The organism is Algibacter pectinivorans (assembly GCF_900112595.1).
Classification (GTDB): Bacteria; Bacteroidota; Bacteroidia; order Flavobacteriales; family Flavobacteriaceae; genus Algibacter_B; species Algibacter_B pectinivorans.
Map to the genome: position 1 here is coordinate 161,880 of NZ_FOMI01000006.1, position 57,671 is coordinate 219,550.

Annotated in this window: 44 protein-coding genes (2 of these 44 cut by a window edge); 24 read left to right on the top strand and 20 right to left on the bottom strand. The window is 34.5% G+C overall.

Going from position 1 to position 57,671, the window contains the following annotated elements; genetic code table 11:
- Window positions 1-678, top strand: the 3' portion of a protein-coding gene (locus BMY96_RS10590; RefSeq protein WP_092851944.1) for a glycosyltransferase. It extends 600 nt beyond the left edge of the window; 678 of the gene's 1,278 nt are visible here — the last part of the coding sequence; its start codon lies off the left edge, out of view; it ends in the stop codon at window positions 676-678.
- 12 nt (window positions 679-690) lie between these two features.
- Window positions 691-1,572, top strand: coding sequence for a carbohydrate kinase family protein (locus tag BMY96_RS10595; protein ID WP_092851945.1), 882 nt, complete (start codon window positions 691-693; stop codon window positions 1,570-1,572).
- A 4-nt stretch (window positions 1,573-1,576) separates the two neighbouring features.
- Here BMY96_RS10595 and BMY96_RS10600 read toward each other — a convergent pair whose 3' ends face one another.
- The 14 genes from BMY96_RS10600 to BMY96_RS16220 form a co-directional block, all read right to left on the bottom strand.
- A complete protein-coding gene (locus tag BMY96_RS10600; RefSeq protein WP_092851947.1) occupies window positions 1,577-2,149 on the bottom strand; it encodes a YdeI/OmpD-associated family protein in 573 nt (190 codons plus the stop codon).
- 5 nt (window positions 2,150-2,154) lie between these two features.
- The gene (locus tag BMY96_RS10605) at window positions 2,155-3,801 is read right to left on the bottom strand and encodes a M1 family metallopeptidase (RefSeq protein WP_092851948.1); all 1,647 of its coding nucleotides are present in this window, start codon (window positions 3,799-3,801) and stop codon (window positions 2,155-2,157) included.
- Window positions 3,802-3,858: 57 nt separating this feature from the next.
- Window positions 3,859-4,329: a DUF6265 family protein gene (locus BMY96_RS10610; RefSeq protein WP_092851950.1), complete on the bottom strand. Its 471-nt coding sequence runs from the start codon at window positions 4,327-4,329 to the stop codon at window positions 3,859-3,861.
- 98 nt (window positions 4,330-4,427) lie between these two features.
- Window positions 4,428-6,236, bottom strand: a complete 1,809-nt coding sequence (locus tag BMY96_RS10615) for an acyl-CoA dehydrogenase FadE (RefSeq protein WP_092851952.1) — start codon at window positions 6,234-6,236, stop codon at window positions 4,428-4,430.
- 41 nt (window positions 6,237-6,277) lie between these two features.
- Window positions 6,278-6,640 (bottom strand): four helix bundle protein, encoded by a 363-nt coding sequence (locus BMY96_RS10620; RefSeq protein WP_092851954.1) that lies wholly within the window; start codon window positions 6,638-6,640, stop codon window positions 6,278-6,280.
- Window positions 6,641-6,677: 37 nt separating this feature from the next.
- Window positions 6,678-7,874 (bottom strand): acetyl-CoA C-acyltransferase, encoded by a 1,197-nt coding sequence (locus BMY96_RS10625; RefSeq protein ID WP_092851956.1) that lies wholly within the window; start codon window positions 7,872-7,874, stop codon window positions 6,678-6,680.
- A gap of 29 nt (window positions 7,875-7,903) precedes the next feature.
- Entirely contained in the window at window positions 7,904-8,260 is a 357-nt protein-coding gene (locus BMY96_RS10630; RefSeq protein WP_092851958.1) for a four helix bundle protein, read from the bottom strand.
- Between the two features lie 91 nt (window positions 8,261-8,351).
- A complete protein-coding gene (locus tag BMY96_RS10635) occupies window positions 8,352-10,760 on the bottom strand; it encodes a 3-hydroxyacyl-CoA dehydrogenase/enoyl-CoA hydratase family protein (RefSeq protein ID WP_092852072.1) in 2,409 nt (802 codons plus the stop codon).
- Window positions 10,761-10,767: 7 nt separating this feature from the next.
- Window positions 10,768-11,214 (bottom strand): MarR family winged helix-turn-helix transcriptional regulator, encoded by a 447-nt coding sequence (locus tag BMY96_RS10640; protein WP_092851960.1) that lies wholly within the window; start codon window positions 11,212-11,214, stop codon window positions 10,768-10,770.
- A gap of 113 nt (window positions 11,215-11,327) precedes the next feature.
- Complete coding sequence (locus BMY96_RS10645) at window positions 11,328-13,103, bottom strand: AMP-dependent synthetase/ligase (protein ID WP_092851962.1); 1,776 nt, start codon at window positions 13,101-13,103, stop codon at window positions 11,328-11,330.
- A 492-nt stretch (window positions 13,104-13,595) separates the two neighbouring features.
- Window positions 13,596-17,270 (bottom strand): phosphoribosylformylglycinamidine synthase, encoded by a 3,675-nt coding sequence (gene purL, locus BMY96_RS10650; RefSeq protein WP_092851964.1) that lies wholly within the window; start codon window positions 17,268-17,270, stop codon window positions 13,596-13,598.
- A gap of 161 nt (window positions 17,271-17,431) precedes the next feature.
- Complete coding sequence (locus BMY96_RS10655; RefSeq protein WP_092851966.1) at window positions 17,432-19,258, bottom strand: endonuclease; 1,827 nt, start codon at window positions 19,256-19,258, stop codon at window positions 17,432-17,434.
- Between the two features lie 195 nt (window positions 19,259-19,453).
- Window positions 19,454-21,241, bottom strand: a complete 1,788-nt coding sequence (locus BMY96_RS10660) for a TonB-dependent receptor plug domain-containing protein (RefSeq protein WP_349267207.1) — start codon at window positions 21,239-21,241, stop codon at window positions 19,454-19,456.
- A gap of 62 nt (window positions 21,242-21,303) precedes the next feature.
- A complete protein-coding gene (locus BMY96_RS16220; RefSeq protein WP_349267208.1) occupies window positions 21,304-21,615 on the bottom strand; it encodes a carboxypeptidase-like regulatory domain-containing protein in 312 nt (103 codons plus the stop codon).
- Window positions 21,616-21,887: 272 nt separating this feature from the next.
- Between BMY96_RS16220 and ychF the strand changes: the two genes are divergently transcribed.
- From ychF to BMY96_RS10685, 5 genes are all read left to right on the top strand, one after another.
- Window positions 21,888-22,982 (top strand): redox-regulated ATPase YchF, encoded by a 1,095-nt coding sequence (gene ychF / locus BMY96_RS10665; RefSeq protein ID WP_092851968.1) that lies wholly within the window; start codon window positions 21,888-21,890, stop codon window positions 22,980-22,982.
- A 94-nt stretch (window positions 22,983-23,076) separates the two neighbouring features.
- A complete protein-coding gene (locus BMY96_RS10670; RefSeq protein WP_092851970.1) occupies window positions 23,077-23,538 on the top strand; it encodes an SRPBCC family protein in 462 nt (153 codons plus the stop codon).
- Between the two features lie 138 nt (window positions 23,539-23,676).
- Window positions 23,677-24,582, top strand: a complete 906-nt coding sequence (locus BMY96_RS10675) for a DMT family transporter (RefSeq protein ID WP_092851972.1) — start codon at window positions 23,677-23,679, stop codon at window positions 24,580-24,582.
- A 116-nt stretch (window positions 24,583-24,698) separates the two neighbouring features.
- The gene (locus tag BMY96_RS10680) at window positions 24,699-26,552 is read left to right on the top strand and encodes a DNA topoisomerase IV subunit B (RefSeq protein ID WP_092851974.1); all 1,854 of its coding nucleotides are present in this window, start codon (window positions 24,699-24,701) and stop codon (window positions 26,550-26,552) included.
- A 135-nt stretch (window positions 26,553-26,687) separates the two neighbouring features.
- Window positions 26,688-29,351 (top strand): DNA gyrase/topoisomerase IV subunit A, encoded by a 2,664-nt coding sequence (locus tag BMY96_RS10685; RefSeq protein ID WP_092851976.1) that lies wholly within the window; start codon window positions 26,688-26,690, stop codon window positions 29,349-29,351.
- A gap of 34 nt (window positions 29,352-29,385) precedes the next feature.
- Here the strand turns inward: BMY96_RS10685 and BMY96_RS10690 are convergent, their stop codons facing one another.
- From BMY96_RS10690 to BMY96_RS10700, 3 genes are all read right to left on the bottom strand, one after another.
- The gene (locus BMY96_RS10690; protein WP_092851978.1) at window positions 29,386-30,648 is read right to left on the bottom strand and encodes a carboxypeptidase-like regulatory domain-containing protein; all 1,263 of its coding nucleotides are present in this window, start codon (window positions 30,646-30,648) and stop codon (window positions 29,386-29,388) included.
- Between the two features lie 76 nt (window positions 30,649-30,724).
- Entirely contained in the window at window positions 30,725-32,542 is a 1,818-nt protein-coding gene (locus tag BMY96_RS10695) for a cytochrome-c peroxidase (protein WP_092851980.1), read from the bottom strand.
- A gap of 77 nt (window positions 32,543-32,619) precedes the next feature.
- Entirely contained in the window at window positions 32,620-34,152 is a 1,533-nt protein-coding gene (locus BMY96_RS10700) for a PhoX family protein (RefSeq protein ID WP_092851982.1), read from the bottom strand.
- A 265-nt stretch (window positions 34,153-34,417) separates the two neighbouring features.
- Between BMY96_RS10700 and bshC the strand changes: the two genes are divergently transcribed.
- The 6 genes from bshC to BMY96_RS10730 all read left to right on the top strand — a co-directional run bounded on the left by bshC (window position 34,418) and on the right by BMY96_RS10730 (window position 42,134).
- Window positions 34,418-36,019 carry a bacillithiol biosynthesis cysteine-adding enzyme BshC gene (gene bshC / locus BMY96_RS10705; protein WP_092851984.1) on the top strand — a complete coding sequence of 534 codons (1,602 nt, stop codon included), beginning with the start codon at window positions 34,418-34,420 and terminating at the stop codon, window positions 36,017-36,019.
- Between the two features lie 4 nt (window positions 36,020-36,023).
- A complete protein-coding gene (locus BMY96_RS10710) occupies window positions 36,024-37,394 on the top strand; it encodes a pyridoxal phosphate-dependent decarboxylase family protein (protein ID WP_092851986.1) in 1,371 nt (456 codons plus the stop codon).
- 92 nt (window positions 37,395-37,486) lie between these two features.
- Window positions 37,487-39,022 carry a glutamine-hydrolyzing GMP synthase gene (guaA, locus tag BMY96_RS10715; RefSeq protein WP_092851988.1) on the top strand — a complete coding sequence of 512 codons (1,536 nt, stop codon included), beginning with the start codon at window positions 37,487-37,489 and terminating at the stop codon, window positions 39,020-39,022.
- Between the two features lie 317 nt (window positions 39,023-39,339).
- Window positions 39,340-41,301 (top strand): LysM peptidoglycan-binding domain-containing protein, encoded by a 1,962-nt coding sequence (locus BMY96_RS10720; protein ID WP_092851990.1) that lies wholly within the window; start codon window positions 39,340-39,342, stop codon window positions 41,299-41,301.
- Window positions 41,302-41,330: 29 nt separating this feature from the next.
- A complete protein-coding gene (locus BMY96_RS10725) occupies window positions 41,331-41,870 on the top strand; it encodes a DUF922 domain-containing protein (protein WP_245750602.1) in 540 nt (179 codons plus the stop codon).
- 33 nt (window positions 41,871-41,903) lie between these two features.
- The gene (locus tag BMY96_RS10730; RefSeq protein ID WP_092851994.1) at window positions 41,904-42,134 is read left to right on the top strand and encodes a DUF3820 family protein; all 231 of its coding nucleotides are present in this window, start codon (window positions 41,904-41,906) and stop codon (window positions 42,132-42,134) included.
- A 2-nt stretch (window positions 42,135-42,136) separates the two neighbouring features.
- Here BMY96_RS10730 and BMY96_RS10735 read toward each other — a convergent pair whose 3' ends face one another.
- Window positions 42,137-42,379, bottom strand: coding sequence for a hypothetical protein (locus BMY96_RS10735; protein ID WP_092851996.1), 243 nt, complete (start codon window positions 42,377-42,379; stop codon window positions 42,137-42,139).
- A gap of 261 nt (window positions 42,380-42,640) precedes the next feature.
- On the opposite strand from BMY96_RS10735, the gene BMY96_RS10740 reads away from it, so the two are divergent.
- The 7 genes from BMY96_RS10740 to BMY96_RS10770 all read left to right on the top strand — a co-directional run bounded on the left by BMY96_RS10740 (window position 42,641) and on the right by BMY96_RS10770 (window position 52,444).
- A complete protein-coding gene (locus BMY96_RS10740; protein WP_092851998.1) occupies window positions 42,641-44,593 on the top strand; it encodes a peptidylprolyl isomerase in 1,953 nt (650 codons plus the stop codon).
- 2 nt (window positions 44,594-44,595) lie between these two features.
- On the top strand, window positions 44,596-45,447 hold the full coding sequence (locus BMY96_RS10745; RefSeq protein ID WP_092852000.1) for a peptidylprolyl isomerase: 852 nt from the start codon (window positions 44,596-44,598) through the stop codon (window positions 45,445-45,447).
- Window positions 45,410-46,864 (top strand): peptidylprolyl isomerase, encoded by a 1,455-nt coding sequence (locus tag BMY96_RS10750; protein ID WP_092852002.1) that lies wholly within the window; start codon window positions 45,410-45,412, stop codon window positions 46,862-46,864. Before BMY96_RS10745 ends, BMY96_RS10750 begins: the two co-directional genes overlap by 38 nt.
- Window positions 46,865-46,870: 6 nt before the next feature.
- A complete protein-coding gene (locus BMY96_RS10755) occupies window positions 46,871-47,824 on the top strand; it encodes an AAA family ATPase (protein ID WP_092852004.1) in 954 nt (317 codons plus the stop codon).
- 24 nt (window positions 47,825-47,848) lie between these two features.
- The gene (locus BMY96_RS10760; RefSeq protein ID WP_092852006.1) at window positions 47,849-48,988 is read left to right on the top strand and encodes an acyltransferase family protein; all 1,140 of its coding nucleotides are present in this window, start codon (window positions 47,849-47,851) and stop codon (window positions 48,986-48,988) included.
- A gap of 234 nt (window positions 48,989-49,222) precedes the next feature.
- The gene (locus BMY96_RS10765) at window positions 49,223-52,000 is read left to right on the top strand and encodes a bifunctional aconitate hydratase 2/2-methylisocitrate dehydratase (RefSeq protein WP_092852008.1); all 2,778 of its coding nucleotides are present in this window, start codon (window positions 49,223-49,225) and stop codon (window positions 51,998-52,000) included.
- A gap of 108 nt (window positions 52,001-52,108) precedes the next feature.
- Entirely contained in the window at window positions 52,109-52,444 is a 336-nt protein-coding gene (locus tag BMY96_RS10770; protein ID WP_092852011.1) for a hypothetical protein, read from the top strand.
- On the opposite strand, the gene BMY96_RS10775 is transcribed toward BMY96_RS10770, so the two are convergent.
- Window positions 52,441-54,060 (bottom strand): ABC transporter substrate-binding protein, encoded by a 1,620-nt coding sequence (locus tag BMY96_RS10775; protein WP_092852013.1) that lies wholly within the window; start codon window positions 54,058-54,060, stop codon window positions 52,441-52,443. The genes BMY96_RS10770 and BMY96_RS10775 overlap by 4 nt on opposite strands.
- Before the next feature lie 88 nt (window positions 54,061-54,148).
- On the opposite strand from BMY96_RS10775, the gene mtaB reads away from it, so the two are divergent.
- Entirely contained in the window at window positions 54,149-55,480 is a 1,332-nt protein-coding gene (gene mtaB, locus BMY96_RS10780) for a tRNA (N(6)-L-threonylcarbamoyladenosine(37)-C(2))-methylthiotransferase MtaB (RefSeq protein WP_245750604.1), read from the top strand.
- Between the two features lie 113 nt (window positions 55,481-55,593).
- Window positions 55,594-55,983 (top strand): hypothetical protein, encoded by a 390-nt coding sequence (locus BMY96_RS10785; RefSeq protein ID WP_092852017.1) that lies wholly within the window; start codon window positions 55,594-55,596, stop codon window positions 55,981-55,983.
- Window positions 55,984-56,037: 54 nt separating this feature from the next.
- Here BMY96_RS10785 and BMY96_RS10790 read toward each other — a convergent pair whose 3' ends face one another.
- Window positions 56,038-56,334 carry an N-acetyltransferase gene (locus BMY96_RS10790; RefSeq protein WP_092852019.1) on the bottom strand — a complete coding sequence of 99 codons (297 nt, stop codon included), beginning with the start codon at window positions 56,332-56,334 and terminating at the stop codon, window positions 56,038-56,040.
- A 115-nt stretch (window positions 56,335-56,449) separates the two neighbouring features.
- Here BMY96_RS10790 and BMY96_RS10795 point away from each other — a divergent pair, with 115 nt between their 5' ends.
- Both BMY96_RS10795 and BMY96_RS10800 read left to right on the top strand, forming a co-directional pair.
- Window positions 56,450-57,115, top strand: coding sequence for an alpha/beta hydrolase family protein (locus BMY96_RS10795; RefSeq protein ID WP_092852020.1), 666 nt, complete (start codon window positions 56,450-56,452; stop codon window positions 57,113-57,115).
- Between the two features lie 35 nt (window positions 57,116-57,150).
- Window positions 57,151-57,671 carry the 5' portion of a lytic transglycosylase domain-containing protein gene (locus BMY96_RS10800; RefSeq protein ID WP_092852022.1) on the top strand. It continues 400 nt past the right edge of the window, so 521 of the gene's 921 nt are visible here — the first part of the coding sequence; it begins with the start codon at window positions 57,151-57,153; its stop codon lies beyond the right edge, outside the window.

Below are 57,671 nucleotides of genomic sequence, written 5' to 3' on the forward strand. Positions count from 1 at the left end.
ATGATTCCTCCTGGAATTGACGAAAACCGCTTTTTTCCAGTACCATCTAAAGAAAACGATAGAATACGAGCCAAGTACGATATTCAACCTACAGATATTTTGGCATTAGGTAGAATGGCGCATAATAAAGGTTACGATTTATTGTTTCATGCCTTACCAACGGTGTTCGAGTTATGTCCCGAGGCGCGTTTAGTAGCAGCTATTGGTGGCGATCAATCCGATCAAGATAATCAAGGTATTGAAAAACTCAAAAAGTTGGCCGAAGAGTTAGGTATTGCCGATAAAATATCATGGAAAAACTACATTGCCGACGAAGATTTAGCAAACGTTTATAGGTCGGCTAATATTTTTGTTATGCCTTCTAGATACGAGCCTTTTGGAATGGTTGCTATTGAAGCTATGGCCTGTGGAACGCCAAGTATAATAACGGTTCATGGAGGTTTATGCGACTTAATAGATTTTGGAAACCAAGGACTATTTGCAGACCCGCATCGCCCAAAAGAATTTGGTGCTATGATGGCTATGCCGCTTTTATATCCTAAATTAAGAAATGAATTATCGGTTGAAGGTGCACGTTTTGCACGTCGTAATTTTGGTTGGACCGGTATTGCCAAACGTATGTTAGAGGTGTTTAGAAGCTCTATTAATCAGCGAACTATGGAATCTAATATTTATTAATACCACCAATACATGTCTAAAATAGTTTGTTTTGGAGAAATTCTTTGGGATGTTTTTCCTACTCATAAGAAAATAGGAGGCGCACCATTAAATGTGGCACTTAGGGCAAAATCATTTAATAACGACGTTGCCATGATTAGTGCCATTGGTAATGATAATCTTGGTAAAGAATTACTAAGATATTTAAAGGAAAATGGCATTAATACGGATGGTATACAAGTCCTGGATGATTATAAAACGGGAGAGGTTAAAGTTGTTCTAGATGAAAAAGGTTCTGCATCCTACATCATTGAATATCCAAGTTCTTGGGATAAAATAGAATTGAAAGATAGCTTAATTGAAACGGTAAAAACTTCCGATGCCTTGGTGTTTGGAAGTTTAATAACACGAGATGATACTTCAAAACAGACCTTATTTGAGCTTCTAGAATATGCCAACTATAAAATTTTCGATCTTAATTTAAGACCACCTCACTATACCAAAGAGACTTTGGTTTTTTTAATGGAAAAGGCCAATTTTATTAAGCTTAACGATGATGAGTTATATGAAGTGAGTGGGTTTTTAGGTTCAAAATCTAATTCCTTAGAGCAAAACATACATTACATTGCAAAAACAACAAACACTAAACGGCTTTGTGTTACTAAAGGCGCACATGGTGCCGTTTTGTTATATGATGGTTTACTTTACTATAATAGTGGTTATCGCATTAAAGTAGTGGATACCGTTGGGGCGGGCGATTCTTTTTTGGGTACATTAGTTAGCCAATTACTTAATAAAATTAATCCTCAAGAAGCCATAGATTATGCTTGTGCAGTTGGGGCTTTGGTAGCACAGAGTGAAGGGGCTAATCCTAAAATTTCAAAACCTATGATTGATGTATTTTTAAATTTGTAAAATATTATCGTGTATCTCGACTTTTAATATTATTAGCGCATAACTCGATTATTTGAGTGATGCGCTTTTTTTTAGTCGCTTCGCGTTTGGCTTGATTTAACCAATACAAATAACTTTTTCTGTAAGAAGGGGCAAAGTTTTTAAAGTTCTTATAAGCACTAGGATTTTCATTAAAAGCATCTTTTAAAATCTGCGGAATAATGCCTTTTTCAACAGCATCTAAAGCCGTCCAACTCCCATTTTGCTTTCCAATTTTTATAATTTCAAGGCCAGCTTCATGCATTAAACCATTACTGGTAAGCTCTTTTATGTATGTTTTATTTAATGCGCTCCAAACGCTTTTAGGGTTCCGTTTACAAAAGTATTGCCTGCGCTTTCCATTACCTAAACTTTTAACAGTAGAATCTATCCAACCAAAACACAAAGCCACTTTTACAGCTTCTTCCCAGCGCATTGAAGGCTCTATATTTTCAACCTTATAAAAGATGAGGTAAACACCATTAGAGCAATCATGGTTTTTATGAAGCCATGTGCGCCATTCGGTATCAGTTTTAAAATAGAGTTCTGGTGTTTCCAAAAGGATTATATCTTTTTGCTTTCAACATAAAAATCAATATCCACTTCTACATTATCTATTTTAGAATCTAAAGTTAAAGTATTCCATTCAGCTTTAGGTGAAATCCATTGGTCTTCATCATTAATTTTAACTTGAATAGGCATTTCGAAACCTTCAACGCAATTAGTCCATCGGTATTTTAAAACTTTCTTATTTATTGAATATTCTAAAACCGGAATTTTTGTGGTTCTTAAATATTGATTAAAAAAAGCAGATAAATCTATAGTTGTTTCATAAGATAAAAAGTTTTCTATCTGTTGTGTTGTTACCGTTTGATGATAAAATTTCACATTCATTTTACGCAAAATTTTTCTCCAAACTTCGTCATCTTTTATAAGTTGTCTTAGCGTATGCAGCATATTTGCTCCTTTGTAATACATGTCGCCAGAGCCTTCATTATTAACATTATACTGCCCAATCAAAGGGCTGTCATTTTGAATATTAGCTCGGGTGCCAATAACATATTCTGCTCCGGCCTCTTTTCCAAAATGATAATCTAAATACAAGCTTTCGGAATATGCGGTAAAGCTTTCATGTATCCACATATCGGCTATGTCTTTATTGGTAATATTATTGGCAAACCACTCATGCCCGGATTCATGTATAATTATAAAGTCGAACTTTAAACCCCAACCTGTTCTCGACAAATCGTTACCCAAATAGCCGTTTTGGTAGCCATTACCATAGGTAACCGAACTTTGGTGCTCCATACCTAAATACGGTGCTTCAACAAGCTTAAAACTATCTCTGTAAAATGGGTATTGACCAAACCAATGCTCGAATGCTTTAAGCATCATAGGTACTTGTTTAAATTGTTCTTTAGCTTTTTCTAGGTTGTAGCTAAGCACATAATAATCAAGGTCTAAATTTCCGCCTTGGCCATCATAAACTTCAGAAAAATTAGCGTAATCGCCAATATTAATATTTACGCCGTAGTTATTTATTGGACTTTTTACTTCCCAATGGAATGTTTTAGTGTCGCCAATACGTTCTACTAGTATTAGCCTTCCATTCGATACATTGGTTAAATGGCTAGGTACGTTTACACTTATTTTCATGCCTTCTACTTCATCATACATGTGGTCTTTACAAGGCCACCAAACACTTGCGCCTAGTCCTTGGCATGACGAGGCAATAAAATCCTTACCGTTTTTATCTTTTTTCCAAGAAATCCCGCCATCCCATGGTGCATTTACAGCTTCCCTTGGATGACCTTCATAATAGACCTCGACCGAGTTAATGTCATTGATGTTTTGATTGATAACTAATGAAATAAAATGCGCATTACCTTCATGGCGTACTTTTAATTCTTTACCGTTTTGAACCGCTTTTAAAAACTTCATTGGCGATTGCAAATCAATTTGCATTATGGAATCGCTTTTTAAAACTTTATAGGAAATGGTGTTTTTTCCAGAAATGAATTTGTTTTCTGGGTCTACTTTTATGTCTAGATGATAATAGGTTAAATCCCACCATTCGCGCTCTGGAGTAATGGAGCCTCTTAAGCTATCTTGTTTTGTGAAATTTGTGTTTTCTGAAAGTAATCCTTGAGCATTTAAATATAATAAAGGTGAAAGTAAAAAGATAATTAGTATATAGTAGGTGTTTTTCATCAATTTTTAGTTTTTGGCAATTTAAATAAAAAGGTTATTAAGTGTTTGTTAATTTTTCTATTTGGTATAATTGAATTTTACCGTTTCAAAAGATCCATCTTTTTGGTGAATGTCTACATAAACATTCATTTCGTTAGTGTTTACTTTTTCAAAAGTCATGCCATCAAATACAACTTTAGAAGCGGTGATTTTTTGTAATGGAAAATCGATGGTTTCATCTTTAGTTTCCCAACCTTTTAAATCATTACTAAAATGTTTTAGCTGAAGTATTAACGAGTTTTCAATTTCTCTGATTATTTCAATTTCATAGAATGAAACACTACCATCGTTAATTAACTTAAAGGTAGCCATCATAGAACCACCCGATGGTTCGCTCCATATTTCTTCGGTAATACCGCCAAAAGCTTCGCCTTTCCAATGTCCTGCAATCCACGCAATATTTTCTAGTTTGGGTTCTAGGATTTTATCTGCTTGTGCAAGAATAGCAGAGGAGAAGAAGCATAAACACACAATAAAAATTGATTTCATTTTTTTTGATTTTCAACTAAATTAATAAAAAAACGCCTCGAAATAAATTTCGAAGCGCTTTTTAAAAATTGAGTTAGTCACTCTATGGTATACTATGGTTAGAAACAGTATTTGTTTTCTGCTTTAACTTTTTCTGCTATCTCGATACGTAAATCTACAATATCTGGGTAGTTTGCGTATTTAGTAAAACGTTTAAGACCCATTAACATCATACGTTGCTCGTCGCCTTCAGCAAAAGAAATAATACTTTCTTTTCCTTTTTCTTCAACGATATCTACGGCATGATATAAATATAATTTAGCCATAGCGATTTGGGCAGATTGCTCTGCTTCGCTAGTACGTTTAACGTTTTTCTCTGTTCTTAAAATTGCAGATTCTGCCATATAGATTTCTATTAAAATATCGGCAGCTGCAATTAATAACTGTTGGTGATCTTCTAGTTTTGGACCAAACTTTTGAACCGCTCCTCCAGCAACCATTAAGAACGTCTTTTTAAGCTTCTTAATCATTTCTTTTTCTTCCGAAAATAATTCAGAATAATCCGGAGTATCAAAAGATGGTATGCCCATTAGTTCTTCTTGAACGGCTTGCGCAGGACCTAATAAATCAACATGTCCTTTCATAGCCTTTTTAACTAACATACCAACGGCTAACATTCTATTAATTTCGTTGGTTCCTTCGTAAATACGAGCAATACGAGCATCTCTCCAAGCAGATTCCATTGGAGTTTCTTCAGAGAATCCCATACCACCAAAAATCTGGATGCCTTCATCTGCAGCGTTTTGTACATCTTCAGATACCGCAACTTTTAAAATAGAACACTCAATAGCATATTCCTCTACACCTTTAAGCTCTGCTTCTTGATGCGAGTTTCCAGCAGCTTCGCGAAGAGCAATTCTATCTTCAATGTTTTTAGCAGCTCTATACGTTGCAGATTCACCTGCATAGGCACTAGCAGCCATTTCAGCGAGTTTAGTTTTAATGGCACCAAAATTGGCTATTGGTGTTTTAAATTGTTTGCGCTCATTAGCATAATTTACAGCAGTTGATAAGATGCGTCTTTGCGAATCTAAACAAGCAGCAGCTAATTTAATACGACCAACGTTAAGGGCGTTCATTGCAATTTTAAAACCTTCACCACGACCTGCTAACATATTTTCTGCAGGTACAACTGTATCGTTAAAAAATACTTGACGTGTAGAAGATGCACGAATACCTAATTTATGCTCTTCTTCGCCTAAGACAATGCCATTTGGGTTTGCGCTATCATATTCTACAATAAACCCAGTAATGTTTTTATCGTCTTCAATACGGGCAAAAACAATCATCAAACTACAGAAACCTGCATTTGAGATCCACATTTTTTGACCGTTAATTTTATATGATTTTCCATCTGCAGAAAGTTCGGCAGTTGTTTTACCAGAGTTTGCATCAGATCCAGCTCCAGGCTCTGTTAAACAGTAAGCTCCAAACCACTCGCCAGATGCTAATTTTGGTACATATTTTTGTTTTTGTTCCTCTGTTCCGTATAAGGTAATTGGCATGGTACCAATTCCTGTATGCGCACCAAAAGCAGTACTAAAAGAACCTGTACCAGACGAAATATAATCGCACGTTAATACGGTAGAAACAAAGCCCATTCCCATACCACCATAAGCTTCAGGAACAGCAACACTTAAAAAGCCCATATCTCCAGCTTTACGCATAACGTCTTCTGTTAAAGCATAATCTTTAGCTTCGAAACGTGCTTTATGAGGAATAATTTCACGATCATTAAATTCCATTACGGACTCCTTCATCATTGTTTGTTCTTCTGAAAAGTCTTCAGGCGTAAACACATCTTCACAATTTGTTTCTTTTACTAAGAATTGACCACCTCTTAAGATGTCTTTTTCATTTGCTTCCATATTTTTTATTAGTTTTTAGAAGAAAGAAAATAGAAAATAGACTACCGTAGTCCATTTTGGAATCCCATCGTCATTCTTTGGAATTCTTCTATTTTATCTTCAAGTGTTTTTAATGTTTCGTTATTTAAATATTGTCTATGTTGTGCTACTAATAATTGAGTTCCTAATTCGAAAGAAGAGCCTAGTGCTATATCTAGAAAATGACTAAAAGATTTATCTGTTCTAGATGAACCTTCAGCTATATTACTGGGCATTGAAACAGAACACCTACTGATTTGAGAACTTAAATCGTATCTTTCGTGTTTTGGAAAGTTTAATAATAAGTCTGAAATATCATTGGTTATCTCCAATCCGAGTTGCCAAATTTTTAAATTCTTATAGTTATGTCTTTGCTTAGCACACATCAGTCTCTTTTCTTTACTCTATGCTCTTTTTTCTTAGTTAATTAAGAAACTCGAATATTCCACAAGCCCCTTGACCTGTTCCTACACACATGGTAACTGCTCCATATTTACCTTTCATGTCTTGCTTACGCATTTCGTCAAAAAGCTGTACTGATAATTTAGCTCCAGTACATCCTAGTGGATGCCCCAACGCAATAGCACCGCCATTTACGTTAATAATATCTGGGTTAAGGTTTAACTCTCTAATTACTGCTAAGGACTGAGATGCAAAAGCTTCATTCAATTCAATAAGAGCTAAATCGTCTTGTTTTAATCCTGCTTGTTTTAATGCTTTAGGAATAGCCTTTACTGGTCCGATACCCATAATACGAGGCTCAACACCTGCAGCAGCATAGTTTACCATTCTTGCAATTGGCTCTAAACCTAGTTCTTTAACCATGTCTTCACTCATAACCATTACAAAGGCAGCGCCATCACTCATTTGCGATGAATTACCCGCTGTTACACTTCCGCCAGCAGCAAATACAGCTCTTAGTTTTGCTAAGGCTTCTTTACTGGTTCCTGCACGAGGTCCTTCATCTTTAGTTACGGTATACGTTTTTGTTGCTTTCTTTCCGTTTGCATCAATGTAAGTTTGCTCTATTTCAATAGGTACTATTTGATCTTGAAAACGATTTTCAGCTTGTGCTCTTAATGCTTTCATGTGCGAATTAAATGCAAATTCATCTTGGTCTTCACGAGATACATTAAACTGTTTTGCAACAGCTTCGGCTGTATTACCCATGCCCCAATAATAATCTTCATGACCTGCTTTTACAATCGCATCATAATTCAGTTCTGGTTTAAAACCTGTCATAGGCACGCTACTCATGCTTTCTGCACCACCGGCTATAATACAATCGGCCATTCCAGCTTGAATTTTTGCTGTAGCCATACCAATAGTTTCAACTCCTGAAGAACAAAAGCGGTTTACGGTAACACCAGGAACATCAATAACTTCTAATCCCATGAGTGAGATTAAACGCGCCATATTTAATCCTTGTGCGCCTTCTGGCATAGCGTTACCAACAATAACATCGTCGATACGCTTTGGGTCTAAACCTGGCAATTCTTTCATCATATATTTGATGGTTTCTGCTGCCAATTCATCTGTTCTTTTAAAACGGAACACGCCTTTTGGTGCTTTACCAACTGCTGTTCTATATGCTTTTACGATGTAAGCTTGTTTGCTCATAGTAGTATTAAGATTTTTAGAATTAAGTATTAAGACTTGCTAAACGTTCTTTGAAGTGAATAATTCATTTTTGTTACTTCTAAAACTTCATCTATAATAGGTCTTACTTTTTCTTCTGTTATTAAATTCAATCTTTTAGATAAATATAATTGTGTTAATAATTCAAATGAAGAACCATTTGCAATTCCTAGGAATTGTTTAAACTCTCCATTAGTATTTCTTCCAGCTCCTTCTGAAATATTTGAAGGAATAGAAACTGCACTTCGTCTTAATTGAGATGTTAAACCGTATTTTTCTTCTTTAGGAAAATTATCGGTAGCTCTGTAGCAGTGCTCGGTGATATCCATTGCTTTTTGCCATATTTTTAACTCTTCAAATCTGTGCATCTTTATTTAGGTATTAAAGTTTTTGGTGTAATGCACTAAGAATTAACGGTTAACTCGTCTTTGTACTTAATACTTTATACCAAGTGCTTTTTTAATTTCTAAGTGGTTTACCTTTGGTTAACATATGCTGAATACGTTCTAAAGTTTTACGCTCTGTACATAAACTTAGGAAGGCTTCACGCTCTAAATCCAATAAATATTGCTCGCTAACTAAGGTTGGTTCAGATAAATCTCCACCAGCCATAACGTAGGCTAGTTTATTAGCAATTTTCATGTCGTGTTCAGAAATGTAGTTGGAGTCTTTCATAGAATCTGTTCCTACTAAAAACATACCTAAAGCTTGTTTACCAAGTACTTTTACATCTTTACGTTTTACAGGTTGTGTATAACCAGTATTAGCCATTAACATAGCATGTTGCTTTGCAACTGCAATTTGTCGGTCTTTATTAACAACCACAACATCTTTTCCTTTTTGTAATACGCCCATATCAAAAGCCTCGTAAGCCGAAGTTGATACTTTAGCCATACCAATAGTTAAAAAGTACTCTTGAAGTGTGTTTAATTGCACGTCTCCTTTTCTAAATGTATCTGATGCTCTTAAGGCCATTTCTTTAGAACCTCCACCACCAGGGATCACACCAACACCAAACTCTACAAGTCCCATGTAAGTTTCTGCTGCCGCAACTACTTTATCGGCGTGTAATGATAATTCACAACCACCACCTAAAGCCATACCGTGAGGTGCAGAAATAGTTGGGATTGAAGAATAACGCATACGCATCATGGTATCTTGGAAATATTTAATAGCCATATTAAGCTCGTCGTACTCTTGCTCTGCAGCCATCATGAAAATCATTCCAATATTGGCACCAACAGAGAAGTTTGCAGCTTGATTACCAACTACTAAACCAGCAAAATCTTTTTCGGCTAAATCAATAGCCTTATTTAACCCTGCAAGAACATCGCCACCAATAGTATTCATTTTAGATTGGAACTCGCAGTTTAAGATGCCATCTCCTAAATCTTCAATAACAACACCGGAATTCTTAAATACTTCGTTAGATTTTCTAATGTTATCTAAAATAATGAAACTGTCTTGTCCTGGAATTTTTTCTTGTGATTTCTTAGGAATATCGTAAGCATAACTCGCGCCTTCTTTTACGGTGTAAAAAGAAGAATTTCCAGAAGCTAACATTTCGTTTACCCAAGCAGCAGGCTCTAAACCTTCAGCTTTCATAATTTCAATTCCTTTTTCAACGCCTATGGCATCCCAAATTTGGAAAGGACCATGTTCCCATCCAAACCCCGCTTTCATAGCATCATCAATTTTATATAAATCGTTTGTTATTTCAGGAATTCTATTTGAAACATAAGCAAATAAGGCTGCAAAGCTTTTTCTGTAGAATTCACCAGCTTTATCTTTTCCTTTTACTAATACTTTAAATCGGTCAACAACCTTATCAATCGTTTTCGTAAGTTCTAAAGTTGCAAATTTTGCACGTTTAGCAGAACGATATTCTAGTGTGTTTAAGTCAAGTGATAAAATTTCTTTTTTCCCGTCAGCAGATACTTGTTTTTTGTAAAAACCTTGACCTGTTTTACTTCCTAACCATTTGTTTTCCATCATTGTTTTGATGAAATCTGGTAATTTAAACAGCTCTAAACGTTCGTCGTTAGGGCAGTTTTCTGCAATACCATTTGCTACGTGAACTAAAGTATCTAATCCAACAACATCTACCGTACGGAAGGTTGCCGATTTTGGACGACCAATTACTGGTCCCGATAATTTATCGACTTCTTCGATGGTTAAATCTAAATCCTTTACCGCATGGAATAAACTCTGAATGCTGAAAATACCAATTCTGTTACCAATAAATGCAGGTGTATCTTTGGCAACTACCGATGTTTTTCCAAGAAATTGCTCGCCATAACCATTCAAAAACTCTAATACAGAAGCATCTGTTTTTGGTCCAGGAATGATTTCGAATAATTTTAAGTAACGCGCTGGGTTAAAGAAGTGAGTACCGCAGAAATGTTTCTGGAAGTCTTCACTACGACCTTCGCTCATAAATTTTATAGGAATACCAGAGGTGTTAGACGTAATTAAGGTTCCTGGTTTACGATATTTTTCTAAGTTTTCGAACACCATTTTTTTGATGTCTAGTCTTTCGACTACAACTTCCATAATCCAATCTACATCGCCCACTTTAGCAATGTCGTCTTCTAAATTACCGGTAGTAATTCTACTAGCGAAATCTTGATGATAAATTGGAGATGGTTTAGATTTTAACGATGCAGTAAGCGCATCATTAACCAATCTATTTCTAACTACCTTATCTTCTAAAGTTAAGCCTTTAGCTTTTTCTTTGTCGTTAAGTTCTCTTGGAACTATATCTAATAAAAGGACTTCTACACCAATATTAGCGAAATGACATGCAATGCCACTTCCCATAATTCCAGAGCCAATAATGGCTATTTTTTTAATTCGTCGTTTGCTCATTGTATTTTTAACTATCAGATTGATTGTATATTTTTTTATTACAAACCATGTCATTAATAACTTCGGCTACTTCATAAAAATGTTTTAGCTTTTCTGGCGAAACATTGCTTTTTATAGCCTCGTTAAATATTAACACTTTTTCTTTTGAAGATTCTCTTTTTTCAATACCAAATTCGGTAAGAGAAATAATAACACCACGACCATCTTTAGGATTAGGTTTTCTGGTAATTAAGCCTTTTTTTTCCATGGTTTTTAAGGTTCTAGATAAACTAGTTGCTTCCATTCCCATTTTAGGACCTAATGCGGTTGAAGGTGTGCCTTTTTCAGGATCAATACTTAATAAAGTAAAGCCTGTTGCCATAGTGCTTTCAAACTTTAAAGCTTCTTCATTATACATTTTTTGAACCGATAACCATGTGGTTCTTAGGATGTAATCTATGGTTTTGTCTTTCATATATTTAAATGGTAAGTTCAAATATATAAAATTTTATTATGCATGCATAATAAAATTAATAAAAAATACTAATTTAATTTAGTACCAATAATTAAAACCTATTTTTAAATGGGTTACGGTCTGTAAATCTTTTCTACTAATGTAGTATACATGGATTTTATTACATCTCGTTTCATTTTCATGGTAGGGGTAAGGTGTCCATCATCAATAGACCAAACATCTGGTGTTAGCTCAAAGCGTTTAATTTGCTCCCATTTACCAAATTTTTGGTTACAGTTATTAACTTCTTCTTGAATTCTATCTTGCACAATTTTAGAATTAGCAATGGCGCTATTTGTTTTTTCGATAGACAGATGTTTATGATCGATCCAATCTTTTATAAAATCGAAATTTGGTTGAATTAATGCGGCTGGCATTTTTTCGCCTTCGCCGATAACCATTATTTGTTCTATAAAACGCGATTGTTTTAAGTCGTTTTCTAATAGGGTTGGAATAATGTATTTACCACCAGATGTTTTGAACATTTCTTTTTTACGCCCTGTTATTTTAACAAAACCATCGGCGTCAACTTCTCCTTTATCGCCTGTATGGAAATAATCTCCCGTCATTACACTGGCTGTTTTTTCTGGGTCTTTGTAGTAACCCATCATAACATTTGGTCCTTTAATTAAAATTTCGCCATCTTCAGCAATTTTTACTTCTACACCATCAATAGGCATGCCCACGCAGCCTACTTTAAACATGTTGTCTTCGTAGCGACCTACTGAAACTACAGGAGAAGTTTCGGTAAGACCGTAACCTTCCATGACTTGCATACCGGCAGCCGAAAATATTCTGGTTAATCGCGGTTGCAATGCAGCACTACCAGAAACCATAGTGTGTAGTTCTCCTCCAAGAGCTTCTCTCCATTTGCTAAAAATTAATTTATTAGCAATTTTTAATTTAAATTCGTACCAAGCACCGTTTTTACCATAAGGCTCCCAAATTTCACCTAAACCTACAGCCCAATAAAATAATGCTTTTTTAATACCGGTTAATTCTTCGGCTTTAGCCATTATTTTGTCGTACACTTTTTCTAGTAGTCTTGGTACAACGCTCATCATATTAGGTTTAATCTCTTTAGCATTATCTCCAATTTTATCGATGGCTTCGGCGTAATATATAGACGTACCTGTGTATTGATATACATAAATTAAGACGCGCTCAAATACATGACAAATAGGTAAAAAGCTTAAAACTTTATTGCTTTTACCGTTTTTAAAAGGCACTCTTGGGCTACTTGATAAAGCATTACTAGTTAGATTCCAATGCGAAAGCATTACGCCTTTTGGTTTTCCTGTTGTACCCGAAGTATAAATTATGGTGGCTAAATCTGTCGATTTTACGTCGTCTTTCCTAGCTTCAACTTCATTTTGGTTTGAGGTGTCTTTACCTAACTCTAATAATTCGGTGTAATGCTTACAGCCTTCAATTTGATCGAAAGAGTATACCTCTTTTAATAATGTATAGCCTTTAACTTTGTTTACTTTTTCTAACACTTCGGTATCGGAAACAAAGCAGTATATAGATTCGCTATGGTTTAAGACATATTCGTAATCTTCTGCGCAAATAGTAGGATAAATAGGAATGTTTTGAGCACCTATTTGTAATGACGCTATGTCAATAATATTCCACTCTGTTCTATTGGTTGTGGAAATTATAGCAATTTTATCATTTTTTTTAATACCAAGTTTTAATAACGCTCTGCTCATGGCATTTGCCTTATCAATATATTCTTGGGTTGACGTTTTAACCCATTCACCATTATACTTTGTTACCAAAGCAGCATCATTAGGGTTGTTTTCCAATTGGTAATATGGAAAATCAAAAAGTCTAGTTATTTCTGTCATTTTTACTTGTTAAGTTTGGAGGATTGCAAAGTATGAAATAAATTGAGAATTTCAAATAATATAAAAAAAAGAGGGTCTTTTTGAAGATTACGTTTAATTTTCTGCTAATTTATAAAAAATTAATATTTTTAAAGTTAACATTATTATAAATACTGGTTTTATTGCAACCTTATTTTTAAGTGGCTTTAAGCCATGTTTTATTCTAAAATACATGCTCTTAAAAGTGAGACAACTATCTAATATTTAAAACATTATTAAGTTTAATGTTTTTCCTTTTGGGAAGTAGCGACTATTAAAGATTCTATGTTTTATTGGTCGTGCTTTTTTATAAAACCTAACGCTTTTGTTGTATTTAATTGTTTGCTTGATTCTAGTTGTAGAGATATTAAAATACCATCAATAGAAAATACTAAAACAAAAAAAGGTAGTGATTTTAAAATCACTACCTTTTTTTTATCAATTCTGTGTCGCTATATTATGACAATACCGTACTTATTTATTTTCAATCCAAAGACGCGCATTAACAAAAGCTTCTAGCCAAGGAGTTACCTCGTCTTTTCTGCCTTCTGGATAATTGGCCCAGTTCCATTGGAATGTTGAGCGCTCAATATGTGGCATGGTTACTAAATGTCTGCCAGTTTTATCAGAAAGCATTGCCGTGTTAAAATCTGAGCCATTCGGGTTATTAGGATAGCCTTCATAACCATATTTAGCAACAATATTGTATTGGTCTTCAGTATAGGGTAAGTTAAATTTTCCTTCGCCATGCGAAATCCAAACGCCTAAAGTAGTTCCTGCAAGCGTTGATAGCATTACAGAATTATTCTCTTGTATTTTAACTGAAGTAAACGAACTTTCGTGTTTATTAGAATCGTTATGAACCATTTTTCCATGAACCTCGTGTTCTGGATTAATTTCTTCTAACTCCATAAATAGCTGGCAACCATTACAAATCCCTACCGATAAGGTGTCTTCTCTTTTAAAGAAGTTTTTAATAGCCTTATTAGCTTTTTCGTTATATTTAATAGCGCCTGCCCATCCTTTTGCAGAACCTAAAACATCTGAGTTAGAAAACCCACCAACGGCACCTAAAAACTGAATATCCTCTAGGGTTTCGCGTCCAGAAATTAAATCGGTCATGTGTACATCTTTAACATCAAAACCTGCTAAATACATAGCATTTGCCATTTCGCGCTCTGAGTTAGACCCTTTTTCACGAAGAATAGCTGCTTTTGGTCGCTTGCCTTTTAAAACAGGTAGTTTTCCTGTAAATTGTTTAGGGAATGTATATTCAAGCGGTTGTTTTTTATAATTATCAAAACGATCTTGAGCTAAACCGTTTGCGGTTTGTTTCTGGTCTAATAAGAAAGACGTTTTGTACCAAACATCTCTGTTATGAGTGATATCGAAACTGAAATTATCGTCGTTATTTTTAATGGTTAACGTGCCAGAGTTATTTACATGTCCTAGGTTGAAAAACTCAATGTTGTTTTCTGTAAGTATACTTTCAACTGAAGCATCAGCTTGTAAAACAAGTCCGGAGTTTTCAGCAAATAATACTTTTATAGAATCTTCTTCATTTAATTTAGTAAGGTCTAAATCTGCTCCTAAATTAACATCTGCAAAACAAAGTTCTAATAACGTTGTAATTAATCCACCAGAAGCTACATCATGTCCTGCAGCAATTTTATCGCTAACAATTAACGATTGTAAGGTGTTAAATACCGTTTTAACATAAGCGGCATCTTTTACATTTGGCGCATCGTTACCAATAGTATTTAGGACTTGGTTAAATGAACTACCACCTAATTTAAAATTATCTTGAGAAATATTTATATAATATACATTTCCGCCGTTTTGTTTAAAAACAGGCTCGACAACTTTGGTAATATCATTACAGTTAGCACCAGCCGAAATAATAACGGTACCAGGAGAAATTACATCGCCATCAGGGTATTTTTGCTTCATAGAAAGCGAATCTTTACCTGTTGGGACATTAATTCCTAAATCTATAGAAAACTCTGAAACTGCTTTAACAGCTTCGTATAAACGAGCATCTTCACCTTCGTTTTTACAAGGCCACATCCAGTTAGCTGATAATGAAACCGATTTTAAACCATCCTTTAATGGCGCCCAAACTATGTTTGTTAAAGCTTCGGTAATCGAGTTTCTGCTGCCTGCAACCGGATTAATTAATCCTGAAATAGGCGAGTGGCCAATAGAGGTTGCAACACCTTCTTTACCTTTAAAATCTAGAGCCATAACCCCAACGTTATTTAAAGGAATTTGTAATGGCCCAACGCATTGTTGTTTTGCTACTTTACCACCAACACAACGGTCTACTTTGTTTGTTAACCAATCTTTACAGGCAACAGCTTCGAGCTGTAATACCTGCTCTAGATAGATTTGTAAATTTTTAGTTTTATATCGTGGGTTTTTATAATGTCTAGAAACCGTTTTATCGGTCATAATGGTTTTAGGAGAACTTCCAAACATGTCTTCCATGGCTAAATCCATAGGTTTGTTGCCTTTGGTTTTAGATTGAAAGGTAAAACGGTTATCGCCTGTAACATCACCAACGGTATACATTGGCGAGCGCTCACGCTCTGCTATTTTGTTTAAAGTTTCTATATGTTTTTCTGAAATCACCAAGCCCATACGTTCTTGTGACTCGTTACCTATAATTTCCTTATCCGATAGGGTAGGGTCGCCAACAGGTAAAGCATCTAAATCTATTTTTCCGCCGGTATCTTCAACTAATTCCGATAGGCAATTTAAATGTCCACCAGCACCATGATCGTGAATAGAAACAATAAAGTTTTCATCGCTTTCTACCATACCACGAACGGCATTACCAGCTCGTTTTTGCATTTCTGGGTTAGAACGTTGTACCGCGTTTAGCTCGATACCAGATGCAAAAGCACCAGTATCTGCCGATGATACGGCTGCACCACCCATTCCAATTCTATAATTTTCGCCACCAAGAATTACGATTTTATCGCCTTCTTTAGGCGTGTCTTTTAAGGCTTGTTCTGCTTTACCGTAACCAATTCCTCCGGCTTGCATAATCACTTTATCGAAACCTAAGCGTCTTGCAGGAGCATCACTTGAAGAGGCATTTTCGTTATGCTCGAAAGTTAAAACAGAACCTGTAATTAGGGGTTGTCCAAATTTGTTTCCAAAATCTGAAGCACCGTTTGATGCTTTTATTAAAATATCCATTGGGGTTTGGTATAACCATTTTCTGGCTTCAAACTTTTGTTCCCAAGGTCTGTTTTCTTCAAGTCTAGAATACGATGTCATGTAAACCGCTGTTCCTGCCAAAGGTAAAGAACCTTTACCACCAGCAAGTCTATCTCTAATTTCTCCGCCAGCACCAGTTGCAGCACCATTAAAAGGTTCAACCGTTGTAGGGAAGTTATGCGTTTCTGCTTTAAGTGAAATAACAGAATCGAAGGGTTTTGTAGTATAGTAATCTGGAACATCGGCACGCTTAGGTGCAAATTGCTCCACTTTAGGGCCTTTTACAAAAGCCACATTATCTTTATACGCCGATACAATATCATTTGGGTGAGCTTCAGAGGTTTGTCGTATCATTTTAAAAAGCGATACAGGCTTTTCTTCACCATCAATAACAAACGTTCCGTTAAAAATTTTATGACGACAATGCTCAGAATTCACCTGTGAAAAACCAAACACCTCAGAGTCTGTTAATGGCCTACCAATTTTCTTTGCAACACCATTTAAATAGTCTACTTCTTCATCGCTAAGCGATAAACCTTCTTGTTGGTTATATGCTGCAATATCTACAATATCAAGAATAGGCTCCGGTTTAATATCTATGGTAAATGATTCTTGGTTTAATCCATTAAATTTCTCAGAAATCATTGGGTCAAAATCAGAAAAATCTTTATCCGCAGCTTGAAACTCTTCAATTCTAATAATATCAGATATTCCCATGTTTTGGGTGATCTCAACCGCATTAGTACTCCAAGGTGTTATCATGGCAGCACGAGGACCAACAAAAAAAGCATCTAAGGATGCTTGTTCTATTTTTGGCTGGTTGCCAAATAACCATTCCAATTTAGAAATGGTTTCTGTTGATAATTCTTTTGTTGTTTGAACAGCAAATACTTTACTGGTTATGTTTCCAAAGAAATGAATCATTATATATTGATTTGTATGTGTTTAAAGAAAGCGCAAATTTAGGTCTTTTAAATAGAATATTTACAAAAAAAGTAATTACAATATGAAGAGTTATCCACGCTTTATTAAACAAAAAAAAAGACGACTCGCATAGAGTCGCCTTTTCTAAAATAAAATATGATTTAAAGTTTTATTATTTTTTTAGTAATGCTTTGATTGTTTGCTTCGAGTTTTAAAAGATACACTCCTTTATTTAAAATAGAAACATCTATTACTTTATTGCTTGGACTTACTTGCCCCGTTTTTAGTGTTTTTCCTAAAAGATCTAAAATTTTAAAATTTAAAACCTCCTTGGTTTCAATATTGAAAACATTGCTGGAAATAGGGTTTGGAAAAGTTTTTATTTGTTTTATAAAATTATCTGATACATTTAAAGTACTGTAACAAGTCCATGAAAGGTCGTCTATAGTGACACGATCTCCGCCAGAAGTTGTTTCGGCAATTACCACAGTTACATTTCCTTCAATATTAATATTGTCGATAGTTGTAGTTTGGGTGTCATCGCCATACGGTAAGTCGCCCACTTTTACTCCGTTTACTTGAACTTCTAAATTTCCAGTTCCGCCGCTAAAGGCTCTTTTAGTTGTTGCTGTTAAGCTTCCTATGCCTCCTGCAACTAGTGGAGAGGTTAATGATCCGGCAGAAGACGACCTACCATCAAAAACTAAAGCTCTACCACCGTTTAAAGTTTGGTCTGTTCTAGCTCGTGTAGCGCTCCATGTTTCCCCGTTATCGCCAGTCCAAGATCTATCGGAATAGCTAGAAGAATTCGATGGCATAAGCTCAAACGTTTCACTTACGCAAGTGTCGCCTCCACCTGAAGCTTCTAAAGTTGTTTCATTTATTGATGCACTTAGGTTAGATGTATTGTTTGCGGCATCAACGGCAAGAACAGCAAAAGTATAGCTGGTTTCTGGTGATAAATCTGTAACAGTAATGCTAGTAGCAGATGAGTTTGTTGATACATAATAGGCGCCATCAACATAAATATTATAAGCTACGACTCCAATATTATCGGTTGAGGCTGTCCAAGACAAATCGGTAGTAGTTGATGACGTGTTTGAAGCCATTAGGTTGGTAGGTGTTGTAGGTGCTTCGGTATCCGGATCTGGAGTGTCTCCCCAACGGTTTTCAGCAGGGTTTCCTCCCCAAATAACAGTGGCCAAATATGGGTTGTCTATAAATGGGTTTCTGTTGCCTTGGGCATACGTGTTGGATGTGTTAGCATGGTAGGTGTTTCTATTGTCTTCAAAAGCAGAAACAGGATCTTCCTCATTCCATTCTAAAAATAAATTAATCATGTCGGCATCAATACTGTTTGGAGTTCCTACACCAACGTAAGAGGGTTTGCATTGTGTGCCGTATCTTAAATACATGTACATAATTATTCTTGCAACATCACCTTTCCACTCGTCACCAGGATACCAGTTTCCAGAGATGTTTTGTGCATTACCAGAGCCATCCATAAATTTTAAATTACCTCTGTTGCTGTTCATGGTAACGTCTGAAGGTCTTAAATTATGAGCATCGGCATAAGGCGGAACATTGGTTCCATTACTATTTAAACTAGGGGAACCTAGCGAGTTTGGAAATGTGTGTTCTCTGTTCCAATCGCTACCTGCGCTACCGCCATTACTATTTTTACTACGACTTCTGTCGGTTATATAATTTCCGTCTGAATCGCTATAGCCGTATATTAATAATACGTTTAGGCTGTTTAAAGGGTCTTCGTCGGTAATTTTACTTGCTTCCCAAATACCAGGAGTGTAGCTAAGGTAATTAGTGTGTTTTGCAGCGGTTTCAACAGCTAAGTCATCAAATAGATCCATGCCAGTTTTATTAAAGTCTATATTTGAATAGTAGCTTTGTTGATTGGCCGGTGGGGTAAGTTGAGCATTTATATACGTCGAAATAGAAAGACATAATATAAATAAGTAATTTTTCTTCATAAGAGAGTTGTTTTAATACATTTTTGAGTAAAATTAAATGTTTAATAGATTATGCTACTAAATTCACTTGTTAACTTAACGTTAAGCTTAAAATGAGGCGATATTTTGAGAGAGAATTACTAAAAATTAGGAATTTGATAAACAAAAAAAACCGAGCTAATAGCCCGGTTTTTTGTTTTTTAAATCTAATAAAATTTATAAGCTAAAGTTTAATCTAGCAAAAACATAAGTACCATCGGAACCCATTTGAACAGAATCGGCAAGACCACCTTGGTCTGTCCATCCGTCAAATTGCGGTGTTGGGTAAGTGTTAAATAGGTTGTTTGCACCTAAGCTAAATTTAACTTTATCTGAAACTTCATAGCCTAAGCTAAGATCTACTACCAAAGCAGCTTCATAAATATCTGTGGCTACCGGGAAAAGTGCATCGGCTTCTGCTTGTGTTGTTGCAGGCGAATCTACCCATTGGAAATCCTGAAGCGTTACTTCGCTAAATTGCGTTAAAGTTGTAGTAACATTAAACTTGTTACAAGAGTATCCTAGGTTTAACCCAAATTTATAATCTGGAGCGGCAGCCTTAAGATAGGCTTGAGAAAACGGGCCAAAAAAGGTAAACTCATTTAAATCGCCATTATTGATGCTTTTAATTTTTAAGTCGTTAAAATTACCTATTAATGCTGTTTTAATCTTTCCGTTATCTCCTACATTAAAATCGTAACCTAAAACAATGTCAAGCCCATTCGTTTTGGTGTCTACACCATTTGCAAAAAATTGTGCGGCATCTACATTTAAAGGACCTAAAATAGCTTGGTCTGTAAAGTTATCGGTTAAAATAATACGATCGTCCACATTAATTGAATAAGCATCAACAGTTGCCGAAAAACCACCTTTTTTAAACGTAAATCCAATACTTGTATTAAAAGCTTTTTCTTCGCTTAATTGTCCAATACCAAAGGCTTTGGTAACGGTACTATTATTTGCAGATAAAAGTGAAGGAACCGAGGTGCCCGCAACAATATTGGTGAATTTTAAATTATAATATAGTTGTGCTAGCGAAGGTGCTCTAAATCCAGTAGAGATAGAACCTCTAAGGGAAAAATAATCGTTCAGTTTTAATCGGGTTGCTAATTTTCCGTTGAATGTGTTTCCAAAATCGCTGTAGTTTTCAAATCGAACTGCTCCTGCAACCATAAAAGCTTCACTTACATTAAGCTCTGTGTCGAAATAAATTCCGTAGTTAGTACGACTTCTATCTACGGCGTTATCTGGACTGTACCCCGGGAAACCTTGAGAGCCTCCAGGTAATTCGTCTCCATTACTATCGGTAGCTACGTTTTGTACCGCAGGATTTGTAATGATTACGCCATTATCATCATATAGTCCATAAGATGCTTCTTCGCCAGAAAAAATACCAAAATTCTCTGTTCTGTATTCAAAACCGAAAGCTAAGCTTAATCCTGAGGCTACATCATCTAAATATTTATTAAAATCTATACCTGTTGTGTTTTGAGATAGAAAATGTCCACCAGCATCAAAATCTGTAGGCGACGAATCTTGCATAGAAGCATTGTTACTATCTTTTATGTAGTAGTGGAAGTTGTTTTTACCGAACGTGTTATTAAAATCTAAGTTCCAACCATTTTCCATTTCGTGTCTTACACCAACCGATACAGAAACATCGGTAATGTTGGATGTAATTCTAGGAGTAAAGCCATTAGGGTATAAACTTGGTACAGCTCTATTATCGCCATCATCAAAACTATCACGAGAAAACGCATAAGCATCAGTATCTCTGTAGTTTCTGCCACCAAAGGCATAAATTTCGGTTTTATCATTAATTGGTAACGATGAGTTTATCATAAAGTTAAAACCGTCAACACCTGCACTACCGTAACCTTTTCTCCAAGAAAAACCTGGTCTTAATGTATTTTGTCTGGATAAAAACTCGGTGGTAAAATTTATATATCCACCAGCATCATTCAAAGCAACACCGTAATTAGCATCAATTTTTACCGTGGTTCCATCCCAGCTTCTGTCTTCACCATCTAATCTGTTTTTCCCTTCAACGTTATAAAGGGTTTCGCCTGTGGCTTCTTCCCAGCCATCACCAATTGCGGTGCTATAACTACATTGGTATTGTAGCCAACATAGCTAAACGTTAAAGTGTTAGACGATTTAAGGGTTATTTTATAGTTTCCATCAAAATCTGATGTTGTACCATTGGTTGTTCCTGTTTCTGTAATGTTTACTCCGGGTAGTGGAACGCCCGAAGCATCTTTAACTGTACCGCTTACTTGTTGCTGCGCAAATGTTAACGATGTACAAAGTAGAAATAAATAAAAATAAATTGTTTTCATATTTAATAATTTTAAGTTAGCCGTGGCTAAGATAATTAAAACCTTAATTTATATTTATGGTTTATCCTTATTTCTTGTGAATTATTCAATAAATATTAAAAATGACTTAATAATATTCAGTGTTATTCGGTTAGATAAAATTGTAAATTACTGCGAATTAACTATATATTTGCATTCGCAAAATTAGTTGTCTATTGTTGTAGGCAATTCAGTTAAAAAAAATAAGTTATAAAAGGGTTTTCGGTATTTCGAAAATAAAAAATATATTTTAGATGAAAGCAGGTATTGTAGGATTACCAAACGTAGGGAAGTCAACTCTATTTAATTGTTTGTCGAATGCTAAGGCGCAAAGTGCAAATTTTCCATTTTGTACCATCGAGCCAAACATTGGTGTGGTTAATGTACCAGATCCGCGTTTAGAAAAGTTAGAGTCTTTGGTTAATCCGGAGCGCGTAATACCAGCAACAGTAGAGATTGTAGATATTGCAGGATTGGTTAAAGGCGCAAGTAAAGGTGAAGGTTTAGGTAATCAGTTTTTAGCAAATATTCGCGAAACTGATGCTATACTTCATGTTTTACGTTGTTTTGATAATGATAATATTGTACATGTAGATGGTAATGTAAACCCAATTAGGGATAAGGAAACCATCGATATGGAGTTGCAGCTTAAAGATTTAGAAACTGCTGAAAAAAAGCTAGATAAAGTAAAGCGTGCCGCAAAAACAGGAAATAAAGAAGCGCAAAAAGAAGAAGCGGTTTTATTGAAAATTAAGGAGAATCTTGAAGCTGGAATATCGGTAAGAGCTTTAGAATTTTCTGAAGAAGATTATGAAGATTACGTTAAACCTTCTCAGTTTATTACAGATAAGCCTGTAATGTATGTTTGTAATGTAGATGAAGGTGCAGCGGTTTCTGGAAATGCGTATGTAGAGCAGGTAAAAGAGGCGGTTAAAAATGAAAGTGCAGAAGTTTTAGTTTTAGCCGTAGGCACCGAAGCAGATATTAATGAGTTGGATGATTATGAAGAACGCCAAATGTTTCTTCAAGATATAGGATTAGATGAGCCTGGAGCTGCAAAATTAATTCGTTCTGCATATAAATTATTAAATCAACAAACGTATTTTACTGCTGGTGTAAAGGAAGTAAGAGCGTGGACAGTAGCTGTTGGCGCAACTGGTCCGCAGGCGGCAGGTGTTATCCATACCGATTTTGAAAAAGGATTTATTCGCGCCGAGGTTATTGCCTATGAGGATTATGTGGCTTATGGTAGCGAATCTAAAGTAAAAGAGGCTGGTAAAATGCGTGTTGAAGGTAAAAATTACATAGTTAAGGATGGCGATATTATGCATTTCTTATTCAATGTATAATAATCAAAAAAAGATGTTATGTGACCTTGTAAAAGGTTTTGGGTCTATATAAACGGAAGCCCCAAGCTATCCGTTAACCTATATTAATGAGCCTATGACGTTAATTAAAGTTGAAACGCCAATTAATGCAGATATAAAAACCTGTTTTAATCTGGCTAGAGATGTCGACTTTTACCAAAAATCTTTAAAACAGCCTAAGGAAATTGCTATATCCGGAAAAACCTCTGGATTAGTGGATCTAGATGATATTGTTATTTGGGAAACTAGCCATTTTGGTTATGTACAGCATCTTACGTTAAAAATTGTAGAGTTTGAATCGCCCAATTTATTTGTGGACGAACTCGTTTCCGGAAGTTTTAAGACCTACCGACACGAACATATTTTTGAAGAGGAGGAGAATAAAACTATTATGATAGATAAGTTTTATTACAAACTGCCTTTTGGTGTTTTAGGTAAGTTTATAGACTGGATTTATGTAAAAGGATATATGACAAGGCTGTTAAAAACAAGAAACGAAATTCTTTGTTCTAAAGCAGAAATGGCAGTAACTGCATAAAAATGAACATGTTGGGATGTTAGTCTTTTTCTGTTTAAAAAGATAAAATATTTTCTATTTCCCAATTTAACTGGTTGGGCATCGTAATTCTAGGTTTAGTCCTTACGTTGTTAAAATGTGCCAACTTACTTTAGTGGTATGCAAACATCAAAACAATTTTGGTACGGATTAGGTCTTGGGGTTTTAGGTATTGTACTGTTCTCCTCTAAGGCTGTTATGGTAAAAATGGCCTATACTTACAAGGTCGATTCCATTAGCATATTGCTTCTACGTATGCTATTTTCCTTTCCTTTTTACCTGGTAATTGCCTTTTGGTATAACAAGCAAAATGGAAACGTTAAGCCCAATAAAAAAGATTATTTGTGGTTGGTGTTTTTTGGGTTTGTTGGGTATTATTTAGCGAGTTATTTCGATTTTGTAGGGCTTACCTACATAAAGGCTAGTTTGGAGCGTATTATTTTATTTTTGTATCCCACAATAGTATTATTATTGAATAAATGGTTTTTAAAACAACCTATTTCAAAAATTCAAGGTTTTGCTATAGGGTTAACCTACCTTGGAGTAGTTATTGCTTTTTCAAGCGAAGTCTCCATTACCGGACCAGACGTTATTTTAGGCGGCTTTTATATACTGTTAAGCGCCATTACGTATGCTTCATATTTGGTTGGTAGTGGTTGGTTAATTCCTAAATTTGGGGTGGTTAAGTTTACGGCTTATGCTATGCTAGTTTCATGTGTCTGCGTTTTTATTCATTATGGTTTTATTAGCAAGTCAAACCTTTTAGATCTTTCGTGGCAAGTTTATGTTTTAGGGGCGTGTATAGCCGTATTTGCAACGGTAATTCCGTCTTTTTTAGTATCTGCATCTATAAAAATGATTAGTTCATCAAACTTTGCAATTGTGGCAGGAGTAGGGCCTATTTCAACCATAATTTTAGCAGGTATATTTTTAAACGAAATGCTAACATGGATTCAGTTATTTGGAGCTTTGGTAGTTATAATTGGTATTTTATTAGTGTCCTTAAATAAAACATCAAATACTTAAAATAGGGTTATTGTTTCAATAATTATTTATTGTTAATTAATTTGTAGCCTTCCTGTTTTATTTTTTAAATGGTTGTGCTATATTAGCACACCTCACCAATTTTTCTAATTAAGAGTATGGCAGAAGAAACCAAATATACCGAAGACAATATTCGATCATTAGACTGGAAAGAGCATATCCGTATGCGTCCTGGTATGTATATTGGTAAACTTGGAGATGGTTCGTCTCCAGACGATGGTATTTATATTTTGCTTAAAGAAGTTTTGGATAACTCTATTGATGAGTTTGTAATGGGCGCTGGTAAAACCATAGAAATTTCAATACAAGGAAGTAAAGTTATTGTTAGGGATTATGGTCGTGGTATTCCTTTAGGTAAAGTAGTAGACGTTGTGTCTAAAATGAATACTGGTGGTAAATACGATTCTAAAGCCTTTAAAAAATCGGTAGGTTTAAATGGGGTAGGTACAAAAGCTGTAAATGCCTTGTCGTCTTATTTTAGAGTAGAATCTTCTCGTGATGGTAAAAGTGCTTCGGCAGATTTTGAACAAGGAAATTTAATAAGTAAAGAGCTTTTAGAAGAAACAAGCAGGAGAAAAGGAACTAAAGTCTCTTTTATTCCAGACGAAATCATTTTTAAAAAATATAAGTTTCGTAGTGAGTATGTTGTAAAAATGCTTAAAAACTACGTGTATTTAAATCCTGGTTTAACCATCGTTTTTAATGGAGAAAAGTATTTTAGCGAAAATGGTTTAAAAGATTTACTAGCCGAAAAAATAGCAGATACCGATTTACTCTACCCAATTATTCATTTACGAGGCGATGATATTGAGGTGGCATTAACACACAGTAAAACCCAATATAGCGAAGAGTATAATAGTTTTGTTAACGGGCAAAATACAACACAAGGAGGTACGCACCTTACAGCATTTAGAGAAGCCTTGGTAAAAACCATTCGTGAGTTTTACGGTAAGACTTATGATGCTTCAGATATTCGTAAATCTGTTGTAAGTGCTATAGCTATAAAAGTTATGGAACCTGTTTTTGAAAGTCAGACAAAAACCAAGCTAGGGTCTACAGATATGGGAGGCGATTTACCAACCGTAAGAACCTATATAAACGATTTTTTAAAAACCAAGTTAGACAACTACTTACATAAAAATCAAGAAACTGCCGAGAAACTTCAGCGTAAAATTCTTCAAGCAGAACGCGAGCGTAAAGAGTTGTCTGGTATAAGAAAGTTGGCAAAAGATAGAGCTAAAAAAGCGAGTTTACATAACAAAAAATTGCGCGATTGCCGTGTGCATTTTGGCGATACTAAAAACCCAAGAAATTTAGAAACAACCTTATTTATTACCGAGGGAGATTCGGCATCTGGTAGTATAACAAAATCTCGTGATGTAAATACACAAGCAGTTTTTAGTTTAAAAGGAAAGCCATTAAACTGTTATGGTTTAACCAAAAAAATAGTTTACGAAAACGAAGAATTTAATCTTTTACAAGCCGCTTTAAATATTGAAGAGTCTTTAGAAGATTTAAGATATAACAATGTGGTTATCGCAACCGATGCCGATGTGGATGGTATGCATATTCGGTTACTATTAATAACGTTTTTCCTTCAGTTTTTTCCAGAGGTTATTAAAGAAGGTCATTTGTACATTTTGCAAACTCCATTATTTAGGGTAAGAAATAAAAAGGAAACTATTTATTGCTATTCCGAAGAGGAAAGACGTAACGCTATAGAAAAATTAAAGCCAAAACCAGAAATAACCCGATTTAAAGGTTTAGGTGAAATATCGCCAGATGAGTTTAAGCATTTTATAGGTGAAGATATTCGTTTAGATCCTATAATGCTAGATGATAATATGTCTATTGAAGATTTGCTAGCCTTTTATATGGGTAAAAATACACCAACGCGACAAGAATTTATTATTGATAATTTAAAGGTGGAACTCGATATAATAGAAGATTAAAAGTGCTGCTAAAGCAGGAATCTCTGGATTAAAAATAAAGAAGGAGTTTTAATACATAGGAATTATTGATAATATTGAAGAAATAGGAAATTAAAATAAATTAAAAAAATTTCTGCCTGTGCAGGAATAAGTAGTATGACAGAAGACCGAAACGACGATTTAACTAACAATCAAAATGAGCCTCAAGAAACCATTACCAGAGTTACTGGTATGTATAAAGATTGGTTTTTAGATTATGCCTCGTATGTTATATTAGAACGTGCTGTACCAGCAATTGAAGATGGGTTTAAGCCCGTGCAACGCCGTATTATGCATTCCATGAAAGATCTTGACGATGGTCGCTACAATAAAGTAGCAAACATTGTTGGTCATACCATGCAATATCACCCGCATGGAGATGCTAGTATTGCAGATGCCATGGTACAAATTGGTCAGAAAGATTTATTAATAGATACCCAAGGAAACTGGGGTAACATCTTAACAGGAGACCGCGCTGCAGCCTCTCGTTATATAGAAGCTAGAATCTCTAAGTTTGGCTTAGATGTGGTTTTTAATCCTAAAATAACCGAGTGGCAAGCCAGTTACGATGGGCGTCGTAAAGAGCCTGTAAATTTACCGGTTATGTTTCCTTTACTTTTAGCTCAAGGGGGCGAAGGTATTGCCGTAGGACTTTCAACAAAAATATTACCGCACAACTTTATAGAACTTATTGATGCTTCGGTTAAGCATTTACAAGGGAAGCGTTTTACTTTATTGCCAGATTTTCCAACGGCAGGAATAGCCGATTTTTCTAATTATAACGATGGTTTAAGAGGCGGTAAAGTACGCGTACGATCTAAAATTTCGCAATTAGATAAAAATACTTTGGTTATTACCGAGTTGCCTTTTGGAACCACAACAAGTTCGCTTATAGATTCTATTCTAAAAGCCAACGAAAAAGGAAAAATAAAAGTTAAAAAAATTGAAGATAATACAGCTGCCGAAGTTGAGATTTTAGTGCACTTGCCTTCTGGGTTATCGCCAGATAAAACCATTGATGCACTTTACGCATTTACAAGTTGCGAGTCGTCTATTTCACCATTAGGCTGTGTTATTGAAGATAATAAACCATTGTTTATTGGGGTTAGCGAAATGCTTCGTCGCTCTACAGATAATACGGTACAGCTTTTAAAACAAGAGCTGGAAATAAAGTTAGGTGAATTTGAAGAGCAATGGCACTTTGCATCTTTAGAGCGTATTTTTATTGAAAATAGAATTTATCGTGATATTGAGGAAGAAGAAACTTGGGATGGCGTTATTTCGGCTATCGATAAAGGACTGAAGCCACATATAAAACACCTAAAGCGGGCAATAACCACTGATGATATTACGCGTTTAACCGAAATACGAATTAAACGTATTTCTAAATTTGATATCGATAAGGCGCAACAAAAAATTGATGCTCTAGAAGAGCAAATAGCTGAGGTTAAGCATCATTTAGAGCATTTAATAGATTATGCTATTGCTTACTTTACGCGACTTAAAAAAGAGTATGGCGAAGGTCGTGAGCGTAAAACAGAAATAAGAATTTTTGATGATGTTGATGCCACCAAAGTTATTATAAGAAATACAAAACTATACGTAAATAGAGAAGAAGGATTTGTTGGTACGTCCTTAAGACGCGACGAATATGTTGGCGATTGTAGTGATATAGATGATATTATTGTATTTACCAAAGCCGGTAAAATGATGGTAACCAAAGTCGATTCAAAAACATTTATAGGTAAGGATATTATACATGTTGCCGTCTTTAAAAAGAAAGATAAACGTACCATTTATAACATGATTTATAAAGATGGATCTAAAGGACCGTCTTACATCAAACGTTTTGCTGTAACAAGCGTAACACGCGATAGGGAATACGATTTAACTAACGGAAATAAAGGCTCTGTTTGTTTATATTTTTCTGCAAACCCAAATGGCGAAGCCGAAGTTGTTTCTATTAATTTAAGGCAGGCAGGAAGCATTAAGAAGTTAAAATGGGATTTAGATTTTTCAGATATTCTTATAAAGGGGCGTGCATCAAAAGGAAATTTAGTTACTAAATATCCTATTAAACGTGTTGAGTTAAAAGAAAAAGGCGTTTCAACATTAAAACCAAGAAAAATTTGGTTTGATGATACTGTACAACGATTAAATGTTGATGGTAGAGGCGAGCTTATAGGCGAGTTTCGAGGGGAGGATAAATTATTAATTATAAACCAATCTGGAATAGTAAAAACGGTTACACCTGAAGTTACCATGCATTTTGATGACGATATGATTGTTATGGAAAAATGGGAGCCTAAAAAACCTATATCGGCAGTGTATTACAATGGCGAAAAGGAACTATATTATGTTAAGCGTTTTTTAATAGAACAAGAAGGAAAAGAGGAATCGTTTATATCGGAGCATCCAAACTCGCAACTAGAAATTGTATCGACAGATTGGAAACCTATGGCAGAAATTGTATTTGCCAAGGAGCGCGGAAAGGATCGTAAAGACAATCTTGAAATTAATCTTGAAGAATTTATTGATATTAAAGGACTTACAGCTCAAGGTAATCAATTAACCAAAGAAAAAGTAAATCAAATAAATCTTTTAGATCCGTTACCTTACGAGGCCAATGAAGCGGTTCATGCAGATGATTTAGAAGTTGTAGATGAACAAGACGTGTCTAAATCAAACGCAAATAATCAAGATCAAGACAGTACGGTAGATAAATCCAACTCTAATGAGGATGACGATAAGGATGGCGAAGGACAAACTACTTTGTTCTAAATAAAAGTGTTTAAACTTCGCTAAATTCCACTTATTACGTTCGTTTTAGCTGTTTTTGTATTTTTCTAATAGCCGATTCAATTGATTTTTCTGGTTCTATAATGTTGTATGAACCCCAAAATTCAGGATCTGAGAAACCTGAGGTTTTATCGCTTAAAATTGTGGTGGGGCGAATTAGTGTAGTTCGAGTCTTTGCTAGTTTGGTATTATGAATTTCCCAATCTGTTACAGCCATTTCGCTATTTAAAGTATACACACTGTTAAATAGTTTGCCTTTCCAATTTACCTTAAATGTTAAAGCTATATTACTGTAAGCATAATGCCATTTACCGTTTGTTGTTCTGTAATTTACTCGATATGTGGCTTGCGTTGGGTAAACATCAACCTTTTTTGGTTTTTTTCTAACAAACATATTACTAGACAACGCTCTGTTTGAAATATTTAGACTGTAAACCGCATTGGTTAACGCTAGGGTTTCTGCGTCGATATATAATTTACCATAGTATAATGGCGTGCTAATATTTTCGTTTTGCCTAAAATTTATAACAAAAATGTCTCTGCCATTTATAACTGTAGTATTATCAAAGCTAAAGGCATACATAGGTATATCATTGGATGTAAAAATGAATTCCGGATATTTAATAATATCGGTGTATAGGTTACTAAACGGACCACCTTGTAGTTTTAAGGCTAAAGTGTCTAGTTTGGAATAATCGGTGTTTTTTCTAGCTTTTATTAACTCAATATGGTCGTTCTTAATATTGTTGTAAGGTTGCTTATGAATTTTAACAACCGCTTCAGATAGGGATGCGTTTTTTCTGCGTTTTTTTATGGTTTCCCTGTAAAAGGCAGTCATAACAGTGTTTTTGTTATTGTATAGACTGCTTTTCTTTTTAAGGGTTTCTATGATTACATCTCGCGCATTTTTAGTCCTTGTGGTAATATTAATGGTGTTTAATGCGGTAAGGGCAGGAGTTAATTTAATTTTAGCATTAAGCTTAATTTCGCTAACCTTTAATTCTCTTTTTTCATAACCCAAATGAGAAATTGAGACGGTCTCTTTTAAAAGTGTAGTTGGTATTTTTAAAAGAAATTCACCGTCATTATTAGTAACCGTGCTTATGTAGGAGTTGGTTATAACAATGTCGGTGAAAGTTAATGGTGTGTTGCTATCGGCATCAACTATTTTTCCTTTTAATTCTTCAAAGGTATCCGAATTTTGAGCTATAATGTCTGTGCTGCTAAAGCATAATAGAACAGTTATATAGACAATCGTATAATATGTTCTGTTTTTCATGGCTATATTTTGTGTTTAATTCATCCATTAAAATACAAAATATATCTGTAATTATCTAAAAATCAATCGATTTGTTTTAGTTGTAGGTGCTTTCTATATTGTTGTCGGTTAATGTTTTCATAAATGCAATAATAGATGTTACTTCCTGTTCAGATAGGTCTAAATTATCAAAAGGCAAAGTTTGGTGTGCAAGATCAAATCCTAATCCGCCACCGCCGCCTTGGTTGTAAAACTCCATAACTTCTTCTAAAGTATTAAAAACGCCATTATGCATATAAGGTGCAGTAAGGGCTATGTTACGTATGGTTGGTGTTTTAAACATGCCTAAATGAATATCTTCTTTAAACCTCCAATAAAAGCCTAAATCGTTATCAAGCTTTTGGTTTTTATTAGTTTCTGGAACACCAATAACCTCGCGTTCTGTTTCAGTGAAAAAAGGAGGTACAGTACCATTTGTTAAAGGCATAAAGTGGCAAGTAGCACACAATGCTTTTCCCATAAATAAATTGTAACCTTGTTTTTCTTCTTCTGTATAGGTGTTTTTCTCTCCTCTAATGTTTTGGTCGAATTTAGAGTTTAAACCGTTTAAGGTGGATATGTATGATGATATAGCTTTAATAACCGTTTTATTGCTTTTAGGAATTGAGCCGTAGGCATCTTCAAATAACTTATTATATGTAGAGTCTTTAAGAATAGCATCTGAAAATTCATGAACATTGGTATTAAACTCTTTATTGTTTTTAAAAACCATTGAAATTTGATCCAATAAGCTATTAGCTCTACCGTCCCAAAAGAAACTTTTTTGAAATGCTGCATTTATTAAAGTAGGGGTGTTGCGTTGCAAGGGTTTACCTTGGTTATCTAGATTTAACGCCATACCATCGGCATAGCCTTTACTAGGTATGTGGCAAGTTACACAAGCCATATTACCATTTGCAGATAGTTTAGGATCTAAAAAAAGTTTTTTACCTAAAACAATTTGTTTTTCGGTTGGGTTTCGGTTGGTTGTTGGGGTAAAATAGTTAAGGTTAAATGTGTTATCCTCAAAAAAAGTAGGTGCATCAAAATTAAAAGGCATTGTAGTAATTGGTTCCCAAATGTTACTTGTTTTACGAATTTCAACCCAATTTCTAGTTATAGGATTCATAAAATTTCTGGTAAAGGTAAACCTATCAAAGGTGTTAAAATCGGTATTATTTTCAATGTAAGTTATTGCTTTAGTTATATGGTCTTGAAATTGAGCATCTAAATTAGCGTCTTTCGCTTTTATAATGGGTTGTATGGTGTATTTATAAACAGTATGTAATGCCTCTAATGAAATTTTACTCTCGTTTATTCCTAAATGGCTTACAGGAGTGTCGAAACCAGAAATACCTAAACTCACTATCCTAAATAATTGCTGGTGTGTGGCAATAAAAAAGCGTTGTGCATTTAATTCGCGTTTGGCAATTCCTTTTTTTAGCACATGTAGCATTCCTGTGGTAACATATACTTCTGCATTAAATTCATCGGCCGATGTTTCTTTATCATAAACACTTTCCTCTATTTTTTGAAAACCAACAGGATTAAGTATTTTGCCATTATCCTCTTTATATAGCGGAAGTGCAGGTCCGTTCGCTCTATGGCCAACTTCTGGGTTTAGGTAAGACGCGTAGGGTTCTGCTTTTTTAAAAGCGGCTCTTGCTAATGTAAAATAGTGTTTCGATTTTTGTCCGTGTATGCCTTCGGCTTTTAAGCTGTCAAGATATGCAATTGATGTATTGATTTGCTCTAGGTAATAATTTTGTGCTGCCGACCAATTAGGTAGCGGAACAGTTTCTTCTTTTGCTTTGTTGCAAGAATGAAGAATGGTTATTAGCGTTAGAATACTTAAAAGTTTAATGGTGGAAGTCATGTTTTGAATAAAATTATAAATACAAAGAATCTCCATTACTAAATGGAGATTCTTTTATTATTAAAAAAAATGTAATGTTATCTAGGTAAGCCTTGTAATAATACAATTTGGCCACCTTGGTTATGAGGTAAAGCAGAAGTGACAAACTCGTCGCTTTCCCAGTAGTGTGGTTGTAAGTTTAATAAAAACGTATCTGGCACACCTACTTTGTCTGAGATGTCTACTAAAGCACCAAATTCTCCTGAAAAACCAGAACTTCCTGAAGGGTCAAGATTGTTCTCAACTACCAATTCTAAAAGTACTTTTGCTCCGTTACCAGATAAATCTGTTTGATAAATTTGAGCACCATGACCTCTACTAAAAGAGTTAGGGTCTTCTTGAATATAAACAAAGTTTTCTGTTACACAGATGTTGTCTGGACTTTGTAGGGCATCAAGGTTTCCGTCCATGTTGTTCGTATCTGTATTTCCACTTACAATTTGAGTTAGTTTTCCTTCTAATGGGTTGTTAGCATCTAATTCCAATTTATAAACAGTGCCCCAATCGTTGTAAGTTCCTCTTCCTGGGCCTCTTCCTGTTACTGCAAAAAACACATTTAATGCATTGGCATCGCTACCTTTTTGGTAATCTACATCTTCAACACGCATAAACTGTGAGGCGTAAACAGCAGTACAAGCATCTTCCATTTCGTTTTTTGTCATGGCTGCACCATTAACGATTTCAACAAATTCAACGTCGTAAGTTTTTTGGAAATCAAGGCTACCTTCGTTATAAACTTTATCTGCGTCTACAGCAACTGCACCACCTGCACCATCAGAAACTTGCTTGAATCTTAAAACGTAAATTTTTCCGTTTTCTAAATCGGCATCACCATTTTCAGATACATACATAGTAACTTGACCTTCAGACCCGCTAGAATCGTCATCTCCACCAATAATAACTGTTTTACCAGCATAGGTGTTTTTTGGTAATGGCACAGCGTTTTCCCATGAAAACTCACCTAAAGCATCTAATCCAAAATCGGCAGTAGGAGTAGGTGTTTCAATCCAAGGGTCAATACCTTTAACATCATAAGCAATGCTTTCAGAAGCCGATAAAAAGATGTCTTTATCTCCACCATGTATCTCTTTTTCCCACATGGTACCAGAACATTGCCTTGCAAAATCTGCAACACCAGCATTTAATAACCAGTCTCCTTTAATTGGGTTTAAGTTTTCATCAAAACGGATACGAGAAACACTATAATCATCTTCAGCATTAACTACATATATATATTCATTTCCATCTTTAAGAAATCCAGCGCCATCTTGTGCACCTATTAATCTAAAACCGTTAGAAAGTACATCGGTAGAGCTAATTAAAGAAAATGCATTTACGGTGCTAAAATCTGAACCTATGGATACTAAAGGTGCTAAGGTAGATTTGTTTTCAAACATAGTAATTGCTGGTGTAAAATCTTCACCATCTACACCATCTTCCCCGTCGGCTCCATCTTGTCCGTCTATACCATCAATACCGTTTTTACCGTCTTCTGGTTCGCAACTTAAAAGTGTTGTACTTGTTGAAAAAACTACTAAAAATGCTAATAGTAGTCTTAAAAAATTCTTCATAACTTCGATTGTTTTATTTGGTTAATTATATGTAGCCAAAACTATTATTACAAGGTTGTAATGGTGTTAAGCTAGCCTTGTCCTTTTATTAATTTAGGGTTATAATAAAGTTATCTAGGTTAAAGTAGTATTAAGTAGAGTTGCTAATTTGTTGGAGTATGTTACCCTAATATTACCTTGTTTTAATTATGTAGAAACTCTTAACTTATTTTTTAGATTTCTAAAAATAGAATAGCCGTATATTTACATGATTTTAATGTAAAGCATGACACAAGATTATATAGCATTTAATAAAACAGGATACTTTTCGTCGTTAATATGCGATTATTTAGATGAAAAAGCAGAATTAGAATCTTTTTACAATCGTTTTCCTAAACTTGAAAATTTTAAAGCTCAAATACAAGATAAAGCGGCGTCTTTTCCAATGGAAAACAGAAAAACGCTCGTTTCTGTTTTAAAAAATCAATATAAAAGTTTAGATACTTCAGCTGAAACTAATAGCCATTTAGAGCTTTTAAAGGCCACTAGTACTTTTACTATAACAACAGGGCATCAACTTAATTTATTTACTGGGCCACTTTATTTTCTCTACAAGATTGTTTCCACTATAAATTTGGCTAAAACGCTTAAGGCGGCATATCCAAATCAAGATTTTGTTCCTATTTATTGGATGGCGACCGAAGATCATGACTTTGATGAAATTAATTATTTCAATTTTAAAGGGAAGAAATTTCAATGGAACAAAGCCGCTAGTGGTGCAGTTGGAGAACTTTCAACCGAAGGTTTAGATGCTATTTTTAATATATTTTCGAAAGATTTAGGGCAAACCACAAATGCACAATATATAAAAGCCTTATTTGAAAATGCTTATTTAAAGCATGATAATCTTGCTGATGCAACGCGATTTTTGGCAAATGAATTGTTTAAAGATTACGGGTTAGTAATAGTAGATGCTAATGATGCCGCATTAAAAAAGTTATTTATACCGTATGTTGAAACCGAATTGTTTAACCAAACGTCTTTTAATAAAGTTACGGAAACAAATAATAGGTTAGCAGCAATATCAGACGCTTATAAAATACAAGTAAACCCAAGAGAAATAAATTTATTTTATTTAGAAAAGGGTATAAGAGAGCGTATTGTTTTTGAAGATGATGTATACAAAGTACTAAACACCACAATTATGTTTAGTAAAAATGCCATACAAAACGAGCTTTTGGAGCATCCAGAAAAATTTTCGCCTAATGTTATAATGCGTCCTTTATACCAAGAAGTAATTTTACCAAACTTATGCTACATTGGTGGTGGCGGAGAATTAGCCTATTGGATGCAGTTAAAAGATTATTTTGATGCCGTTAAGGTGCCTTTCCCGATGTTGCTTTTAAGAAACTCGGTACTAATAAGAACAGAAAAGCAAGTAGAAAAGCTTGAGAAGTTAAATATTACGACCGAAAATTTATTTTTAAAACGCGCCTCTTTAATTAATAAAAAAGTAAGAGATATTTCGAATATCGATATCGATTTTTCACCTCAAAAAATACATTTAGAAGATCAGTTTAAGGCGCTATATGAATTAGCAGAACAAACCGATAAATCTTTTTTAGGCGCTGTAAAAGCACAAGAGTTGAAACAGTTAAAAGGTCTTGATAACCTAGAAAAGCGCTTGTTGAAAGCACAAAAAAGAAAACTGTCTGATGAGGTAGCACGCATGACAGCCATAAAAAACGAATTATTTCCTAACGAAAGTTTGCAAGAACGAAACGCCAATTTTTCGGAATTTTATTTAGAGTATGGCGACCAACTAATTCCTAATCTAATTGAAAACTTAGAGCCTTTAAAAGGCGAGTTTTTAATATTAAACTTTTAAAAGCATGCATAAAATAGATATTGAATTAGTAGAAATGACTATGGATGTCATGAAGTACACCATTGATAGGATTTCTTCTACTAATCCTAAAATAGGCAAGCCCAAAAAGGCAGAAGAGTTAAAGGCGTTGGTGGGCGAAACGATTACTAAAGAAGGTATTGGAGGAGAAGTTGCGTTTAAAAAGTGGCGAAAGCATTTAATGAAAGCTAATGTGCCGGTAGATCATCCGCGCAATCTAGCATTTGTGCCTGCAGCTCCAACACGTGCAGCTATTATGTTCGATTTGGTAACTTCGGCATCCAGCATTCATGGTGCGTATTGGATGGAGGGCGCTGGCGGTATTTTTTGCGAAAATGAAGCCATGAAATGGATTGTGTCTTTAACAGGCATGCCAGAAGGAGCTTTTGGAGTGTTTACAAGCGGCGGAACAGCAGCTAATTTATCGGCAATTGTTACTGCTCGCGAACATTGGCGAGAGCAAGACGCATTTAAAAGAGAAAAAGGTTTAATAATAACGTCAATAGGGGCGCATTCTTCTATAAAAGCTATGGCTAAGGTAGCCGATGTAGATATTCTTTTAGTAGATACTGAAGATGTTATGTATGGCTCAGATTTACAAAAAACAATAGAGGGTTTAACCGAGCAGCAACGCACGCGGTTATTTGCCGTAGTAGGAACAGGAGGCACAACTAATGCTGGTATTATTGACGATTTAGAAGGCATTGCCAAAATATGCGAAAACGAAAACATTTGGTTTCATGTTGATGCTGCTTATGGCGGTGGTGCTTTGGCTGCCGATTCTGTAAGGTATTTGTTTAATGGTATTGAGCGAGCCGATAGTATAACCATAGATCCGCATAAATGGATGTTTTCGCCTTACGATTGTGGTGCTATTATTTATAAGGATCCAGAATTAGCTAAAAACGCCCACTCGCAACAGGGGTCTTATCTAGATATTTTTAAAGATGAAGGCGCGCATGGGTTTAATCCAACCGATTATCAAATACAATTAACCCGTCGTGTTAGAGGATTACCTTTATGGTTTTCGCTAGCCACACATGGTACGGATAGGTATAAAGAAGCTGTAGAACGTGGTATAGAATTGGCACAAATAGCAGGCAGGTTAATTGAAGAAAACCCCAATGTAGAATTGGTAAGAGCGCCTAGTTTGTCTTGTGTGTTATATAGAAGGATAGGATGGAAGCCTGAAGATTATACACATTGGACCTACGAAAATCATAAATCTGGTTTTGCCTTAGTTACACCAACTAAGTGGAAAAATAGCGATACTTTTGAAACCGTTTCGCGTTTCTGTTTTATAAACCCGGATACTACAGAAGACGATATTAAAGCGATTTTAGATTCTATGGCGTAGCAATAAATATGTTATAATAAACTGTTGAAAAGTAGGGGTAAAAAAAAATTGAATAGGTATTTGTAATTATAAAATCATTACTATTTTTGCGCATGCAACATGACAAGGTATTAATATTAGACTTCGGATCGCAATACACACAGCTTATTGCGCGTCGAGTTAGAGAACTCAACATCTACTCCGAAATACATCCATTTAACAAAATTCCAACCAACATAGAAGATTACAAAGCTGTAATTCTTTCTGGTAGCCCAAACTCTGTACGCGGTGAAGATGCATTGCATCCGGACCTGTCGGAAATAAGAGGGAAAAAACCAATGCTTGCCGTATGTTATGGTGCGCAATATTTGGCGCATTTTTCGGGAGGTGAAGTAGCACCATCAAACACCAGAGAGTATGGGCGTGCAAACCTATCCTTTGTTCAAAAAGGAGAACCTTTTTTATCTAATATATCTGAAGGATCTCAGGTTTGGATGAGCCATAGCGATACTATTAAGGCTTTACCAAAAGGCGGTGTGTTATTGGCTAGTACTAGCGATGTGGAAAATGCGGCTTATAAAATTCAAGGTGAAACTACTTTTGCTATACAGTTTCACCCAGAAGTATATCACTCTACCGATGGGAAACAGTTACTTGAAAACTTTTTAGTAACTATTGCTGGTATTAATCAAGATTGGACACCAGATTCTTTTGTTGAAGAGACTGTAGCAGCTATTAAAGATAAAGTAGGAGGCGATAAAGTGGTTTTAGGACTTTCTGGAGGTGTAGATTCTACAGTAGCAGCGGTACTTTTAAATAAAGCTATTGGTAAAAACTTATATTGCATTTTTGTAAACAATGGTTTACTTCGTAAAAATGAGTTTGAAAGTGTTTTAAAACAATACGAAGGTATGGGCCTTAATGTAAAAGGTGTCGATGCTTCTAAACGATTTTTAGATGCCTTAGCCGGAATTGAAGATCCAGAGAAAAAACGTAAAGCCATTGGTAATGCTTTTATTGAAGTATTTGATGACGAGGCTCATAAATTAGAAGATGTTAAATGGTTGGCCCAAGGAACTATTTATCCAGATGTTATTGAAAGTGTTTCGGCAACTGGAGGACCATCGGCAACTATAAAGAGTCATCATAACGTAGGTGGTTTACCGGATTTTATGAAACTTAAAATTGTAGAACCTTTACGTGCTATCTTTAAAGATGAAGTAAGACGTGTTGGCGCTACTTTAGGTATTGATCCAGAATTATTGGGTCGTCATCCCTTTCCGGGTCCTGGTTTAGGAATTCGTATTTTAGGAGATATTACCGCCGAAAAAGTACGTATGCTTCAAGAAGTTGATGCTATTTTTATAAACGGCCTTAAAGAATGGGGCTTATACGATAAGGTTTGGCAAGCAGGAGCAATGTTATTACCAGTAAACAGTGTAGGTGTAATGGGCGATGAGCGTACTTACGAAAAATGTGTCGCTTTAAGAGCTGTTGAAAGTACGGATGGTATGACTGCCGATTGGGTAAACTTACCTTACGAGTTTTTGCAAAAAACATCCAACGATATAATAAATAAGGTTAAAGGCGTTAATAGAGTAGTTTACGATATTAGTAGTAAGCCACCAGCAACTATTGAATGGGAGTAATTTAGTACCCAGTTTACGCAAGCGTTAGAACTAAACCTGAAGACTGAGAACTGAAGACTGCCAACTGAAAACCGTTTTGCGTTAGGGATTGCAGCGGATAGCCCACAGCCCGACGAAGGAGGAGCGAGGACTTGTAGCCTTTCGACTGTGCTCAAGACAGGCTTTTAGCCCGCCCCTTTTGGGTAAGGCCCAAATAATTTTTGGCATGTTATGTGCTAGTGTTAAGAAAAATAGTTTTGCTTTAGTCCTAAAATGGGGTAAGCGCGTATATATTTTTATAGTCGGGGTTTTTATATTTATTAGCAGATTACAATAACATGAATAGATTTTTATTAGTACTTTTTTTGGTTTTAGCATTTGGTTTTACAACGGTACAGGCACAAAATTTTAGTACGCACCAGGTTAAAAACGGAGAAACGGTTGAAGGGATTGCAAAGCGATATTTTGTAACGCCTTCTGATATTTATAAGTTAAACCCAGATGCTAAAAAGGCATTAAAACCTAATACGGTTTTAATAATTCCTATATCAAAGGCTAATAGACCAAAAGTAACTGTAGATAAGCAGTTAGTTGGTTTTACAGAGCATAAAACAAAGCGAAAAGAAACGCTTTATAGTTTGGCTAAAAAGTATAAAATATCTGAAGATGATATTAAAAAGCATAACAAGTTCTTGTATGCAAACCCTTTAAAGAAAGGTGATAAACTTCAAATTCCACAGTTTAAAATAACAGAAACGGTTGAGGAAGTTGCTACAACAAAAACGTATACCGTAAAGCCAAAAGAAGGGAAATGGCGTATTGCTTATAAATTTGGAATTACTGTGGATGAATTGGAGGCTTTAAACCCAAATATGCCAGCGGTTTTAAATGAAGGAGCTACCATTAATGTGCCAAATCTTGAAGCTAAAGAACAAAAGCAATACGACGAGAAGTACAGTTATTATAAGGTATTACCTAAAGAGGGCTTTTATCGATTAAAGCTAAAATTAGGCTTGGAACAAGCTGAAATTGAAGCTTTAAACCCTGGGTTAAAAGAAACAGGTTTAAAATCTGGTATGATTTTAAAAATACCGTATACTACTAATACCAATGCTGTTACAGCAAACACTGATGCAGCGGTTACAACAATGCAAGAAGGAGAGGCTAGCGATTTAACTACTAGCGTATCTAATTACGATACTAAGCATATTGCTGTTATGTTACCTTTTAGAATGCATCGTGTTGATTTTGACTCGGTAAGCGATATGAAATCGAGTTTAAAAAGAGACCCTTACTTAGATGTGTCTTTAGATTTTCATTCGGGCGTTTTAATGGCTTTAGATTCTTTAAAAACCTTAGGCGTTAATTTAAAAGTAGATGTTTACGATACACGTTACGAGGTTAGCGAAGTGTCTAGAATATTAAGAGAAAATAATTTTGAAAATGTCGATGCCGTTATTGGGCCATTAACACCAGCTAGTTTTAATAAAGTGGCCTTGGAGTTAAAACCTTATAACGTTCCAGTAATTTCGCCTATTGGAACAAATTTAAAATTGCACGACAATGTGTTTCAATCTAGACCATCTAACGACTTGTTAAAAGATAAGGTGGTTAATTATGTAAAGTCTGACTCCAAAGCAAGTAATATTGTTATTATAACCGATAGCAAAAATATTAGCATTGCTAATAGTTTAAAACAGGAGTTTAATAAGGCTAAAATTGTATATTCTAGAAAGAATAAAGAGGGTAAAGATGAATTTTTTGTAACAAAAGCAGATATTGAGGGAGCGCTTAAACCTGGTAAAAATATGGTGTTTTTAGAAACACAAAACGAAGGTTATGCATCCAATGTAACCAGTGTGTTAGCGTCGTTAAATAATAAAGTTAATCCAGAACAAGTAGATGCTAAAGCAACAGAGATTATTTTGTTAACTACTAATATTAATTCGGCTTTTGAAGGCGATCAAATTAATAACTCGCATTTGTCTAATTTACAATTTCATTTTGCATCGGCATCAAAGGAATATAGCGAAAATGACAATAATTCGTTTGTTAAGGCATACGAGAAACAATATAATATAACGCCAAATAAAAGAGCCGTAAAAGGATTCGATTTAACTATGGATGTGGTGCTGCGTTTAGTTTCTTCTACCGATTTATATGCTTCGGTAATTAATGCACCATTAACGGAATATGTAGAAAACAAGTTTGCTTATAAAAAGAAGCTTTTTGGTGGGTATTATAACGATTCGGTTTATCTAGTAAAGTACGACGATTTAACTATTGTTGAGGTTAAATAATAATACTTAAGGCTATACGTTTTATTTTTGTGAGCAAAATTTTACTAATTTTTATATGTCTTTTTTGTGTTCAAGATAACGAGCCATTCGTGGTTTGGAGTGATGCAAACAAGCTCTCTTGGAACGATTTTAAGGGCGCGCCTAAAATGGACGAGGAGGCAGTTGCTAATACTGCTTCTGGAATAACATTTAGATATTCGGTTACTAAAACAAACAAGGATGAGGTGGTTGGTTTTACTACCGAGGTGTTTGCTCATTTTTATCCCGAAAAATCATGGTATAAAAAAGATCGTGCTACCACTCATATTTTAGGTCACGAGCAAACTCATTTTAATATAACAGAGTTATTTGCACGAAAGTTTAAATATAGAATTAGTAAGCTTAATATTTCCAATTCTATTAAACAGGAACTTAAAGCACTTTATAAAACGATTAATGCAGAACTAGCTGTGATGCAAAAAAAGTACGATAGCGAAACCGATTTTTCTAGAAATAAAGAAGCGCAAGCTACATGGAATGCATTTATGGTTACCGAACTAGAGAAGTATTCCAAATACGCAATAAATTAAACCCAATTATATTTAAATTAACAAACTAAACCTATGCTGCCAGATAAACAATTTTTAATAGACTTGGCGCATACCAAAATGCCGTTTGGTAAATATAAAGACCGTTACTTAATAGACTTACCAGAATATTATGTGGTGTGGTACCATAGTAAAGGGTTTCCAAAAGGGAAATTAGGGACTATGCTAGAACAGGTGTACGAACTAAAATTAAATGGATTGGAGGAGTTAATTTGGAATATTAGAAAGCAATACCCAAAACGGTAATTCTAATTATCTGCATTATAAACTTGACCGCGATGTGGTTTTAACGCATCTCGGATAGGTTTCATTTGGTCTTCATTTACAACCAAAAAAGCAATGCTATGAAGCTCACTTAAAGCCTCAACTCCGGTAAGGGGTATATTTAAATTTTCTAATTGAATATACTCTTTTAAATGAATTTCGTGGTGTTCTGCTATTTTACTGGCATCTGGTCCGCGAAAATCCCAAATTAGTTTTAGTTTACGCATGTGTATAAGTTGCTTTTTTTAGGTTCAAATATAAAGCTAATAGAAACAAATATAATCTCTTGTTTTAAAGTTTATTAGTTATACTAATTAGTTTTTTTAATCGTTAGCAAAACAACTTGTATTATAGCTTTATATTATTATTTTTGTAAGCGCTGAAAAATGTCAAGCCATATATTAGAAGTCTAGACCAATAGGCTGTAATACTATAATTAATCACAGCGTAATGCAACCCAATCGATGAATATTATAAAATTTAATCTAATGACATTAAGATATTTATTTGCTCTGTTTTTAACCTTAGCGGCATTAAACGCAAAGGGACAAAATTTAGAGGGTAAGGTGCTTTTTACTGTTGATGGCGAACCTGTTTATGCAGATGAGTTTTTAAGGGTATATAATAAGAATTTAGATTTAGTTCAAGACGAATCTCAAAAAGATGTTGATGCTTATTTAACACTTTTTACAAACTATAAGTTAAAGCTAAAAGAAGCAAAAAGGTTAGAGTTAGATAAAAAGCCATCTTACTTAAGAGAGTTATCTAGCTATAAAAAACAATTGGCTAAAAACTATATAACAGATGCCAAAGTTACGGATGCTTTGGTGGAAGAAGCTTACGATAGAACGTTAAATGAAGTAAATGCCAATCATATTTTAGTGAAGCTTAATGAAAATGCTTCGCCTCAAGATTCGCTGGTTGCTTTTAATAAAATAACAAAGTTAAGAGCGCGTGCCTTAAAAGAAGGATTTGAAAAAGTAAGGGCAGAAGTGCATAACGGACAAACCGTATATGGTGAGAAACTTGGTTATTTTGGTGGTTTTAAAATGGTATACAAGTTTGAAAATGCCGCATTTAACACCAATGTTGGCGATATCTCTCAACCTTTTAGAACTCGTTTTGGCTATCATATAGTTAATGTTTTAGATAAACGACAGTCTAGAGGAGAGCGCACTGTTGCTCATATTATGGTTGTAGAAAATAAAAATGATTCTATAGCAGAAAATCCAGAAGTTCGAATTCAAGATATCTATAAAAAACTAAATCAAGGTGAAGCCTTTGATGCTTTGGCAAAACAGTTTTCAGACGATAAGAATTCGGCATCAAAAGGCGGTATGCTTAAAGCTTTTTCAAGCGGACAATTACGAGCCAAGGAATTTGAAGATGTGGCTTTTGGTTTAAAAAATATAGGCGATGTCTCAAAACCTTTTAAAACAGATTTTGGTTGGCATATAGTAAAACTGCACGACATTACGCCAGTGCCAAGTCTTGAAAAAATTAAACCAGAATTAATAGAAAAGGTAAAACGCGATAGCAGATCTAAGCTTATTGATAAAGCACTTACCGATAAACTAAGAGCTAAGTATTCAATTAGCGACACGCCACCAAATTTAAACTATTTCATTTCTATTTTAAATGATGATTATTTTAAGAAAACATGGAAACTTCCATCAGATTTTGCAGGTAAACAACCTTTAGTTACTATTGGAGATAAAACATTTACATATAACGATTTTGGTGTGTATTTAACTAATACACAGCGTAACACTTCGGCTAAAATCGCTTTTAAAAAGTTAGTGTTAAATAAATACGAAGCTTTTTTAAATGAAAACTTAATCGATTATCAAGAAGCCCATTTGGAAGAAGATAATGAAGATTATGCTCATATTGTTGCCGAATATAGAGATGGGTTATTGTTATTCGATTTAATGGAAACAACCATTTGGAATGCCTCTAAAACCGATACTACGGGTATTAAAAATTATTACGATAGTCATAGGACTGATTATCTACAGCCTGAGCGAATAGATGCGGTTGTAGCTACATCACCAAAACAAAAAACATTAAAAAAAGTATCGAAACTGCTTCAAGATAATAGGCCTCTAGATCGCATTAAATCCTTGGTAAACAGTAATGATAATGTCGATGTTATTTTTACTTCAGATGTTATGGATGCTGGCCACCAAACACTTCCTGAAAAATTTAGTTTTAAAGTTGGCGTTTCTAAAATTTATAAGCATAACGATGCTTTTGTAGTGGTTAAGGTTAAAGAAATATATCCTAAAGCGCAAAAAACCTTTGAAGAAGCTAAAGGCGCTGTAACTAGCGATTATCAAAATTATAAAGAAGAAAATTGGTTAAAAGGCTTAAAGGCTAAGTATAAAATTAATGTTAATCAAGAGGTTTTACAAGCGGTAAAAACTAAACTTAAAAAATAAGCGTGCTTAAAAAAATATATATTCTATTAGTTTTAGTATCGGTTTGTTCATGCCAATATTTAAGAACGTCCGATGATGGCAGCCCAATAGCGCGTGTAAATGAAAACTATCTTTATTTGGAAGATATTCAAGATTTGGTTTCCAACGATACCTCTAAAGCAGATAGCACCTTATTAGTGCAAAACTTTATAAAGCGTTGGGCAACCCAACAATTACTTGTTGATGGTGCAAAGCTAAATTTAGGAGAAGATAAACAGGTTGCATTCGATAAACTTGTGCAACAATACAAAAACGATTTATACAGTAAGGCTTATATTCAAGCTTTAGTAGAGCGCGGTGTAGATAGAAACGTGTCGTTTGAAGAGGCCGAGGTGTACTACAATAATAACAAAGAGGTGTTTAAGTTAAACGAAGAACTTATTAAATTTCGTTACATTCACGTAAACGAAAATATCATAGATTTTGACAATATTAAAAAGAAACTAAAACGCTATAATAACGAGGATAAAAAGGCTCTAGATTCTATTTCCATACAGTTTAAATCTTACTCGCTTAACGACTCGATTTGGATTAAATTAAGTCAAGTTATTAAAAAAATTCCAGCTGTAAATTCTGAAAATAGAAATGAACTGTTAAAAAAATCTAATTTTGTACAACTCAAAGATTCATTAGGAGTATATTTGATGCAAATTAATGATGTTTTGGTTAGAAATGATACGGCACCATTGGAATATGTTAAGCCAACTATCGACCAAATAGTTATTAATAAGCGTAAGCTTGAGTTTATAAGGGAATTAGAAAAAGATATCACCAAAGATGCGATTAAAAACAAACAATTTGAAATATATAATTAACCTTAAATACGTGTTTTCTTTATGCGTAGCCTTAATAGTATCAAATGCTATACATGCACAAGAAATTATTGAAGATGAAGTAAAAGAGGTAGCCACTAAAAAAGTAGATTCTGTTGATACATCCAATGCTAGAAAAGTTGATGGTGTAGCAGCTGTGGTAGGAGATTTTATAGTTTTAGAATCTGATATTCAAAAAGAGAAAGATCAAATAAAAGCAAGTGGAGGATCTATTGATGGGATAGAAGATTGCGAACTATTTGGTTTAATGTTAGAGCGAAAACTTTACGCACATCATGCCATTCAAGATAGTATTCCTGTCTCTGATGCCGAAGTAAGAAAAAATGTAGATTACCAAATTCAACAGTTTTTGCAACAAACTAATGGCTCAATGGAGCGTCTTTTAGAATTTTATAAAAAAGACGACGAGAAAACCTTTAGAGATGAAATGTTTGAAATTAATAAATCAAACCTTCTAGCCCAAAGAATGCAAGCACGTATTGTTGAAGAAGTTGAAATTACACCAGAAGAAGTAAGAGATTTTTTCAATAAAATTCCAGAAGATCAAAGACCAACCTTTGGTACAGAGCTTAAAGTAGCGCAAATTGTTGCAGAGCCTAAAGTATCAGAAGAAGAGAAAGAACGTGTTATTAACCGCTTAAAACAATTTAAAGCAGATATTATTGAGCGTGGTGCAAGTTTCCGTTCTAAGGCGGTATTATATTCTCAAGATCCAGGGTCGGCTAGTAAAGGTGGAAAATATACTCTTAACAAAAAGCAACCAAGAATGGTAAAAGAGTTTAGACAAGTAGCTTTTGCTTTGCAAGAAGGAGAAGTGTCAGAGCCGTTTAAAACAGATTTTGGGTATCACATAATAACTTTAGAAAAAATTAGAGGGCAAGAGTACGATGTGGCTCACATTTTACTTACACCTAAAGTGTCTAGCGAAGCTATTAACGAAGCTAAGGAACGTTTAGAAAAAGTTAGAGAACGTATTGTAGCTGGTGATATTTCCTTTGCCGATGCAGCAAGAGAAATTAGCGACGAAAAAGAAACTAAAGGCGATGGAGGCCAATTAATTAACCCAACAACACAAGATTATAATTTTGAGTTAACTAGAATGGATCCAGAATTATATGCGCAAATTCAAAACTTAAAAGACAACGAAGTTAGTTTAGTTTTAAGAGAAGAAGATAGAACAGGAGGGCAGAAGTTTAAACTTTTAATGGTTACCGATAGAATTGATGAGCACACCGCAGATTATGCTCGCGATTATTTAAAAATTAAAGATTTAGCTCTAGAGGAAAAGAAAATTAGAACTATTGAAAAATGGCAAGAAGAAAAAATTCTTGATACTTATATTAAAATAAGTAATGAGCATAGGTCTTGTGAGTTTTCTGGTAACTGGTTAAAAAAATAAAAAAGTATGTCGGACGTTGCTGCTATTGAAGGATTTGTAAAAAAGTTTAAAGCTTTAAAAAGTGAAATTTCCAAAGTTATTATTGGACAGGACGAAGTGGTTTCGCAAATACTTATTTCAATTTTTTCTGGCGGACATTCACTACTAATTGGTGTTCCGGGTTTAGCAAAAACATTAATGGTTAATACTATTGCGCAGGCTTTAGGATTAGATTTTAAACGTATTCAGTTTACTCCAGATTTAATGCCTAGTGATATTTTAGGTAGTGAAATTTTAGACGAAGACCGCCATTTTAAATTTATAAAAGGGCCTATTTTTGCAAATATTATTTTGGCCGACGAAATTAATAGAACACCACCTAAAACTCAAGCAGCTTTATTAGAAGCAATGCAAGAACGCTCGGTTACAGTGGCTGGTCATCGTTACAATTTAGATTTACCATATTTTGTATTAGCAACGCAAAACCCAATAGAGCAAGAAGGAACCTACCCGTTACCAGAAGCGCAGTTGGACCGTTTTATGTTCGCTATTAATTTAGATTACCCAACATACCAAGAAGAAGTACAGGTTGTAAAAGCAACCACTTCCGATGTTAAGGTAAAAGTAAACGCCTTGTTTACGGCCAAAGAAATTGTTGAATTTCAAAGTTTAATTCGTCGTATTCCTGTGGCCGATAATGTTATTGAGTATGCCGTTTCAATGGTTGGTAAAACAAGACCAAATAGCGATGCAGCACCAGAACTTATAAAAAACTATGTCGATTGGGGAGCCGGACCAAGAGCCTCTCAAAACTTAGTTTTAGCAGCTAAAACACATGCCGCTATACATGGTAAGTTTTCACCAGATATCGAAAATATACAAGCCGTTTCTCAAAGTATCTTACGTCATAGAATTATTAAAAATTATAAGGCCGAGGCCGAAGGTGTTTCAGAAGAACAAATTATTAAAAGTTTATTTTAATAGCTTTACATTGAATAAATTTCGATGTATACAAACCTAAAAAATAGAATCTTCGGATTAGATGTGCTTAGAGCAATTGCCATTTTATTGGTGTTGTTTTCTCATTCCACCATATTACTTTTTCCTAATCAACACCATATTTTAATAACTGTCATTCAATTTTTTGGTACCGTTGGTGTCGATTTGTTTTTTGTTTTAAGTGGTTTTTTAATAGGGACTATCCTTTTAAAACAATTACAAAAGGGCGAAACTACATTTAAAAATTTTGGTTATTTCTGGGTAAGACGTTGGTTTAGAACCTTACCAAATTATTTTTTAATCTTGCTTATCAATATTCTACTTTTGTGGGTTTTAAAGGGAGAAGTTATGGATGGTATAGGCGCCTATTTTGGGTTTCTTCAAAATTTCAGTAGTCCGCATCCCGAGTTTTTTACCGAAGCATGGAGCTTATCCATTGAAGAGTATGCCTATATAATTGGGCCATTAATAATGTTTGGCTTAGTATATTGCTTCAAGAAAACGAGTTATAATACGCTGTTTTTAATAACCGTTTTTTCTGTAATATTTGGGGTTACTTGTTTTAGGTTTAATTTTCATGTTAATAACAGTATTGAGTCTATGCACGATTGGAGTCAGCATATTCGCAAGGTTGTTATTTACAGAATCGATAGCATCTATTATGGTTTTTTGGTTGCTTTTTTAATTTATAATTTTAATACGTTAATTGTAAAGTATAAAAATTTACTTTTCGGTTTAGGTCTCGTTCTTTTTCTAGGTATACATGTTTTAATTTTTAGTTTTGGCGTACAGCCAGAACATGCAACACTCTTTTTTAATATGTTCTATCTACCACTATTGTCCGTAAGTTTACTATTAGTGTTTCCATTTTTTTTGGAGTGGAAGCCTAAAAGGTTTTTTAACTCACAAATCACTTCCATTAGTATATGGTCTTATGGATTATACTTGGTTAATTATTCTATTGTATTGCTTACAATTCAGCATTTTGTAGATATTAACTTGCAATCAAGTGCAGTAAAATTAATAATTTTACTCGCTTATTGGCTATTTTCATTTTTACTGGCTTACATATTATATAAGTTTTTTGAAAATCCAATAACTAATTTAAGAGATTCAAGATATATTAAGCGGTTTTTTTACGATTAGCTTGAAAAATTGTTAGTTTATTTAGAGAAATAATAATAAATAGGCAATCAATTAAATAAATAATACTACTATAATAAATAACTATAATTACTTGTTGTATTCCATAGTTTCTTTTTAAAACTTTGCTTTAAATTCTTTAAGTTTGCAAGGACTAAAAAAAACAACTCAGAAATAATATTTAATGGCAATTAACGTAAGAATTATTGTCATTTTAACATTGAAAACTATTCTTTTATGAACACGTATAAAGACTATCTACAGCAGATCGAAGAGCGTAAAGGCCAAGGGCTACATCCTCAACCTATTGATGGGGCAGAATTATTAAGTGAAATTATTGCACAAATTAAAGATGTAAATAATGAGTATAGAGAGGATTCTCTTAACTTTTTTATTTATAACGTATTGCCTGGAACTACGAGTGCTGCTGGTGTAAAAGCTAAGTTTTTAAAAGAAATTATTTTAGGAGAGGTTGTAGTAAAAGAAATTACACCTGCATTTGCATTCGAGCAATTGTCTCACATGAAAGGTGGTCCGTCAATTGAAGTATTATTAACTTTAGCTTTAGGTGATGATGCTGCTATTGCTGCCGAGGCGGCTAAAGTATTAAAAACACAAGTGTTTTTATACGAAGCCGATATGGAGCTTTTAGAAAATGCTTTTAAAGCAGGAAACCCTATTGCAAAAGAATTACTTGAAAGTTACTCGCAAGCAGAATTCTTTACTAAGTTACCAGAAGTTGAAGAAGAGATTAAAGTAGTAACTTATATCGCTGGTGTTGGTGATATTTCTACCGATTTATTATCTCCAGGTGCCGATGCACATTCAAGATCAGATCGTGAATTACATGGGCAATGTATGTTTGAGCATAACAAAGACATGCAAAATGAGTTGTTAGCTTTAAAAGAGCAGCATCCAGATAAACGTGTTATGTTAATTGCCGAAAAAGGTACCATGGGCGTTGGATCTTCTAGAATGTCTGGTGTAAACAACGTAGCATTATGGACAGGTGTTCCTTTTAGCCCTTATGTGCCATTTATAAACTATGCTCCAGTAATTGCAGGTACAAACGGTATTGCACCAATTTTCTTAACAACTGTTGGAGTAACTGGTGGTATTGGTATCGATTTAAAAAACTGGGTACAGCAAAAAGATGCCGATGGAAATACTATTGTTGATGCCGATGGAGAGCCAGTTTTAAAAGAAGTATATTCTGTAGCTACCGGTACCGTATTAACGATAAATACAAAAACAAAAAAATTATATAACGGAGATAAAGAGTTAAAAGATATTTCTGCTGCTTTAACACCACCAAAAATGGAGTTTATTAAAGCAGGAGGATCTTACGCTGTGGTTTTTGGTAAAAAATTACAAACGTTAGCTTGTAAAATATTAGGAATAGATATTCCTCAAGTATATGCACCTTCAAAAGAAGTATCTGTTGAAGGACAAGGTTTAACTGCCGTTGAAAAAATATTTAATAAAAACGCTGTTGGAAATACACCAGGTAAAACATTACATGCTGGTTCTAATGTACGTGTTGAAGTAAACATTGTAGGATCTCAAGATACTACAGGTTTAATGACATCTCAAGAATTAGAGATGATGGCAGCGACTATCATTTCTCCTATTGTTGATGCTGGTTACCAATCGGGTTGTCATACAGCTTCTGTTTGGGATGATAGATCTAAGGCTAACATTCCAAGATTAATGAGTTTTATGAACGATTTTGGTTTAATTACAGCACGTGATCCTAAAGGGAACTATCATGCCATGACCGATGTAATTCATAAAGTATTAAATGATATTACTGTTGATGATTGGGATATTATTATTGGTGGAGATTCTCACACACGTATGTCTAAAGGGGTTGCTTTTGGAGCCGATTCAGGAACTGTTGCTTTAGCATTAGCTACAGGTGAGGCTACTATGCCAATTCCAGAATCTGTAAAAGTTACTTTTAAAGGTGAAATGAGAAGCTTTATGGATTTCCGTGATGTGGTACATGCTACACAACAACAAATGTTAAAGCAGTTTGGTGGCGAAAATGTATTCCAAGGTAGAATCATTGAGGTTCATATTGGAACGCTTACTTCCGATCAAGCCTTTACATTTACAGACTGGACAGCAGAAATGAAAGCTAAGGCTTCAATTTGTATCTCAGAGGAAGACACATTAATTGAATCGTTAGAAATTTCTAAAGGTCGTATCCAAATCATGATTGATAAGGGTATGGATAACGAAAAGCAAGTTCTAAAAGGTTTAGTAGATAAAGCAAATGCGAGAATACAGGAATTAAAGACAGGTATTAAGCCAGCTTTAAAACCAGATGCCGATGCTAATTATTATGCCGATGTGGTTATTGATTTAGATGAAATTGCTGAACCAATGATTGCCGATCCAGATGTAAATAATGATGATGTATCTAAACGTTATACACACGATACTATTCGTCCGTTGTCATACTACGGTGGTACTAAACAAGTCGATTTAGGTTTTGTTGGATCATGTATGGTACATAAAGGCGATATGAAAATATTGGCTCAAATGCTTAAAAACATTGAAGCACAACACGGTAAAGTTGAATTTAAAGCACCTTTAGTAGTAGCACCTCCAACATATAATATTGTTGATGAGCTTAAAGCTGAAGGCGATTGGGATGTTTTAGTGAAGTACTCAGGATTTGAGTTTGACGATAGCGCACCAAAAGGTTTAGCGCGTACCAAGTACGAAAACATGTTGTATTTAGAGCGTCCTGGTTGTAACCTTTGTATGGGTAACCAAGAAAAAGCAGAACCAGGAGATACGGTAATGGCAACATCTACACGTTTATTCCAAGGTCGTGTTGTAAAAGATACTGGCGAGAAAAAAGGTGAATCTTTATTATCATCTACACCTGTGGTAGTACTATCTACAATTTTAGGTAGAACACCAACTATGGCCGAGTATGAAGCTGCTGTTGATGGTATTGTTTTAACTAAGTTTAAACCTTCTACAAAGCAATTAGTAAGCTAATTTAAAGGTTTTATAATAATATTTTAAAATGCCGCGTCTGTACAGACGCGGCATTTTGTTTTCAATACAATTAGTTATCTTGCCCACTTTAAAACTTAAAACATAATTATGTTAGGCATTTTATTAATCTACTTTATAGGAAAACGATTTTACGACTTATCGGAAGAATACAACCAAAACAAATGGCTTTATGCTATTTTAGGTGTGGTTTTATACTATGTGTCCAGTTTTGTTTTTGGAATGCTTATAGCCTTGTTGGATATATACGTGTTTGATTGGGGAATTGACTGGGATAATAATTTTGGAGCCAATTTTATAGGCGTACCAGCGGCATTATTGGCATTATGGGGCTTTTATGTGTATTTAGAAAGTAAATGGAAAAAATCGGTAGTAGTTGTTAAAAATGAAATTGATGATATTGGTAAAAATATAGAGGATATTTAATTTTTACTAACATACCTTAAATCCAACATGTTTATTGGGTTAATACCTAAACCTTTTACATTTTTTCTTGTAAAACGAACAACTTCATCGTAAAATAACGGTACCATTAGCGCCTTATCCATAGCTAAAGAATCCATTTTGGTATACAAATGTTTTCGTTTTTCAATATCGGTTATGGTAAAGGCTTTATTGTAAAGGCTATCAAACATGTCGTTTTTATAATGAAAGTAATTAGAGCCACCAGGAGCAAAGTTTTTACTGTAAAAAATGGATAAGTAGTTTTCGGCATCTAAGTAATCGGCAACCCAAGAACTTCTAAACATATCTACTTTTCCGTTAGATCGGGCAGACCTTAAGGTTGCTTCGGGTAACACATCCACATTAATTTGTAAGCCTGTTTTTTCAAGTTCACGTTGTATAAATTCGCAAAAACTTAAATAATTACTTGTGGTATTTAAGGTGATTTCCGGATTGCTAATGCCACTTTCTGCTTTAAATTGTTCAACGAGTTGCTTTGCTAGTTGCGGTTTATAGCTAAAACCTATAGACGTATCATGTCCTGGTAAACCCTTAGGAATAAAGCCACCGTTAGCAGGGTTACCAATACCATTACGTAAATACAGCACCATTTTTTTTCTGTCAAAACCATAATTAATGGCTTTTCTAATAAGTTCCGACTGAATTTCTGGCGATTTAGAATCTAAGTAAAATCCAAGATATTCAGAGTTTAAATACGGGCCTCGAATCATATCAACGCTTTGGTTGTATTTGGCTCTTAGTTTGCCATCGGCCGTTAATAATTCATCTTTATAAGACGCATCTAAACCAGATAAATAATCAATATTACCTTGAGCAAATTGTAAAAATTCACTTTGCTTATCGGGTAAAAAGGTAAGTGCCACAGCTTCTAAATATGGAAGTTTATTACCTACGCTGTCTGTTTCAAAATAATTTTCATTCTTTCTAAAAATAAGTTTTATGTTTTCTTCCCAACGTTTAAATTTAAAAGGTCCTGTTCCTATAGGGTTTGCACGAAAATCAGCACCGTAATGTTCTACAATTTCTTCAGGCAAAACGGAGCAATACTTCATGGCTAAAAGCCCTATAAAAGCTGGGAAAGGTTGTTTTAAGTTAATTTGGAAAATAGTATCGTTAATAGCTTTAAAGTCATCAACCTTGTTTAAAACCCAACTACCAGGAGCTGCAATTTTTTCGTCTCTTAAGCGGTTTAAACTATAGGTGAAATCTTTAGCAACAACAGTTCTAGTAGAGTCTTTACCAAATAATTCGTGTTTATGGAAATAAACATCATTTCGTAAATTAAAAGTATAGGTTAAACCATCATCAGATACATGCCAACTTTTAGCAACTGATGGTGAAAGATTTAGTTTGTTATCCAGCTGTAGTAAGCCATTATATAATTGATTGCATACCGAATTATCTTGAAGTGTTCTCGAAAATGCCGGGTCTAAAGTGTTAATATTAGCATACTCATTATAACGAAATACGAGATGATCATTTTTTTTAGACGCATCATTTTGGCATGAAAAAAGAAAAAACAGGGTACAACTAACTGATAAGAAGTTGATTATTTGTGTTTTAATAGTTTTTTTCATGTAAGTTATAAATTGTAAATTTGCAATCTTTTAAGGGTAAAGATAAATTTTAAATCACCTTGAAACAAGTTCGGATTAACAAATTATAATGAATAAAAAAGTCGCATTTTATACCTTAGGTTGCAAACTAAATTTTTCAGAAACCTCTACCATTGCTAGAAATTTTAACGATGAAGGCTTTGATAGGGTCGATTTTGCTGAAAAAGCAGATATTTATGTTATAAACACATGCTCTGTAACAGAAAATGCCGATAAGCGCTTTAAAACGATTGTTAAGCAAGCTCAAAAAGCTAATCCAGATGCTTTTGTGGCAGCCGTAGGCTGTTATGCGCAACTAAAACCACAAGAATTAGCCGATGTTAATGGAGTGGATTTAGTACTTGGAGCGACTGAAAAATTTAAGATTACCGATTATATTAACGACCTCTCTAAAAACGATTTTGGAGAAGTACATTCTTGCGAAATTGAAGACGCCGATTTTTACGTAGGTAGTTACTCTATAGGAGACAGAACACGAGCATTTTTAAAGGTTCAAGATGGTTGCGATTATAAATGCACCTACTGTACCATTCCTTTGGCACGCGGTATTTCACGTAGTGATACTATGGCAAATGTTTTAGAAAATGCTAGAGAAATATCGGCTAAAAACATAAAAGAAATTGTTTTAACAGGTGTTAATATTGGCGATTATGGTAAAGGTGAGTTTGGTAATAAAAAACACGAGCATACTTTTTTAGATTTAGTAACGGAGTTAGATAAGGTAGAAGGGATTGAGCGTTTACGTATTTCTTCAATAGAGCCTAATTTACTTAAAAACGATACTATAGATTTAGTTTCGAAATCTAGAGCCTTTGTACCTCATTTTCATATTCCGTTGCAATCTGGAAGTAACGACATTCTAAAAAAAATGAAACGCCGTTACATGCGCGAGTTATATGTAGATCGAGTTGCTAAAATAAAAGAGGTTATGCCTCATGCATGTATTGGAGTAGATGTTATTGTTGGTTTTCCGGGAGAAACAGACGAGCATTTTTTAGAAACCTATAATTTTTTAACAGATTTAGATATTTCGTATTTGCATGTTTTTACCTATTCGGAACGCGATAATACCGAGGCGGCTACTATGGATAATGTCGTGCCAAATAATGTTAGAAGTAAACGTAGTAAAATGCTACGTGGTTTATCGGTTAAAAAGCGTCGTGCCTTTTACGAGAGTCAAATAGGGTCTGCGCGTACAGTATTATTTGAAAGTGAAAATAAAGCAGGATATATTCATGGGTTTACCGAAAACTATGTAAAGGTAAAAATCCCATGGAATCCAGAATTAGTAAATACATTGCATCAAGTAGAGTTAACCGAAATAGATGATGATGGCCTAGTACGATTAAAGTTTGTTGAGGCTTTATTAAAGGCCAATTAACTAGTAATTTATCGAGTTTTTACCCTGTTCATCTTTCTTTGTTGCTTTTTATCGATTTAATTGTCGAAGATTTTGTCATGATATTACATTTGGTTTATTCTAAAAAACTCTTAATGAAACGTGCCTTAAAATCTGTAGTAATTGTACTATTATTACTTGTTGTTACATCTTGTACTAAGGATACAAATGGAGCAGAAAATAATTTGCGTGGTATTTGGGAACAGGTGAAGGTACTTGATGGTCAAACTAATACGTTACAGTTAGTTTTTGGAAAGAAAAATACCGGTTTCGAAATTAATAAAGTTGAGTTTGGTACTGGAGAAATAACATCTTCGGCATCGCCATTTTCATGGAAAATAGAAAACGATACTATTGAGGTTAATGGAACAAGTAAAGATACTTACCAATTTAATGTGGATAATGAATTGGTTTTAGATACCGGTGAGGACGTGGTATTGAGTAAAATTTCTAATGATTATTCCAAATATTACGGAAAAGAATAAAAAAAAGCTAAAGTAAAACTTTAGCTTTTTTTTGTTTTGTGTTTTCTTTTAAACTTAAATTCTTACACCTACAGGAAGCATGCGTTTGTATTTTCTATTGCTTCTTACAAATTTTGCGATTTCGGGGCAAGTAGGCATAACACTTAAGTTGCGCGATCCTATTTCCTCAAAAACTAGCGATAAAAATTCCTTTTTAAAATCTTCATCTTTAATGTTTTCTGGGATAATTAGTTTGGTTAAAAATATTTTCCTTTCTTGTAAAGAGTATTCAATTATTGCTAAATCATTGTCTACTTTAATTTCAAATTGACGTAGAAAATCGTTGTCAATTAATTCTGCAGCTTCAACCATGTTAATTTTGTTTTAATTCTTAGGAAAGTTGAAATAGTGAGTACTATTTCAATAACTTTGTGCAAAAGTACGAAAAATAATTGACAGAATAAAGTTAATTAACGCTTAATGCCTTATGTCTCAAGAGTTAATACACGTTTACCTTATGCCAGGAATGGCAGCAAGCCCCAAAATATTTGAATATATTAAATTGCCCGAAAATCAATTTAAAATTCACTTACTAGAATGGCTAATTCCAATTAATAATGAGTCTATAACCAACTATGCGCGTCGTTTATGTACTAACATAAAACATGAAAATGTGGTGTTGTTAGGGGTGTCCTTTGGTGGTGTTATGGTTCAAGAAATGAGTAAATTTATTTCGGTTAAAAAACTCATTATTGTATCTAGTGTTAAGTCCATGCATGAGTTACCAAAAAGGATGCTTATTGCAAAAGCAACAAAGGCCTACGCTTTAGTGCCTACGCAATTGGCAAGTAAAATAGATGTATTTGAGAAATACGCTTTTGGCGAAACGATTAGCAAAAGAATTGAACTTTATAAGAAATATTTATCGGTTAACGACAATAATTATTTAAGTTGGGCGATTAAGGAAATGGTATGTTGGAATCAAGAAACTTGTCGTCCAGACATTATTCATATTCATGGCGATAAGGATTCGGTCTTTCCAATAAAAAACATTAAAAATTGCATTGTAATTAAAAACGGCACTCATATTGCAATCATAAATAAATATAAATGGTTTAACGAAAATTTACCTAAACTAATAACAGGTAGCTAAACTATTTTTGTAATTTTATAAAAAAACTTATTAAAATGAAGATTATACAGAAAGCATTGGCGTTTGTGGGACTATTAAGTTTATGTGGCTTATTTATTTTTGCGTTGCAAGACGCACCAACAGACGAGAATTTTGAAACTAAATTAATAAACGATTATAATGTTTATGCGTTACAAATACCAGATAATTTAAATTTTGCAGGAGAACCTGTGCCGCTAGAAAATCCAGATATTTTAGAACGTATGGATAGAGAGTTGCTAGTTAATACCTATTGGCAATCTAACGGATTACTTATGTTTAAGCGTGCTAAAAAATACTTTCCTATAATAGAGCCTATTTTAGCTAAATATGGTGTGCCAGACGATTTTAAATATTTGGCCGTTATAGAAAGTGGTTTAACTAATGCAGTATCTCCGGCAGGAGCAAGGGGTGTTTGGCAAATTATGCCAGCAACAGGTAGAGAAAATGGCTTAGAAGTTAATAAAAATGTCGATGAGCGCTATAATTTAGAAAAATCTACCGAAGTGGCTTGTAAATACCTTATTAAAGCTAAGGA

Bases quoted from the DNA above. Each gene is read 5' to 3' on its own strand.
- BMY96_RS10595 (WP_092851945.1), top strand. From the start codon at position 691: ATGTCTAAAATAGTTTGTTTTGGAGAAATTCTTTGGGATGTTTTTCCT.
- BMY96_RS10605 (WP_092851948.1), bottom strand. From the start codon at position 3,801: ATGAAAAACACCTACTATATACTAATTATCTTTTTACTTTCACCTTTA.
- BMY96_RS10610 (WP_092851950.1), bottom strand. From the start codon at position 4,329: ATGAAATCAATTTTTATTGTGTGTTTATGCTTCTTCTCCTCTGCTATT.
- BMY96_RS10615 (WP_092851952.1), bottom strand. From the start codon at position 6,236: ATGGAAGCAAATGAAAAAGACATCTTAAGAGGTGGTCAATTCTTAGTA.
- BMY96_RS10620 (WP_092851954.1), bottom strand. From the start codon at position 6,640: ATGTGTGCTAAGCAAAGACATAACTATAAGAATTTAAAAATTTGGCAA.
- BMY96_RS10625 (WP_092851956.1), bottom strand. From the start codon at position 7,874: ATGAGCAAACAAGCTTACATCGTAAAAGCATATAGAACAGCAGTTGGT.
- BMY96_RS10630 (WP_092851958.1), bottom strand. From the start codon at position 8,260: ATGCACAGATTTGAAGAGTTAAAAATATGGCAAAAAGCAATGGATATC.
- BMY96_RS10635 (WP_092852072.1), bottom strand. From the start codon at position 10,760: ATGAGCAAACGACGAATTAAAAAAATAGCCATTATTGGCTCTGGAATT.
- BMY96_RS10640 (WP_092851960.1), bottom strand. From the start codon at position 11,214: ATGAAAGACAAAACCATAGATTACATCCTAAGAACCACATGGTTATCG.
- BMY96_RS10645 (WP_092851962.1), bottom strand. From the start codon at position 13,103: ATGACAGAAATAACTAGACTTTTTGATTTTCCATATTACCAATTGGAA.
- purL (WP_092851964.1), bottom strand. From the start codon at position 17,270: ATGATTCATTTCTTTGGAAACATAACCAGTAAAGTATTTGCTGTTCAA.
- BMY96_RS10655 (WP_092851966.1), bottom strand. From the start codon at position 19,258: ATGAAGAAAAATTACTTATTTATATTATGTCTTTCTATTTCGACGTAT.
- BMY96_RS16220 (WP_349267208.1), bottom strand. From the start codon at position 21,615: ATGAAAACAATTTATTTTTATTTATTTCTACTTTGTACATCGTTAACA.
- ychF (WP_092851968.1), top strand. From the start codon at position 21,888: ATGAAAGCAGGTATTGTAGGATTACCAAACGTAGGGAAGTCAACTCTA.
- BMY96_RS10670 (WP_092851970.1), top strand. From the start codon at position 23,077: ATGACGTTAATTAAAGTTGAAACGCCAATTAATGCAGATATAAAAACC.
- BMY96_RS10675 (WP_092851972.1), top strand. From the start codon at position 23,677: ATGCAAACATCAAAACAATTTTGGTACGGATTAGGTCTTGGGGTTTTA.
- BMY96_RS10680 (WP_092851974.1), top strand. From the start codon at position 24,699: ATGGCAGAAGAAACCAAATATACCGAAGACAATATTCGATCATTAGAC.
- BMY96_RS10685 (WP_092851976.1), top strand. From the start codon at position 26,688: ATGACAGAAGACCGAAACGACGATTTAACTAACAATCAAAATGAGCCT.
- BMY96_RS10690 (WP_092851978.1), bottom strand. From the start codon at position 30,648: ATGAAAAACAGAACATATTATACGATTGTCTATATAACTGTTCTATTA.
- BMY96_RS10695 (WP_092851980.1), bottom strand. From the start codon at position 32,542: ATGACTTCCACCATTAAACTTTTAAGTATTCTAACGCTAATAACCATT.
- BMY96_RS10700 (WP_092851982.1), bottom strand. From the start codon at position 34,152: ATGAAGAATTTTTTAAGACTACTATTAGCATTTTTAGTAGTTTTTTCA.
- bshC (WP_092851984.1), top strand. From the start codon at position 34,418: ATGACACAAGATTATATAGCATTTAATAAAACAGGATACTTTTCGTCG.
- BMY96_RS10710 (WP_092851986.1), top strand. From the start codon at position 36,024: ATGCATAAAATAGATATTGAATTAGTAGAAATGACTATGGATGTCATG.
- guaA (WP_092851988.1), top strand. From the start codon at position 37,487: ATGCAACATGACAAGGTATTAATATTAGACTTCGGATCGCAATACACA.
- BMY96_RS10720 (WP_092851990.1), top strand. From the start codon at position 39,340: ATGAATAGATTTTTATTAGTACTTTTTTTGGTTTTAGCATTTGGTTTT.
- BMY96_RS10730 (WP_092851994.1), top strand. From the start codon at position 41,904: ATGCTGCCAGATAAACAATTTTTAATAGACTTGGCGCATACCAAAATG.
- BMY96_RS10735 (WP_092851996.1), bottom strand. From the start codon at position 42,379: ATGCGTAAACTAAAACTAATTTGGGATTTTCGCGGACCAGATGCCAGT.
- BMY96_RS10740 (WP_092851998.1), top strand. From the start codon at position 42,641: ATGACATTAAGATATTTATTTGCTCTGTTTTTAACCTTAGCGGCATTA.
- BMY96_RS10750 (WP_092852002.1), top strand. From the start codon at position 45,410: ATGCGATTAAAAACAAACAATTTGAAATATATAATTAACCTTAAATAC.
- BMY96_RS10755 (WP_092852004.1), top strand. From the start codon at position 46,871: ATGTCGGACGTTGCTGCTATTGAAGGATTTGTAAAAAAGTTTAAAGCT.
- BMY96_RS10760 (WP_092852006.1), top strand. From the start codon at position 47,849: ATGTATACAAACCTAAAAAATAGAATCTTCGGATTAGATGTGCTTAGA.
- BMY96_RS10765 (WP_092852008.1), top strand. From the start codon at position 49,223: ATGAACACGTATAAAGACTATCTACAGCAGATCGAAGAGCGTAAAGGC.
- BMY96_RS10770 (WP_092852011.1), top strand. From the start codon at position 52,109: ATGTTAGGCATTTTATTAATCTACTTTATAGGAAAACGATTTTACGAC.
- BMY96_RS10775 (WP_092852013.1), bottom strand. From the start codon at position 54,060: ATGAAAAAAACTATTAAAACACAAATAATCAACTTCTTATCAGTTAGT.
- mtaB (WP_245750604.1), top strand. From the start codon at position 54,149: ATGAATAAAAAAGTCGCATTTTATACCTTAGGTTGCAAACTAAATTTT.
- BMY96_RS10785 (WP_092852017.1), top strand. From the start codon at position 55,594: ATGAAACGTGCCTTAAAATCTGTAGTAATTGTACTATTATTACTTGTT.
- BMY96_RS10790 (WP_092852019.1), bottom strand. From the start codon at position 56,334: ATGGTTGAAGCTGCAGAATTAATTGACAACGATTTTCTACGTCAATTT.
- BMY96_RS10795 (WP_092852020.1), top strand. From the start codon at position 56,450: ATGTCTCAAGAGTTAATACACGTTTACCTTATGCCAGGAATGGCAGCA.